The sequence below is a fragment of the Sphingobacteriales bacterium genome (assembly GCA_016700115.1).
In the GTDB taxonomy this organism is placed as follows: Bacteria; Bacteroidota; Bacteroidia; order Chitinophagales; family UBA2359; genus UBA2359.
This window is the reverse complement of sequence record CP064999.1, coordinates 3,287,269-3,344,939: the sequence shown is the minus strand read 5'-3', so window position 1 is coordinate 3,344,939 and position 57,671 is coordinate 3,287,269. Positions and strand designations below refer to the sequence as shown.

Here is a 57,671-nt window from a genome sequence, read left to right as displayed (position 1 = left end):
AAACCTGTCAAAATTTTAATCGCTTTTGGGAAGTATTTAGCTATGAGATTGATATTTTTAAAAAAAGTTTCAAAGAATCGGAGGGCAATCTAAATCCGACGGAAATACCTGATAACATTTTATTTTGGCCAGGTAAGAACAATCCTTGGTTTGTTGATTTTGAACTTCCTGCTAACCAAAATCTGGCACCATTTTATGATTTTGACGATGACGGTCAGTATAATCCTGTAAAAGGAGACCACCCGGCTCTTGACTTTGGCTGCGAAGGCATTTATGCTGATCAAATGATTTGGTATATTATAAATGATAACGGCAATGAGCATAAGTTTACCCCTTCACCTTCATTGGGTTTTGAAGTCAGTATTATGGCATTTGCCTATAAAACATCTGACGAATTAAACAACATGACTTTTTATCACTACAACATAGAAAACAAGTCGAGTCTAAAGATTGACAGCATTTATCTTGGAATTTTCGCACTTTCACATATTGGAACGAGCTATGACGATTACATGGGTTGTATTCCAAAAGAAAATATTGGAGTATTTTATAACGGAGATCAATTTGATGAACTTGGTTATAACGATACTCCACCAATGTTGGGATTTGATTTTATAAAAACTCCCCGTAAAATCATTGGATATGATACTGAAGGAAACGCAATATATCAGGAATTGGGCATGACCTCATTCATGAAACTGGGTACAGGTTTCTCTTTTGATTCAGATCCTTTTCTTGCCAGTCACTATTACAATTATCTTAGAGGAAGATGGACTAATGGCACTTTTTTAACGTATGGAGGCTATGGAGCTTTTGGAGAAGTAATCTATCCATTTATATACCCGAGTGATCCGACTGATACCAACCCTGAAGCATGGTCGGAATGTTCAGAGAATAATACCCCATTTACTCGTTATTTTATTCAGGCTACCGGACCTTTTTCGCTATCTCCGGGTTCTTCGGAAGATTTATTATTGAATATGATTTGGATACGGGATGGTTTGGAACATCCATGTCCGTCCTTTCAACCGCTCATACAAGCTTCCAGAAAAGCACAGGCTTTGTTTGACTTATGCTTTCAACTTCAGACCGGTCCGGATGCTCCTGACCTTTTTATACGTGAGTTGGATCGCGAACTAATCATTTCACTTTGGAATGATACCGTCACTTCAAATAATGCTTTTGAAAAATTTGCAGTAGCCGATCGGATACTGTCTTCTCAGGACATTTCAGACTCATTATACACTTTTCAGGGCTACAAACTATATCAGTTGGTTTCTCAAAACGTTACTCCCGATCAATATGATGACCCTGACTATGCCCGGCTTGTAGCACAAGTTGACAAAAAAGATGGTTTGTCAAAATTGGTGAACTGGGAGAAAAATAGTGAATTTCTAACTTTAATTCCAAAGCTAAAAGTGGATGGAAGCAACAATGGAATAGTCAATTCTTTCCGGATTACGGAAGATCAATTTGCTACCGGAAATAAACGATTGGTCAATCAAAAGAAATACTACTTTTCTGCGGTTGCCTATTCTGCCAATTCATTTCAACCATATAATCCGGCCTTTCCTTTTGCTAAATCTCAGCCAACACCCTACCTCGAAGGGCGAAACAACATTAAGATTTTTACTGCAATTCCACATATACCTGCACCACAACGGGATGGAATTGAGCTAAACAGCCAGTTTGGTGAAGGTCCGCCAGTTACCCGAATTTCTGGTATTGGAAACGGAGGACAGTTATTAGAACTTTCGGAGGAAAGTGTTTTACAAATAATTCAAAACGGCTATTTTGACAACCCGGTTTATCAAGGAGGGTTTGGTCCTCTGAACATTCAGATTTTTGACCCGTTCAATGTGCCGGAAGCAGAATTTTTACTCACAATCGAAGATAATACTTTTCCCAGTTATACTTATCCTAATTCAGGAACCCTGCTTTTAGACAATGAGCACGAAGTGTTTTTGTATGAATCACCTGATTCGGATGAGATTACTGCTTTTACTTATGATTTAACAGATTATGAAGGGCAGACTGACCATGCTTTTGTGGTGATAGTTGCCGGAACACCACAAATTGAAGAATTGATGGCTTTTGACAACACGGCAATACTTCAAAGATCCCAGGCTTCAACAGTCAATATTCCTTTGTTTAGCAATGATTTTGCTCCAGATGGTATAAATTTTTCTTTAGCCTCTGTTGAGCAATCTGTAAATGGCGCAATTATTTCGCAAAATGCCGAAACGGGAATTGTTACTTATCAGCCAAATTCAGAGTTTAACGGGATTGACCGGATAAAATATACCATCTCTTCCGAAGGTTTTGAAAGCAAATCAGCTTATATCCATATCAAGGTTTACCCTGCTGAGGTTGCAGCCATAGATTTGCTAAGTGCAAATGATGATTTGTTTTTTATACAAACCGGAACAAGTACTGTTTTAGATGTTCTTGAAAATGATATTGCTAAAGAGTTGAAAGGATTCACGATTTCACCAAAGTCAAAATGGACTTTAGAAAATCTGACTTCGGGAGAATTGTTTATTTCAAGCCAGGATATCAACAACGGGTATGTTCAGCCAATAGGAGGATATTCAGGACAATCACTTGGATTTTCGATTGCAATACAGCAACAAAAAAAGCCCAATAAGTTTGAAAACGCTGTCCTTTCTGCTTCATTGAAATTTGAAGACTTACGTCAAAACTGGTTTTCTCTCGTTTCCGATGATGAGGGCAATTCTCCTTTCAACTGGATTAGATCGGGTTCTTTGGTGAGTACAGAAAACAGTGTAATCAATGACAACCGTACTGGAACCTCTGATGATTTTTATGATCCGGGAGAATTGTACGAAAATATAATAGATGGTAAAATTGCACCTTACTGTCTGACTAATCCAAAATTTTCAACACCTGCTCTCTACAAACCCCTATCTCCTGCATGTTCAGACTGTACGGGAGAAGAAATGCCTCCTACCTTTAATTTGGAAAACATCCACAGTATTGATTTAGTGTTTACTCCCGATAAAAGCAAGTGGACCCAATCTGTTGTAATTGAGATGAGCAAAGATAAGATACTTGCACAGGGGAATGCCGTTAAAAACGGAATTAGACACCACGCTTCATGGAATCATGAACTAAATAATTACGCCTTGCCTGTCAATACAGGGGTTTTATATCCGGGCATTCGTTACTTTGTTTCGGGCAGTAACGCTTCGGCTGTTCTGTACACAAATATGGATGGTCTAAACGTTGTCAGACAGGCATCCACTTTTTTTGCTGCCACAGATATTGACCAACCAACTGATTTTACAACAGTCAATGGAGCAGAGTTATATGATGCTTATGATATTGGTCGTTCGTGGTTTCCGGGTTATGCAATTAACCTTGAAACCGGAGAACGGCTAAATATTATTTTTGGTGAAAATTCTTTTTTTGCGTGTGAAAATGGGCAAGATATGATTTGGAATCCCAACTCAACATTAATCAGCTCTCAAACCTCGTCAAGCATGTTCAGAATTGGAGGTGAACATTATGTTTACGTAATGAGTAGCAGATATGATGGTGGTGCAGTCAACCAACAAAGGCTCATTGAATCAGAATTGGATAATAATATAACCCACAAACGGGCGGTATTTGATGATGCAATGTGGGTTACTCTTCCATATATCACTCAGGGCTTTGGTCTGAAATCACCGGAAGATGGACTAATCCCATCTATGGCTGAAATTAATATCAGGGTTGCACGACCTTACCAACAAAAGGATAATCAACAGCCTAAATTACAATACAGATTTGATTTTAAAGACTTAGCAGTCCGTAAAAAACAGACCGAAATTGCACAAAAAGCTTTAAGTCTGGTAAATGTTGTGCCCAATCCGTACTATGCCTTTTCTATGTATGAGTCTTCTAACAATGATAACTTAGTCAAAATCACCAATTTGCCCGCAAAAGCAAACATCTCAATCTTTTCACTCGAAGGTTCTTTAATCAGAACTTTTAAAACTGATTTTAAATATCCGGATATGGATACTGCTGCCGGAGGAACGGAGGAATCCAAACAAATCAATACGGTAGAATGGGACTTAAAAAATCAAAACAATCTAAGTATTGCAAGTGGTATTTATTTGATTCATGTTTCTGCCCCTGATTTAGGCGAAGAAACTACGCTTAAATTTTTCTGTATCAATCGAAAACAAGACGTATATCCTGAATAGAAAGAATTTTTTACAAACCTCAACATACCAACTATAAATAAGTTATCGTTAATTCCATCTTTTCAAAATTCATTTCAACACACAACTCAAATTTCCAGTCAACTATGAAGCAATTTCGCCTGCTTGCCACAATTATCTTGCTTTCTTCTTTTGGATTTACCTCTGTTCCCAACAGTTCGGCCACTAAAGAAGTCATTGACAAAATGTTTCTTGCAATAGACAACACCAAAACAATGCAATACACTTTTCATCAAAAAGAACGCATGATCAAGGGATGGAATATAGCTGAAACTTTTACAAAAGCCCATTTAAACCCCTTGAAAGTATATTTAAAAACTACCGCAGATGGAGGACATATTGAAGTATTGTATTCACATGGTGAAAGAGGTGGTAAAGCACTTATCAAACCCAACGGGTTTCCTTATGTCAATGTCAAGTTATTGCCAACAAGCAAACAAATGATGAGTACTCAACACCACACAATTTTGTCAATTGGTTTTGGAAAACTGAAACGAATCGTTCAGGATGCCATGAAAAGATCAATGGCAGAAAACGGCTTCGAACAAGTGTTTAAACTGACCGGATCTACGACCTATGATGGTAAGGATTGTCATGTCCTGCAAATAACCGACCCTACTTTTAACTTTGTCAACTATACAGTCAAGGCTGGTGAAAATCTTTACGATATAGCAAAAGCTAAAAACATAGCGGAATATATGATTATGGAAAGGAACCCTGGTGTAGATGATTATTATGACATCAAAGCCGGTCAGGTTCTTAAAATCCCCACTTCTTACGCAAAAAAAACTACGTTATATGTAGATAAAAAATCCAACCTTCCAATTTTTCAAAAAATGGAAGATGATAAAGGGTTGTTTGAACAATACGAATTTAAAAACGTCAAGGTAAACCCGCTGTTTAGTGTGGCAGAATTTAGTGAAGGATGGAGCGATTATGGTTTTTAACCATTGCTAATGAATTCTGGTTGTCGAAGTTTGAAGGTTTTTGATTGCCTGAATATGTAGGAATATATATCCCAAAACATTAAAAGCAAAAAGCAACCTCAAGACCAGAAGTGTTTAACTTAATCTGAGGTTATTTTATTACAACTACCCTTTTTTGCTCGGTATAACCGGAGGCAGTTTCAAGACGGCAAAAATAAATTCCGGATGAAGCAAAAATTTCTTTGCCAAATTTAATTGATTGAGGTTCAAACCCATTAGCTTGTCCTTCAAACAAACAGGCAATCCGCCTTCCGGTCAGGTCATATAACCATACCTGAACAAGCTCAGTTTCTGGTAACACAAAAGCCAAAGTATTTAAATCGGCAACTGGATTTGGAAATATTTCCATGACAGCGTTTTCCGGGATTTTTCCACGTCCCCTGATGGCTTTAGGAATCCAATAATATCCATAACTCACTTGCTCGTCTCCTGAATTGGGGATTCCATCCGGCCCACAATCATTTACGGTTAAAATGTACCAACCGGAAGGAAGCCCTGAGATATTGGGGCTATTTGTACTTCCGGCAGGAAGCCAGTTTGTTGGGCCTGCCCACGAAAAGTTATAAGCATTCCCGGTGGGGCATGGGTTTCCTCCAACAACAGTCAGCGATATACTGCCATTACTGTTGCCTGTATCTCCATTCGTAGTTACATTAATTATAGATAAAACTCCTGTATTCACATCAGGTGCATTGCTGAAAATTAAAGTTCCTTCGGTACAGGGATTGTTATCGGAAATGGTAACGCTCCAATACGATGCATCGGTATAGATGACCGAAACACCCGTACTGCCCGAAGAGTACTGCACATATCCGGCTGTAATCCAGGCAAAGGTGTAGGGAATACTGCCACCCGAAAAACTGATATTGCTGACATTGAACACAAAAGGCGGAAATCCTCCGGAAGTGGTAGTCATGCTACCGGTCAAAGATGACGTAGAAGATAAAGCACCTACAGTTCCTGAAGTAATACATGTACAGCCACTTGTAGTAGTAGCAGTTACCTGATAAACACCGGGCAGCAGGTTGTTTTGACTGTTAGTAACACCACCCATCGCACCGTTCGGTCCGCTCCAATGATAAGTAAGAAACGCACCACCGCCTGAAACACTTACACTTGCCGCACCTGTCGCCATTCCCAAACAAGATGCAGGCGTGGTTGTCATTGAACATATAATTGGAGGGGGTTGGGTCAGGGTAACTATGTTTTGCCCACTGCAACCTATGGCATCTGTTACCGTAACGCTGTAAGTTCCAGCAGTCAGGTTGTTCAATAAGTTGGAGGTTGAGCCGTTTGACCATAAATAACTAAAAGGTGCTACTCCCCCGAACCCGACTAAGGCTGTAATAATACCATTCGAGCCGCCATTACAGGAAACATTGTGTAATCCATAATTAGAAGTACTTAATATGATGGAAATAGGAGGGGCTACATTAATTGAAAAAGAACAAGTTGCCGTGTTTCCACTACCATCAGTTACTGTATATGTTACCGTATTCAACCCAGGTGCCATATATGCTCCTTGCGTTTTGTTTGCAGTCAGAGCGCTTACAACACAAGCATCGCTGTATTGTGGTAAAGGCCATGTAGGATAATTGCTACAGGATGTCATATTAGGAGGGCAAGTAATTGTGGGGGGCTGATTGTCCACCACAGTAACGGTAAATGAGCAAGTTGAGGAATTGCCCCATGAATCTGCGGCTGTATAAATTACAGTTGTTGTTCCGGTATTAAAAGTACTTCCTGAAGGGATTGACGGAGTAACTGTCAAAGGTGAACAATTGTCATTTGCAAAGGGAGTATTCCAGGTTGCAGTTGCCGTACAAATACCGGAGGGAACTGTAGTAGAAATATTAGAAGGGCAAGCTGGAAGGAATGGAGCGGTAATATCCTGAACCAAAACGGTAAAGGAACAAGTTGAAGAATTGCCAACCTGATCGGTGGCTGTAAAAACAACGGTGGTCGGACCTAACAAATAAGCGCCGCTGGCGTTTGCAGTGCCTGTCAGGCTATTGGTTAAAGTTGAAGCAGAACAATTATCCAATGCTGAGGCAGGAGGAACTATGACAATAGCAAAACAATTGGTGCCTGTTAAAGATTGGGTGATATTCGCCGGGCATTGAATGGTTGGTGCATGAGTATCAATTACGGTAACATTAAATGAACAAGTTGATTGGTTTCCAACAATATCAGTTGCTGAATAAGTAACCACAGTATTACCCAAAGGATAAATACTGCTGGCATCCGGTGCATTGGTAAAATTATTAGTTAGTGTTACACTGCTACAATTATCGGAGGTAACAGGCAATCCTATCAATATGGCGGCATTGCAGGTAGTTGGAGAGGTACTGACTGTCCGGTCTTCAGGACATTCCAAAGCAGGAGGCTGAACATCGGTTACAGTTACCGTAAAAGAACAAGAAGCTGTATTACCCCAGGTATCAGTTGCTGTATATACAACAGTAGTTATACCGGCATTGAAAGTACTACCCGGAGAATGAGTTAAATTGCTCACAGAACTGGAACTACAATTATCTGAAGGAACAGGGGAGGTCCAACTCACCGTCGCAGTGCAATTGTTTATCGAAGTATTTTGACTGATATTGTTCGGGCAGGTAATGTTGGGAGGGGTTATATCGGAGAGAGTGACTGTAAAACTACAACTATTCGTATTTCCCCAAACATCTGAAACTGAATAAGTGATGGTTGAAACACCAACATTAAAGACAGAACCGGATGGTATATTGGGATTAACTGTTGAAACGGAGCAATTGTCTGAAACAACCGGAGGGAGCCAGTTGATTGACTGTGAACAACCGATAGCATTGACGGAAACATTTGCCGGACAATTGACTGCAGGAGGCTGAATATCATTGACCAAAACCGTAAAAGAGCAGGAGGCCGTATTTCCATTATTATCTGTTGCCAGATAATACACTGTTGTTAAACCGGTGTTGTAAAACCCTCCGGCATTGCTTGTTCCGGTAATATTGTTAGTTAAGGAAACCATATTGCAATTGTCTGACGAAGAAGGAATTGGAATAATAAGTGTAGCCCCACAATTATTTAAATCATTACCCACCATTATATTTGCCGGACATAGGACTGCCGGAGCTATAAAATCGCTAACAATCACAGATGCCTGACAATTTGAGGTCTGACCGACTACATTAGTTGTCGTAAGGAAGACCGTGTTTTGCCCAATATTCGAACAATTAAAACTGTTTGGCGTAACAGACAATGCAGAAATTGCCCCGCAAGCATCTGATCCTCCTGTAAATATCTGATTTGGCAATATTGAAGCAGAACCTGATTCATTCAGACTGACAGAAATGTTTTGACACCAATTTGATGGAGGAGGGTTAAAAATAACCTGCACTACTGACTGACAGGTAGCTGTATTGCCCGATGTATCAGTAACCGTTAACGTTGCTGTATTGCTGCCTACCTGAGCACAGCCGAATACTGTAGGAGAAACATTCAGGGAACTTATTTGACAATTATCTATACTGACATTGTTTACCTGTGTTGCAGTGATACTTGCACTTCCGAAGTTATCTAAAAATACACTGATGTTCTGACAACCTGCAATTGGGGGTAAATTGTCAGAAACATTAACCACTGCTGAACATGTTGACGTGTTTCCCGACACATCAGAAACTGTCAGTACAACTGTGTTGCTTCCTAATTGGCCACATGAGAAGCTATTTGGAAAAAGGCTCAAATTGCCTACAGCGCAATTATCTGAACTGTTGTTGTTTATTTGAGCGGCACTAATCACCGCACTTCCTGCCGGATTTAATTCAACATTTAAATTCTGACAATCAGCAACCGGTGCTATTAAGTCTTGTACTATAACGGAAGCCTGACAAGAAGAGGTGTTGCCAATAATATTGCTTACAGTAAGAGTTACCGTATTTTGCCCTAATTGGGTGCAGTTAAAACTATTGGGTAGAACAGACACTGGGCTGATACCTCCACATTCATCGTTATTGCCGATAAAAACATCATTGGGGGATATAGAAGCGTTTCCACTTCCTGAAAGTTGTACCGCAATGTTTTGACACAACTCATCCGGTTGGGCATTAAAAACAACAATCACATTAGCTGTACAGGATTGCGTATTTCCTGACACATCCGTAACTGTAAGTGTTACAGTATTGTTTCCAATATCGGCACAGGTAAAAGTATTTGGATTAACAGCAGAGTCAAAAATGCCGCAATTATCAACACTTCCGTTATTGATTTGACCGGCGGTGATTGTAGCATTCCCCGTCAGATCTAAATCAATGCTTATATTCTGGCACAAAGCCGTAGGCGGTATAATATCCGCGACTGTTACAGTGGCATTGCAGGCAGCAGTATGTCCCGAACTGTCTGTTGCTGTTAAAACTACTGTATTTTGACCCAAATTTGTACAGGTAAACGTTTCAGGGGTAACATTTAGTTGGGAGATCAGGCAATTGTCTGTGCTATTATTATTGATTTGAGATGGAGTAATGCCTGCATTTCCTGAACTGTTTAAATTTACAGTCAGGTTCTGACATTCAGCTATTGGAGGCAGGTTATCAGCGACCAATACTTCAGCTTGACAAGAAAAAGTATTGTTTTGAACATCCGTCATGGTCAGAGAAACCAAATTGACACCAATATCAGAACAGGAAAAAATATTTGGGACAACTGCAAGTGGGCTAATTCCACCGCAATCGTCAGTGTTACCAATAAACACTTCAGTTGGAGAAATGGAAATGGTTCCGGCTTGATTCAAAAACACGGAAATATTCTGGCAAAGCTCGTCCGGTTGTGCAGTAAACACTACCAGAACATTTGTCTGACAAGTTGCAGTGTTCCCCGAAACGTCAGAAACCGTTAATGTAACTATATTATTCCCAATATTGGCGCAGGTAAAATTTTCTGGAAATACAGAAAATCCGGAAACACCGCAATTATCCAGACTACCATTGTTGATTTGTAAAGGGGTTATAGAAGCATTTCCTGAAAGGTCTAAATTGACACTAACGTCCTGACAAAAAGCTGAGGGTGGTAAAATATCTGCAACCGTAACTTGTGAAGAGCATGTTGAGCTGTTTCCCGAGAAATCGGTAACAGTCAAAACCACTGTATTTTGACCTAAGTCAGAACAAGAAAACGAATTTGGAGCAATAGTTAATGAGCTAACCTGACAATTATCAGCACTCAAATCGTTAATCTGAGCTGCGGTAATAGTTGCATTTCCGGATATATCTACAGAAACAGTTAAATCCTGACAATTAGCAGTTGGTGCAAGATTGTCACTTACAGTAATAATGGCCTGACAGGAAGAAGTATTGCCAACTGCATCAACCGCCGTGAGGGTAACTGTATTGGTTCCCAAATTATTGCAGGTAAAATTTTCAGGAGATACAGATACCGGAACAACTGTGAGGCAAACATCTGTGCTGCCATTAAAAACTTGAGCCGTAGAGATGGAAACACTTCCTGTATTGTCGAGTACCACTCCTAAGTTTTGACAAACAGGCTGTGGGGGATTTTGAAACCCTACAGTTACAACCGACTGACATGAAGAACTGTTGCCGGCAATATCAGAAACAGTCAGAACCGAAGTACTAATTCCTAAATCAATACAGGTAAACACATTTGGTGAGGCGGAAGTAAGAGAAATCTGACAATTATCAGAACTTCCGTTGTTGATTTGTGCTGCTGTTATCGAAGCTGTTCCGGTGTCATCCAGAAAAACGGAAATATTCTGACAAGTAGCAACGGGAGCTATTAAATCTGAAACAGTAACAACAGACTGACAAGAAGAGGAAAATCCAGCACCATCAGTTACTGTCAAAACCACAGAATTTTGTCCAAGATGGATACAGGAAAAATTATTTGCAGACAATCCAAATTGAGAAATCCCGCAATTGTCCGAACTATTGTTATTAAGCTGTTCGGGCAAAATGGAGGCCACTCCTTCAGAATTTAAATTGACCGTTATGTTTTGGCAGGAAGCAAAAGGTGGATGAGGGTCAGTAACTGAAATAAAAGCATTACAATCTGCCGTATTCCCCATAGCATCCTGAGCAGTTAAAGTAACGGTATTGATCCCTAAATCAGCACAGGTAAATTGTTCGGGGAAAACTGAAATCAATGAAACCGGATTAAAACAACTCTCGCTAAAATCAAAGACATCTGCAGGAAGAATAACAGCATTACCGGATTCACTCAATTCAACGGAAATGTCCTTGCATTGTACTGTTGAAGGCAGTGGATCTATTACTGTTACAGTAAAACTACAGGTAGTTGGTGTTTGTGATTCAATCAGTGAATAAGTAACAGTCGTAGTACCCACAGGGTAAACTGCGCTGGCGGATTGCAACAAAGTATAATCGTTTGAAAAATTGTAATAAGCACATTCTCCAACAATAATGGGCAGAGGAATTTCAACGAAAGCTTCACAATCGCTGAACAAAGCAGTTCCTGTTTGATTCTCAGGACAAGTTAATGTAGCAGGCGGTGGCAAACCGAGATAGCTGACCTGAATACTAAGATTTCCGGTAGCGCCAGAATATCCGTCTGTTTGAAGATAGTAAGTAATTCCTTCGGCAAGACAAACGGGGCTTATCAAAGCTCCCAGACTTTGAGTTGAACTGCCGTTATCATTTGCCGCTACCTGAAAAGCGGAACCGTTTAATATTTCAGAACAGGAAACAGCATCATACAATGCAGCCTGTACATCGAAACCATAACAATCAAAGGCATAATAACCCGATGCTGAGGGGGTAAAAACAAACCATATTGAGTTTTCAATATTGTTTTCAGGACACCATCCATTTTGGACATTACATCCTAATGGAGGCGGAAACTGCTCACCTGATTGAGCAGTAGCGTTTTGGTTGGTATAGGTTCCGTTTAACCCTAAATTCAGTGCAATTGCATCGCATACATCGTCATTGGGAGGACGTGTAAAAAAGCTCAAAGGATTCGAGTTTAAACTATAATTAGTTCCACATACCTGACGAACATAAACATCGTAAAATGTAAGCGGAGAAAGTCCGGTAATTACTCCGGATGTACCTGATACAACAATTACTGTACCTCCAATACCCGGATTTGCACCGGATCCCGGTGTGAAATCGGAGGGACCGTATTCTATAATAAAAGTATTGCCGCAATTGGCACAGGAAAAATTAATGGTTGCTGTTGTAGCACCATACTCAGTGATTGAAAAGGCATAAGGTATCTGACAACCGGCAGGAGTCCAGGTAAAAGTGCGTCCGGATGTTGGGGGAGTCGCCGAATTCACCATCGTACACCGGGAAGTGTTGGTAATACCGGCAGATGTGTTGTTCCAGTTATGTGGAGAAATGGTTCTGCGATTGTTAAAGTCAAAAGAAGTAAAACCGCCTAACCCGACATCTGCTGTATTTGTAGTACTGTTAAATGTCATCGTGCCATATACAACCTGAATAGTATGGTTCGCCTCATTCAACCTGATTTGGAAATTCAGGTTCATGCCGGATTGCAAGCCAACCCGGTAATTTGTCCATTGAACAACACAGACCCGGTTCGGGGCAGTTCCTGTTGTTTCAATTCTTAAGTCTGATCCGGTTTGCCCCTGCAAATTCGAACCGGCTCCCGCAATTCTACTGCGCAAATAGTTGGGTGAAATAAAAGCAGATGAAGAAAGCGGAGTTGCAATGGAAGTAGAGGCCATATCAACTCCGTTTGCAGTCGTTCCTAAACTGACCCATCCTTTAGTATGAATGCCAATCCGGTCGAACAAAACTCCGTTATATGCAAAATCAAATCCAATCGGAAAACCAGGGCCGGTATCTAAAGTACCACCGACTGTAAGGGAAGGGTCAACAAATCTTTGAGTATTGTTGGCTGTTGTTCCCAAAACGGTTCCACCTATAACGGGTGTATAAACTCCAACATTTTGAGAAAAACTGTATATACTGACCTGTGCATTTGTAGTTTGTACCCCCAGAATTGAGATGAAAATAAAAAAAAACAGGGTTTGTAAATAGGTAGAGAGTGTATTCATAAGCAACAGGTTTTCGCAGTTATCAGAAAAATCTCCCGCAATCACCATTGGTATAGGGTAAATAATTGGAGTTTGGACATGCCAAAAAAAACATTCAGTAAGTAAACTTTTTAGGGGCAAAGTTATACAAACAAAACTAAACAAATTAACCTGATAATTCGGCTTATGTTGATAGTATTTTTGTAATTTTTTTCTGAAACACAAGTTTCATGCAGATTGAAGCAGTTCTCAATAGTTCAGGGGTTTAAAATAACTAATTCTTTTTACTGTTTACATGTAAATAATTTATTCAATTTATGCCGGTGTATTTCTGAGAATTAATCAGGATACGCTATCCGATTTTCTGATTAAAAAACGGTAATTACAAAAATTGAGTGCTTCCTGCTTTTTAAAAGTAGATATAATACCTTTTTTAGGTAATTTTACGCCTCGATTTAGAATATCGTTTTTTAATTACCATATTCATTTTTGTTACGAAGCAATTTGCATGTCAACATTTGTTCAGTTTGTTTTTACTAAGTACTTTTGGAGGCATATCGGACTGATGGTAGCGGCTTCTGCCATATTGGTTGGAATGATATTTTTAATGCTCAACCATTACACCCATCATGGAGAAAGCATAACAGTTCCTGATATCCGAAAACTTACTCTTGAACAGGTAGAGCAACGCCTCGAAAGTTTAAATTTAAGATATACAGTTTTAGACTCTGCCTATTCATTAGAACTGCCACCCACCGGAGTTATTGACCAAACACCCAAACCCGGTGAAAAAGTTAAAGAAAACCGAAGGATATATCTGACTGTCAATGCGGTTAATGCACCATTAGTGCCGATACCCAATATTATTGATGCCTCCCTGAGAAGTGCAGAAGTTCAGTTGGAAACTGCCGGACTGAGAGTAGGGGAACAAATCAGAGTGCCTGATTTGGCCAAAAACGCTGTTTTAGACCTTAAAATGAATAATGTAAGCGTAGCACCCGGAACCAAAGTGCCAAAAGGCACAGCAATTGATTTGGTATTGGGTGATGGTTTGGGCAATATGCGGATTACTGTGCCTAATCTGGTAGGACTGACCTTTTTACAAGCAAAACTGGCACTAAGAGGCTATTCCCTCAATGTAGGTTTAGTTACCAAAGAAGAACATATCGTTGACCTTGAAAATGCACTTGTCGTTCGTCAAAGCCCTGATGGCGGAACAGATGGAGACCGGTTGATTACTGTAGGTGAACCGGTAGATTTGTTTGTTCGCGAAAACCCGGAAAGTCCGGCATTAAAAATGGGAGATACCATAGACCAGGTTACTCCTCAGACATTACCAGATAATACCAACAATTCTAATAGCCACTAAAAAAAGCCGGGCTTTTTAAAATAATTCGACTTGTCAAATATAACTCATTACAACCCATTTAATCTTTTCAACGACAATAAGTAAGCCTTTATCTTGTTTAGTATGTTGGTTTACCATTCAGTTCTTCTTATTTAATCCGATACGATGAAAAACTCAACAAAACAACCCCGTTTTTTACTATATCTGATTCTTTCTTTGACTTTTTACCTTCCTTTATCTGCACAGGAATTTCTCCTTCCATTGAAATACAATCAGCATGAACGCCCCGTCATTAGAGAAGAGGTAAAGGGATTTCGGCGAAACTTCGATAAGGCTTGCTTGGGGGTATTAGATTTTAACCCCTTTGTTTCATCTTCAAATTCTCCATCAGAATGTTTAGAAGATGATGGCAATATTACAGTGTTGATTGAAAACGGGCAACCTCCTTATTCTTTTACCCTTACTTCTCCAATCGGAATAAATCAGGCTTCAGGAGCAACCACTTTACCTGAATTTACCTTTGACCAATTACCTTCCGGCCCCTATTTTATCACTGTTACAGACAATCTCGGAAATCTGGTTGTTTTGCGATATGAACTTGATGATATAAATATAGCTCCTATCAAACGGCAAAACTGGGATGCCACCAAGAAAAATGCGTTCTGTAACTCTCTGGGTAGTTTGCGAAAAATATTTGACACAGATGTCAGCATCAATTATCGCCTTTATGACTACCAAAACAATTTAGTGCACAATTATGTAACACAAAGTGCTTTAGCATCAAATCTCCCCACCGGAATTTATTATATCCGAAGTAACAAAGAAGGGGAGAAATGCTATTCTTATTATATCATAGAGATTTTTGAAGAGCCTACAATCTCATTGCCGTTTACTGAAGACTTTTCAACTTCCTGGGTCTATCCCGATCCTCAAATCTGGATAGATGACCGAGCTCTGATCAATGATACTTATTCCATAAACCCACCCAGTATTGGGGTTGCAACATTAGATGGTTTAAACCAGTACGGAAATCCTTATATTCCGGTTGTTGATGGCAGTGATCTGATTGATGGTATAGGAGATGTGCTGACTTCCCGTCCGATTTGTTTGGCTGATGCGGGATTAGTAGAGGGAGATACCGTGTTTCTTCGCTTTTTTTACCAGGCCGAAGGGTATGGAGATTTTCCTAATCCGGGAGATAGCTTAGTACTTGAAACTTATATTCCAAGAGTTAGGGACAGCAGTTTTGTAGTAACAACCTTAGTTGATGGTTTTCATATCAAATATGACGATGATGCCAACAATACCGGTGCGGATATTGACATCAATATCGAAGTTCCTGCAGTAAACATGATAAATTATGACCCGGATACTCATGTGTTTTTTGTTGACGGAGCCGGCAACTCGATTTACCTTGATTTTACAAATCCTGATGCCACCTTAACTTATGTGAATGATACCATTCTTTCTGTTAATCAAGACTTTACAGTAGAAGTGAAGGATACTACCTGGGTACCTCAATGGGGAATAGATGGTTTATCTGCCAGTGAAACTCCTGAATTTCTTTCGGCAATAGTAAAAATTTCAGACCCCAATACATTTTTTAACGGGTTCAGGTTCAGATTTAGGAACAGAGCAACTGTTTCCGGAAACAACGACCATTGGAATATTGATTATGTACAGGCAAGCACAGAACTGCCTTCTATCTACCCTTTATTGCAAGATGTTGCTTTTGTTGATCCGGCTCCTCCAATGTTAAAAAATTATTCTGCAATGCCATGGTCTCATTTTTACCCTTTTATTGATAAAGAACTTGCACCTTCCATTGATGTGCCAATAAAAGTCAGAAACAACGACCTCGGTTTTGCCAATCGTACCTTAACTCATACCATCAATGACGTTTGCAGCGAAACTGAATTATATCTCTATAATGCAGGTACAGCAGATGTGTTGGGTTCTATAGAAAATATAGTTACAACTTCAGCAGTATTTATTAAAGACGATATTGCAGCAGCTTTAAACAGCAATTCTGCTCTTTTTGAAGGAAAAGACACCATTATTTTTGAAAATATCTGGAGATTAAATGTATCTGTCGGAAGTACGGAATTAAATTACAATAATGATACGATTTACCAGTACCAACAATTTGCCAATTACTTTGCTTATGATGACGGTACGGCAGAACGGGCTTATGGTTTGTATGGAACGGGAGCACAGTTAGCCTGTCAGTATGTTCTTAATCATCCCGATACCCTTCGTGCTTTGCAAATTAACTTTGTAAACATGAATTCCAATGTTTCCAATCACGAGTTTACCATCAGAGTTTGGAGACGTATTAATGTTGACATTGAAACAGGGTTACCACTCGCAGTTCCTGTTTTGGATGAATTGATTTATGAAGGGGAGACCATTAATATGCCTCGTTATCTGAACCAAATAAACGGATTTTGGACTTACCTTTTAGATGAACCATTGCCGGTTCCCTACGATACACTTTATATCGGAATTGAACAAAGGTTTGAAAACCTGTTAAATATTGGATTAGACAGAAACAATGACGCTTCAGGTAAACTTTTTTACAATACCGGCGGACAGTGGTTAGGTTCAATATATGATGGTGCTTTGATGATGCGGCCGGTGGTCGGATCAGCGTTGCCTGATGGAAACCTGAATGTTGGAATTGACAATCCACAACTTCCCCTATCTCCCTTTGATATCAGCCTGTATCCTAATCCGGCTAACGAGTTGCTTTATATACGGCTACCTTCAAGTTTAGAGGTTTTTAATTGGTTGGATGTTCAGGTATTTGACCTGATGGGCAGATTGGTAATGTCCGATAAATTACAAAACAATCAGATTTCGGTCAATCATTTACCCTCCGGTATGTATGTCTTACGGCTTTTAAACTGGGATATGGAAATGGTAGGCACCTCAAAATTCTTCAAACAATAAGGTTATTTGTTTTAATAACGTTTTTCTTAATTAGTATTCAATTTATTTTTGTCAATGCAAGCAAGAGCATTACTGTTTTATATTTTCATTTCAGTCCTTTTTGTTTTTAACGCCTGTAACGATGATAAACCTTGCGACGGGTTGGATTGTGGTGAAAACGGGACCTGTGTGATTGATAAAAACTTTGAACCTTATTGCGCCTGTTTACCGGGTTATTATGGTGAGTTTTGTGAATTTTACGACCCTTGTTTACTGATAGAATGTGTCAACGGAGGCACAAAAGAGATTGATGCAGAAGACCCGACAGTTTGTCATTGTGTTTGCCCACCGGAATATGATGGAGAATTTTGTGAACTTCAAAACTTTTGTTTGAATTTTACTTGCGAAAACGGCGGAACTCCGGTCAATCAACCTGAACTAAGTTCATGTACCTGTGATTGTCCTCCTGAGTTCATTGGCATTTTTTGTGAAACACCAAATCCATGTGCAACTGTTACATGCCCGACCAATGCAACTTGTCAGTTAACACAAACCCTGGAACCTGATTGTGTTTGTAATCCCGGTTGGGAAGGCAATGAATGTGAAACAGAAATACGAGATAAGTATATCGGTGCATATAATGCCATCAGCTACTATCCTGATGGAAGTAGTACAGCACCTTATACCTGCAATATTACTAAACATCCTGATGATGTAACCAAAATGTATTTCAGCCATTTATTGGTCAATAATACTGGCAGCAATCCAATTGAATTAAAGGACGTATATGGAGTAGTTTATCAATCGAATACTTTTGCACTACCGGTTCAAAATGTATTTCCTGACAATGAACAGGTAAAAAGCGTCAGTATTGGACAAAGAAACCCTTCAGATGGGAAAATTACGGTGTATTATACCTATGAAAAAAATAATGAGACGGTTTTACTACAATTAGCACTTACCCCTCAATAGCCTAATTTTATTTTGAACGGTTTCTAATGGATTTTGAGGCCACCTTGCAATATCTTTTTGACCAATTGCCCATGTACCAAAGGGTGGGAGCGGTAGCATTTAAAAAAGACCTGACCAATACGATTAAGTTGTGTGAACTGCTTGGTAACCCACATCATCACCTCAAAGCCATTCATATTGCCGGTACGAATGGAAAGGGATCTGTAGCACATGCTTTGGCTGCTGTTTTTACTCAAGCCGGATTTAAAACCGGTTTGTATATCTCTCCCCATTACAAAGATTTCAGAGAGCGAATTAAGATAAACGGGGAGTATATACCCAAAGAAGATGTGGTCAGATTTGTTGCTGAAAATAAATTGCATTTTGAAAAGATTCAACCTTCATTTTTTGAAATGACGGTGGCAATGGCATTCTGGCATTTTGCTGAGCAACAAACTGATTTTGCAGTCATTGAAACAGGTTTGGGAGGGCGATTGGATTCGACCAACATCATTCAACCGTTTTTATCGGTAATCACCAATATCAGCTATGACCATACCGCAATGTTGGGTAACACATACGCTTTAATCGCTCAGGAAAAAGCAGGTATTATAAAACTCAATACACCCGTTGTTATCGGAGAAACGCATCCGGAAACAGAACCTGTTTTCAGAAAAAAAGCAGCGGAAATGAACGCGCCGGTTTTTTTTGCAGATCAAAATATCTGTGTGCAAAATTTTCAAAGTTTATTGACAAAATCTCAACTTGATGTTTTTCAAAACAACGAGTTAATTTACACATCTCTTCAAACCGATTTAACAGGTAGTTATCAGTCCAAAAATATAGCCACCATTATTCAGACCACTGAATTATTGCCTTCATTGGGTTTTGATATCAGCAGGCAAACTGTAGCAAAAGCCTTACAAAAAGTAAAATCATTGACCCGTTTTAAAGGACGATGGCAAATCTTGTCTGAAGCGAACCCCCTTATTATAGCAGATAGTGCTCATAACGAAGCCGGTATCAGCTATGTCGTCAGCCAATTGTCAGAACTCCCTCATCGGAAACTTCATATTGTTTTTGGTGCAGTCAACGATAAAGATCTGCACAGTATTTTTACATTGCTTCCTGTAAACGCAGCATATTATTTTTGTAAGGCTGATGTTCCGAGGGGGTTACCTGCTGCAGAACTGAAACAGCAAGCCGAAGTATATGGATTGAAAGGCTTAGTTTATAATAGCGTTAATGAAGCTTTTCGGTCTGCCAAATTCTATGCCCATTCTGATGATATCATTTTTGTTGGAGGCAGTATTTTTGTAGTCGCTGAAGTTATTGAATAACTCAAACTTAAAAGTAGGAGTAAACGAATTTTTCTGCTTACCAGGCACCATTTAATTTTTGGAAATCCGACATAGTACCCGTCTTCTTCCTCCCTGACAGGATAAGTTTGAATCGCAAAGCCCTCCCCATTTTTATTATGTCCGGTATTTAGTTCAAAACAAAACCGGTGCAACGGACAAACTATATATCCATTTTCGTCCAACCAACCTCTATCCATAGCCCCGCCGGCGTGAGGGCAACTGGCTTCACCGGCAAAATATTCTCCGTTTAGATTGGCCAAATACAAATTCCTGCCATTTACTGATAAACTTGCAACTGTATTTTGGGCTATCAATGGTTTACCGGGTGAGGGCAAGTTTGCTATTTTAAACCATTTATATTGCATACTGATTAAAAATGTATAGAATTTATCTCTTTTCTTGTACAAGGACAGGTTACAATCAAAAACAAGGATTGATTTAAGGGTCATTCGGATCAGGGGTTAACCCGTATTTCAGTTTTTTCATAATTCCATTCAAATTTGAGGTGTAAACATTTAGCTTCCTTGTCATAATACAACCCCTTACCTGAAGACATATAATCTTCAAGAGAGGCAAACATTACCGGTTTTTTTCCATTGTATTTTAACTTCCATTTTTTTGGAGTTTTGCTGATATTGTGAAAGACCATTTCTATCAATCTTTTTTGTGGCATTTCCCTAAAATGTCCCCCTGTTTTTTCGACAAAAACTTTAATCTGCTTTGCTTTCACCAAACCATTAAAATGAATAAGTTCAAATTGGTTAAGGCTTTGAGCATTAACCGTTTTTCCATTGTCCCAATAAAGAGAATAGTAATTTTCAGGCACTGAAAGATGAGGGTAATAATGAACAATAAGCGTATCTGCCTGATAGGAATCGGTATTTAGCATAACCGGTGCCATTGGGATAAAACTTCCTGCCTTTACCCAAACCGGTATATCCTGAATATTAACATCCTGAGTGATGAATTGCCCGCCTTTAGATAATTTATCGTGATGCAAATCGAACCAGTACCCATTGGGTAAATAAAAACGTCTTTGAGTTTGACCGGCTTCTAAAACCGGAGCAACCAAAATTGATTTGCCCCAATAGTAAGTATCATCAATATTTAACAAACGGTCGTTACCGGGTTCCTCGTAAAACAAGGGCCTGGCCAATGGAGTGCCATTGATGCTGTTTTCCCAGGCAAGTGTATAATTATATGGCAATAAACGGTAGCGCAACTGAACATATCTCCGCACAATTTGCTGAGCTTCTTCAGAATAAAAAACAGGTTCGGGCGGAACCTGATAACCATGTGGACGGACAATTGGGTTAAACATGCCAAACTGAAGCCAACGCACATAAAGTTCCTCATTTTTAGGTCCATCTGTAAATCCGCCAAGGTCTGAGTGCATATATGGAAAACCGCTCAAACCCATACCTAACATAATAGATGGCTGAATGGACAATCCTTTAAAACTGCGTTGAATATCGCCGGACCAGGTAATTCCACCAAAACGTTGCATTCCTGAATATCCGGAACGAATCAGGTTGAATAACCGGGTTTGAGGGTAAAATTTTCGATAGTTTTCATAAAGCATTTTTGCCCAATACAAGGAATACAGATTGTGCACACGCTCTGCATTTCCATTGAAATGTTGCATATCTGCCGGATGTCTTTCGGGTTCACCCAAATCGCACCACCAACCTGCAACACCTTCTTTAATTCGCCAATGATAAAACTCCCAAAACCAATCCCGGGCACGAGGATTAAAAATATCGATCAAGGATGCCGGTCCTGCCCAAAAATCTTTGATGATGTATGGGTTTCCGATAGAATCTGTGGCAAACAATTTCCCCTTTTCTGCTATGGCATAATTTTTATTTTCACGGGTAAAATAAGGCTCGGTAATCAAAATGGTTTTAACTCCTTTTTCAGACAGATCCTTCATCATTTGTTCGGGATTTGCAAACTTCGACCTGTCCCAATCCAACGCACCCATATTTGCCGCCTTCCCAAACCAATATAGGTCTAAAACAATAGCATCTACCGGAAATCCAGCAGACAACATGGTGTCAACAATTTGCCGGGTCTCCTGCTCCGATTCATATCCGAACCGGGATTGAATATATCCCAATGCCCATCTTGGCGGAAGAGGCTGTGTTCCTGTCAGGCGGGTATAAGATTTTAGTAATTCGTCAAATGTGTTGCCGGAAAAAAAATAGTAAATCAATTCACCGTTTTTTGTGCCATATTCCAACACCTCTGATTTAGTATGACCAATATCAAAATAAGCTTTGTCATAATTGTCAAAGTACAACCCCCAAAGTTTGTTACTTAGCAACAAAGGTGCAACGATATTGAGGTGGTCAGCTCCTTTTGTATATCCATACCAGGCATTGTTATACAATTTTAAAAACTTGCCTTTTCTGTCAATATCTATTGCCCTTGATCCACTGCCATAAAAAGAGGCAGTCGGGTCAATTTCAAACCTGACACCTTTGGCATCTGCCTTCCAAAATACATCGCCCTTTTGGCACAATAAATTTTTATCATTTTTTTCAATACTGACCGATACCGGAAACTTATCAACTATGATGGTCAACTCACCGGTGGAAATTAATAACCGGTTAGATTCTTCTTTAATTTTGACTGCAACCGTAACAGGTTTTAAAACAACCGTGTTGGATGGCTGATTTGAAAATTTTCCCTGATCATCAGAAAGCGCAAACCGGATAATATCCGGGCTATAAGGAAATATTTGGAAAGACCGGTTTTCTGTTTGAATGGTAACCTGTGCTTCGCGGATGGAATGTGTTTTGTAATTTCCAATATAGGTCGCTTCAACTCCATCCGGCATGACGATATAAGGCGGCTCATAATTGCTGATGGGAATTACTATGTCGGAATTTTCAGAAGATTTTGCAACCAAAGTAGCATCGGCATTTCTGAAAACCATCATTAGTTTTAAAATCTGTTCACCGTCCGGTACTTTATAAAATTGACGGATGACAAATTTATATTCATAATTCCCTTCTGAATTGAGTTTCATTTCCCATGCCGGATTGGGTATTCCCCATTCTCCCTGAACATGCAACCATTCCATGGGGTGGCTGCTTCGGTCAGTAACTACCCCGGTATGAATATAAACCGCATCTTTGAAATCGGACAAAACAGCGTTTCCTTCTTTTGGCTTAAAAGTCAAGGTAACAGTATCGGTATTAACATCTGGATTTGGCGGACTAATACTGACCTGTGCTAAAGCTATATTTTGATGTATTCCGAAGAATAAGCCGGCTAAAACCCCGATGAACTTTAACTGTTTTTGAAAAAAGCCTCTCATAAATTCCTGCTTTGAATGAGTGTATATTACCTGAATTTCAAAATGAGTTTTGTCTGAAAACGATGCAAAGTAATAAAAACAGCAGGATAAATGAAAAAATGTTCTGTGAACAAGAATAGTTGTATCATGAGTCGTCCTTTACTATCATTAACAGATAATTTTAAATCAAAAATTTTACAGGGCAGTTAAAAGCAAAAAAACGCTGCCTTAAATCAAGACAGCGTTTTTTAGACAATGAAATTTGAAGGAATATCTATCGAGTATTTAGGTCATTGACGATATATACTGCTTCTAAAATATAGGGGTCTTTTTTGATTTTAGAAACAAAATCTTTTTTCTGGCTTTGAGTCGCAGCATCAGAACTTGATTCCTCGCTATCAGTTTGTAATGACTTAACTTTCAGTTCATCATTAACATTGTTAATGGCTTCAAATTTTTTAGCATCTGCTTTGCTCTCTTTTTGTTTGGCTCTGTATTTGTCTAAACACAGCGTTTCAGTAGATTTATCTCGTTGATTTTTCAGATATTGGGCATTCTCTTCAACAAGCTGAAAAACCGGATTTTGAGAAATACGAGCTGAACTGAGTTGCTTAATCCTGTTTAGGTCAAATTTATTTGGACTGCTCCAAGTTTTGTAATTGGCAGAGTTGATCTGGTCAAAAGGCATCGGATAATCTAATTCTTTTTCTCCTACATCAATATAAGCGTATTTGTCGGGCAAAATTATATCAGGTACAACGCCGTTTAGCTGAGTAGTCTGACCGTTAATGCGGTAAAACTTTTGGATGGTAAGTTTCAAAGAACCTAAAGGTCTTAGGTTGTTGTCTGCCACCAGTGCATCGAGATTGGTAAACCGTTGAACTGTTCCTTTTCCATAAGTGGAAGGGCTGCCTACAATTACCGCACGTCCGTAATCTTGCAAAGCAGCAGCCATAATTTCAGAAGCAGAAGCACTAAATTGATTGACCAAAATCACCAATGGGCCGTCGTAGTGCGATTTTACATCCCTGTCCTGATAAACATATGGATTTTCATCCCTTGATTTTACCTGAACAATCGGTCCTTCTTTAATAAACAGACCCGACATGTCAACAACATCGCGGAGCGACCCTCCGCCGTTATCTCTTAAATCAATAATGATTCCATTTACTCCTTCAGATTTGAGTTTGTTCACTTCTTTCAGTACGTCAGAAGCGCAATTTCGACCGTCAGAATGATTGAAATCTGCATAAAACTTCGGCAAATGAATATATCCGGTATTAGTTGCTAACTGTTCATCTGTTATGATGGCAGATTTAGCATAACCTTCCTCAATCATTACTACATCGCGAATAATAGGAATGATGATAACAGAACCATCCACTTTTTTAACTGTTAGTCTTACTTCTGTTCCTTTTTTACCGCGAATAAGCTGAACAGCTTCATCTAACCGCATATCCACAACATCAACAGCTTCATCAGAACCCTGTGCCACTTTCAATATCAAGTCATCAACCTGTAAATCCCCCTGTCTTGCTGATGGACTTCCCGGAACGATACTGACTACTTTGATATATCCGTCTTTTTCCTGCAATGTTGCACCAATGCCCTCCAATCTTCCCGAAAGTGAAATGTCAAAATCTTGTTTGTCTTTGGGTGGAAAGTAATTGCTGTGCGGGTCATAAGCGGAAGTGATGGAATTGAGGTAGATACTCATGCGGTCGTCATTGGTCAATTTTGACATTCTGTTAAACCATGTATCCTGTGTTTTTAAAACCTTTTGCCGTGCTTCTGCTTCTAATTCAGCATAAGTTTTTAGAGTTGCTTTCTCCCCATTTTTTTCCTGATCAGTTTCCTGCTCTTCCAACAAGTCACTCAAACGCAACATGGTTTGATATTTCAAGGATTCTTCCCAACGTTTTTTTAACTCTTCTTTGGTAGAACTAAAACTCATTTTTTTGGAATCCAATTCGATAAATTCTTCCTTAACAAAGTCAAATGGAGTTGAAAGAATTGACTGATAATATCCCTTTGCTTCTTCTACCCGTTCTTTTATCAATCCAACTGAAAGATCGAAAAACGAATAATCCAGATCTTTTATCTGATTGTCAATTCTTTTTTTGTATTGACTCATTTTTTCGATATCCGAGCTTAATAAAAATCGCTTAGAGGGATCTAAATTATCTATATATAATTTGAATACTCTATCCGAAAAATCATCTGTCAGGGCTATTGGCTCAAAATGCTCAGCGGCCAAATCCTGCATAATGACTCTTAACAGGGCTTCGTTTTTTTGTTTGATTTCCGTATCAGGAGATGCTGAAAATCCAAATACCAACAAAACCGCAAGGGCCATTGTAAAACTCAACATGACAAATTTCTTAACCCTCTCCATATCGTTGTTTTTTAAGGTGTTGTGATGGGGGTATAACATGATTTTTTTTGATAAACGCAGTAATTGGTCTATAAAGTTTATTAAAATTTACAAAATGCCGTTTTTTTAACAACAATTAAGATACTATGAAGTATGACCCTCTGGTTTAAATCTTGTTTAATCACAAATTTAACCAAAATAGCCAATATTCTATTGATTGTGGTAAAAAAGTTTTAGATGTTTGACAGTTTCAGGGGTGTGTCCCTAAAAACGTTGGACAATTGAATGAAATAAGAGAGGAAGTATGTAATATAGTGTTGCTAAAACATAAACTATGTTCACTACAAAGTACAACCCTCTTCAAATTCTTTCGATTGGTCAAGAAGTAATTGCATTGGAAAGTTATGGAAGTATCACAAAGATAGCCAGACAATACAAAATTATTCGTAGCACTTGTTATAATTACAAGCAGATAGTGTCATTTTTATTAGAGAAATGGGGTTTGCTGGTCAAAAAGGAATGCCCCCCTGTTAGAATGGGAATAGAGTTGCTCATTCTTCAGGAGTACCTGCTTCATCATTCAAGCGTTAGTGGTATTATAAAATCGCTTCGACTTCGTGGATTAGGCGTGGGCAAAGGAGAAGTATCCTGTGTTATTCGCAAATTTGGTTCGGTTCTTCCCGCCTACGACACCTTGCCTCATGAGCTTACTGTTTATTTGGCAATAGACGAAACCTTTGAGGGGACTATTCCCTATTTAGTGATGATAGATAGCCGGACAGGCTACATATTATGCTTGGTGAAGGCAGATAACCGTAAATCGGAAACTTGGATTGGCTACTTGAAGTCTATTTTGGGGGATAGTGATTTAAAACGACTGAACATTTGTGCAGACTTTGCCACTCAAATTGGGTCGAGTTTAAAAGGGTTAGACCTTGTATTTCATGGCGATTTATTTCATTATTATCATGTCATCAGCAAGGAACTTGTTCGTCTAATGAATAAGTTCAAAAAAGCCTTTTCGACTTTGGAGAAATCCGAAAAAGTCTTGCGTCAGGCACAGAAAGCATTGGACGAACAACTGATCCCCGCCACGAAACACAAAGAAGCGGTACAAACGGCTATTCGAGAAGTAATGAATGCTCGAAACCAAGCCAATTTAGCGATGCAACAGTACGATAATGCTCAATTTTTATTGCAGGAAAGCCAAAACGCCTTTGCCTATTTTGATGAACATGGCAAGTGGGTTACCCACCTGCAAGCACGACAAATACTGAAAACTGTTTGTCAACTATTCAGAGAAATACCCGATAAGCAATTGCAAAAATCCGTAGACTTCTTTAAAAAACAAATACCTGCCGCAACCCAATATATTGCCGATATAGAAACCGAAGTGATGGACTTGCTTACGCCGGAAACAACTTGCGACCGGAACATCGCTTTTCTGTGGCAGGTAGAGGCTTGTATCTGCAAGCATCAGCACAAGACCCGGTGTTGTAAACAATATGCCCACCAAGTTTATCACCAACAGCAAGCCGAACAATGGAAAACGATGCTCATCCAACAAATCGGAGCAGAAAGAGCACAAACCATGTTGCAAAAATTACAATTACTTTTAACAAAAGCCAATCGCTCCTCTTCCATGATAGAAACCACTAACAGTCGCCTTAAACCTTTCTTACAGGCAGGAAGAGGGCAAATCAACCAAGAACGGTTAAATATTATACGACACTTTCTTAACCACAGCCCTTATGAGCGTAGCAGAGTAGATGACCACAAAGGATTTTCTCCATACCAACTCTTTTATCAGCAAAAAAACTATAAAAGCAACTGGTATAACTATCTTCCAAAAGAGTTGATGAAAAAATCAGCTTAGATTTGTTCGATGGTGATTTGTAATTAAAATAAATGACTGCCCGTAAACTATTGGCTGGGGCATAAGTATGTTTTTATAAACTGTCCAACATAAAAGGAGCGTTTTAGGGACACGCCTCAGTAGTGTTAATCATATTGTGTGAAACACTTATTATGCAACCAATACTACTAATGTTTGGTCGAAAAATGCAATTAAAAAATCCATCGGAGTCGATGTATCCTTTTATTTTTGCCGACATGTCAGAGAGGATTTTAGTTCTTTACAAACAGGACACTTTTTTACATCAAACCCTCTGACTGGCAACAATGTGTCATTATCACCGAATTAGTTATTTTGACCGGAATTTTCATTCCTTTCAAACAATAATTGCAATCGTTCTAAAAATGCCGCCGCTTAATTCAGATTGCCTTTCCCCTAATTTGTTAAACACTCAATTCAAATCATGTTTTTGTTGTAAAACATAGTTGGCTTTTATGGGTACTTTAATTGACTTATATGTTTGGTCTACAAGGTGTATTAGTAGTAATTTATACCTTTCTGAATGTTTTGTTGTAGTTTTTCTAAATCAATGCCATTCTTATAAAACCGAATTTTATTGAATAACCGTAACAGAATTTCTTTTGCCTGTGTGTCACTTCCGCTTATTGAAGCATAAGAGAATCTATAAATCAAGTCGTTTTGAACAAAGTCGAGAAAATAGGTCGCTTTTATTGGAGTAACAATATCGTCCGGTAAATTGGTAAATGGACTTTTGTACTTCCAAATGTTGATTGGAATATTATTTTGAATTAGCAATTCACTTATCGGGACAATTGTTAAGTTTAGTTCTTGTTTAAGGTATTCGGCTTCCCAATTCATATAGTTGCTCAAAATACTTTTCTCCTCGCTTCCAAAGTCTTCTTTCAAGGCTCTGTGAAACTCAAACCATACACCATTTTCTTTTAACGAAGGAAAATTTCTAAAGTCAACCTCCCCTTCTAATTCTAAGGTATGACTGTTTATTCCGTTGTTAAAGTAAAACAAAAAACCGTTAGCCGTTTTTACAATTCCTTTTTTGTCGGACTGTGCAGATGTATTGACAATAGAAAATAAGAACAAAACAAATGTTAGATATTTCATGGACTTACATTTTATTTATTTGCATTGTTTAAGTTTTGTATTTCTTTTAGGATAGTAAAAAGCAAATATTTGCAAAATACATGTGCGTTGCACTGGGTCTATATCACTAAACTGGGGGTCAATTTGACCGGAATGTTCAGGATAGCAGGATAGGTTGTCTTATTCACAGGATACCTTGTTGAATGGGTTTTTCTTCTCCCCAGGATTCGCATAACGCTTGTCCACTTCTTGCCGAATAAAGGGGTACTGCATTAACGGCATATCCATTACTTTTCTGGAACGCACGTCAATTTCTATGTCTTTACGCACATATTCAGGAGTATAACCCGAAGTGGTTTCCCAAATTTTAAAAAATTCATAAATGTCATTATAACAAGCACAATACTTCTCTAACTGTAGTACCATTTGATTATTGGCTGAAATTAATTTTATATTGTCAAATTTTTTAGTATCTATCTCTTTCAAGGTAGTTATATAAATACTTATCGATTTTTTTTCATAGTGGGTGTCAAAAGCAGATTTAGCTGCAACAAGGTTATCCACACTTGCTTCAAATTCATTTAAGGTACTTTCTTTGCTAACTAAATCCGGTTCGCTGGATATTTTTTTTAGTTCACTGATTTTAGTTTTAGTAGCACTGATTTTAGTTTTTACATCAGGTGCAAGAGGGTCTTGTTCTTTCAAGAGCTTGTCTATTTCAGCAAGCTCTTTTTGTACATAGTTGGCTATAAATTTATTAATATCGGAATTCTTATTTTTGATAGCTTCGTTCTCACTATTACAAGAATCAAGATCTTTTTTGAATTGATCGAGTTCATTTTTATTTTCCCTGCTTTCAGTTTTTAAACTGTCAATTTCTTTTTTTTGATTTGCAATTTGTTTTTCTTTAGATCCCAATTCGGATGTTTTCTTTGAATCTGATTGTTGCAATTTAACAATTTTTACGGAATCGGCTTTTATGCTTGTCCTTAATTGGCTAATTGCCTCTTCCTTTTTTTTCAAATCTGCTTCTAAACCAGCCACTTTTTTTTTCATGTCATCATAATTTTTTGCTTTCTGCTCTAATTTACTATTTCTTTCTTTATACTCATTTAACTCATTTGTAGCCTGTCTCTCTTTTTCAAAAAGATCACTAAACTGATCAGATAATTTTTCTTTCTTTTTTTTCAAATCATAGTATCCGGTGGTGTCATTCTGCAAACCTTTAATTTGTGCTTTCAAGTTTACAATAGTTAAACTATCCTTGTTCTGCGAAAGCAGCGTAGCTGAAAAGAGAAAGCAAAATAAAAATGCCGGGACAAAAGAAAAATATCGCATAAAATATTGTTGTGAGTTAACTATATGTTGCTATTTGCCATCAGTTACGGGTAAATCTTCGACTTGCTCTTCTACTGGCGGCGGTGGCTCAGTGTCGGTTTTACATTTGGTTATATAAAAAGTAAATGGTTGAAATTGAGTTTCACAATCATTACTTAAAGTCTTCATGATGCTTTCGTAGCGTATTTCTATCTCTTTATGTTTCTCCAATCTTTCTTTAAGTCTGCTGCAAGCAGCAACAACGGGAGTTTCGTTTCCTATGATGGGGTGTTCACATAGGGCATTGAGTTTGCTGAGGTAATGGGTTGTTATACTTTCGCTATACTCTTGAATACCTGTATATCCTTCAATGTCTTGGGTAAGTGTTGTAGTATTGGAAAGCACCATTTTTTCTATAATAGCGCGTTTTTTCTCGTTTTTAGTGTTGGCAATATAGGGGTTGAGTTTGATAGGGCCTTTGTCTGATAAATTATCTAATTCTATTAAATAGTTGCTTAAAATGCTTTCATCATATACATCGTCGTTAATTGCACTATTAACTGCATTTGCTTTATTATAGAAGTCATAAAACGCATTGCTGGCAACATACATGTCTTTTACATTCAACTGATAATCCGGTTTATTGTAATATCTCTTTAGTTCCTGATGAATGGGGCTAAGCTCATTTGGGTTCGTAGAATGAGCAAAAAAAGTTTGGGCGGCATTATTTAAGGTATTAATATAGGCAAGGTCGAGCCTTATCAACAAGTTTGTATTATTTGTTTCATCAAACAGTTTTTCGGTATATTCAAGTCCAATTTCGGTTTTAATGTTGTTGTATTCAGTTAGGTTGAGGGCTGCGTTTTCAAGGGCATCTATTTTTTCTACTACTTCTCTTACATAACGATTGCTTGTATCTACGGGAGGGGTGTAATAGCCCCCCCCCTCTGGTGGTACTATGCGCAACGCAAACTTAATTAACAAAAACACACCTGTTGCAAGCAGTAATACAGATAACAAAATTAGCGGCATTTTTTCTCTCATAGTTCAATCAATTTATTGGGTTTTGGGGTTTAAGCCAATCGCTGCCACAACTGTTAATAATAGCTGCATCAAGATGTTGTTTCTCACCATCTAAAAGGAGATTTCTGTTTGTAGTCAGTAATATATTTTTCGCAAAAAAACAGTCATTTCCGCTACTACGGAAATAATCGTTTTCAACAACCATGTTAAATTCAAGCAACCGTTTGTCTATTTTTATTTGTTTTTGTAGAGGTAGTAGCCCTAAAGTTGGAAGCATTTCGATATCTTTTTGATATTGCCACATTCTTTCTTCTGTTGTCTTGCTTGGATAGATGAGTGTACTTAGCTGCTCTAATTCCTGTGCTCTTATCACTGCTGGTTTTGTAGTACTGTCGGTGGGTTTTTGATTAGATGGAGGTGTAAGGATGGGAATTATTGAATTATGCACCCCAGCCTTAAACCACGAAAGAACGTGCCACTTCTGCACAACAAAAATACTTGTTGACAAAAGGAGTAGAGCTAATAAAATAAGTGGCATTTGTTCTCTCATAGTTCTCCAATTTTTAATTATTTTTGATTTGCAATCCAATCCGTCCCGCAAGGATTAACTAGAGCCTGCTTTAAAAAGTTTTCTTGATCTTGAGACAATACAGCCGACTTATTAGCCATATTCAAATTGGCTTTTGATTGCTGGCAATTTTTATTACTGCGCACTTCCAAATCGTTAATAACAACGTTCAGAAACTCATTTAACCTTTCTTGTATTTCTTCCTGTTTTACTGATGATAGCCCCGAATTTGGTAGTAATTCGAGATCTTTTTGAATATTTTTAATTCTATCCTCTGTTTTGCCAGACCTGCTTTGATAGGTAGTTTTACTTCTTCGCTCTAAATCCTGTGCTTGTGTGTCTGCATCTGCTGGTTTTGTAGTACTGTCGGTGGGTTTTTGATTAGATGGAGGTGTAAGGATGGGAATTATTGAATTATGCACCCCAGTCTCAAACCACGAAAGAACGTGCACTTCTGCACAACAAAAATACTTGTTGACAAAAGGAGTAGAGCTAATAAAATAAGTGGCATTTGTTCTCTCATAGTTCTCCAATTTTTAATTATTTTTGATTTGCAATCCAATCCGTCCCGCAAGGATTAACTTGAGCCTTCTTTTAAAAAGTTTTCTTGATCTTGAGACAATACAGCCGACTTATTAGCCATATTCAAATTGGCTCTTGATTGCTGGCAATTTTTATTATTGCGCACATCTTTATCGTTAATAACAACTTTCAGAAACTCATTTAACCTTTCTTTTATTTTTTCCTGTTTTTCTGATGATAGCCCCGAATTTGGTAGTAATTCGAGATCTTTTTGAATATTTTTAATTCTATCCTCTGTTTTGCCAGACCTGCTTTGATAGGTAGTTTTACTTCTTCGCTCTAAATCCTGTGCTTGTGTGTCTGCATCTGCTGGTTTTGTAGTACTGTCGGTGGGTTTTTGATTAGATGGAGGTGTAAGGATGGGAATTATTGAATTATGCACCCCAGTCTCAAACCACGAAAGAACGTGCCACTTCTGCACAACAAAAATACTTGTTGACAAAAGGAGTAGAGCTAATAAAATAAGTGGCATTTGTTCTCTCATAGTTCTCCAATTTTTAATTATTTTTGATTTGCAATCCAATCCGTCCCGCAAGGATTAACTTGAGCCTTCTTTAAAAAGTTTTCTTGATCTTGAGACAATACAGCCGACTTATTAGCCATATTCAAATTGGCTCTTGATTGCTGGCAATTTTTATTATTGCGCACATCTTTATCGTTAATAACAACTTTCAGAAACTCATTTAACCTTTCTTTTATTTTTTCCTGTTTTTCTGATGATAGCCCCGAATTTGGTAGTAATTCGAGATCTTTTTGAATACTTTTAATTCTATCCTCTGTTTTGCCAGACCTGCTTTTATAGATAGTTTTACTCCTTTGTTCTAATTCCTGTGTTGTAGTATTTGCTGTATGAGCTGGAGTTTTTGATTCCGATTGTTGTGAGGCAGGTACCTGTTGCTTTATACTCTTATTAATCTCTATCTTCCAACCATTTAATTTAGTTTCAGAAACAATTTCTTTCAACTTTTTATTAATCTCAGTAGTGTCTTTCAATATATTGTTCTTAATTTCATTCTCTAATCCACTTTTGTCATTTAATTTTAATCTGACTATTTCAATTTCACTCTTAATCGCAGATAAATTGGGAGGTAATGGTTGTTGAGAAAAACTTGGTTCGTTCAAGAGATCGTCCAAAGTTTTTATCATAAAACTACTTCTATTTTTTAGGAATTGAATGTTAGCTTCAAATACCTTTTCTTTTTTTTTACCTGAGAAATAATGCCATCCTAAATACGAAAATGCTAATAAAAATAAAACAGAACTTAACACTATCAAAATATTAGCAAATTTTTTGCTTTTAGGTTTGGGATCCTCCTTTTCTAAATTGATTGAAATATATTGTTGCGTAGTTGCATAGGATACTTTTTTTTCCACTTTTTTGTAACCTTTAACGGATACCTCAACTGATTGAACTTGGTCGGCTTCAGTTTTATCTATTTCTAATGGTGAGTTAATAAGAAATTTTTTTAAAATACTGCCATCTTTCTTGTGTACTATTACAAAGTCCCCCTCGCTCAATTTAACTAACAGACCTTTACATTGTAACTTCAATTCAATTTTTTGGGGAATGCTTTCTGTTGAGGTACTATTATTACCAGAAACCCCTTTTTCTCCATTTTGGGGTTTTGGTAGTTTGGTGAGCTCTGCTTTTCCGTTGTGTGCTACCTCTATCTCTTTATTTGTATAATCCTCTAAGGTTAAAGTTCCTTTTATTTTATTGCCTTCATTATAATAACCGGCAACGCTTATCTTGCCATCTGTAGTAGAGCGTCCTTTTTGATGTCCTTCAATGGTGAAAAGCACATTTTCTAAACCAGCTTTTGTATCTTTATCAAAAACAGTAAATACAAAATCCTCTTTCTTTTTTAGGAAAATTGTTATGACTTCAGGGTTGTTTTGGTCATTGATAGGATGGGTTTTTTCTATTTCCTCGTATCCGTTGTTGTTAAAGGTAATCTTAACACTTGTAGTTTGAACTTCTACCTCAAACTTTTCTCCACTTGTACGAGCAATACCATCAACTAACAACTTATAAGAGTGGGGTATGGCAGATTCTCCATCAACTAAATTTACAAAAACCGTTCTTTTTAATGGCCGAGGTTCTACTCCCTTTAACTCAATCACTTCAGATCCTATACCAGGTTTATCATTTCCTTCTTTAAGGAAAAAAATGGTTTTAAAATTGCTGAACTCTTCCAAAAAAGGATTGTCGAAAAATAGGTTTAATTTATTGTTTTCGTCATAGTAAATACAGGCATTATGTGTTTTGTTGGAGGAGCCGGTACTATCACCAATTGATTTTTTCAATTCATAGTGCTCAAGAACCTTTTCAAATAGTTGTGGGTTTTCAGATACGTCTAAAATTTTCCAATTTTCTTGATCAATATATTTCTCCTTGTATAGCTCATAAAATTCATTTAACAGTTCAACAGTTTTACCGGGCAACCAATAACTGATAGGCATAATAATGGAAATAGCAATATATCCTGCCCTGTTTGCCCAATCTGTAATTGAATTGTACCTGGTGTAAACCTTATAATTTTTTGCAAGTTCTATTGAATAGAAAACCTGTTTGGAGATTTTCAATTCATCAAGCATAATGATACCGCTCCGAACATCTTTTTCTTTTTGGGGTTTGATACTATCCTTAAAAGAGGGATCAATACCATTGCTACCGAAAAAGAACTCTAATCCTTTTTTAGTTCCCCATACAAACAATTGAATTTTGTTAGAAATCATATAGCTGATTTACTGTTTTTTTATGTGAACCAACTTTTTTTTGAAGGCTTAGTGCCAAAAGCAGACTGGATAATTATATTATATATTTCCTTAGAACTGGCAGGATGAAAATCAAAAGTTTGACTAAGCATAAACCTGCCTAAGCTAAAAGGGAAAATTCCACGGGTAAACTTATACTCTTTCCAATAATCATCAATGGTTCTCATGAGTGATTTATACTCTTGATTTAAGAATTTTTCAGCATTTGCAATATCTTCTACCCCTCCTGGTAGCAAATCGCATTTGGTAATGATGGTAAAAAGCCCATCCGTTTTACTAAGAATATCATTTACATTAAGCAATTGTACTATGATATCCAATTTTTGCGCCTGACTCGCAATTTCAGACTTATTAGAAGCGTTAATGTTAGCTTGGTAATCGAGTACCAAAAAAAATATTTTCCGGTTATCATTAGTCAAATAATTAACACCAATATCTTTAATGTCAAAACTAACAGAAGTGTTGTTGAATAATTCCCCACTCATTTCGATGATATTGACTTCTCTATCTATTTCACTATTACTTCGCAACTTTGCCGGAATATAATTAACTCCTTCCTGGGTAGTAGCTAATGGGGCATAGCCAATATCAACAGAATTAATCAATAAATCAGCATATTTCTTGCCAATAGGGTTTTCAACTTCTATTCTAATTAGCCCTTCCTTATAACAATAGTTTAAAAGACCGGCCAACATACAGGTTTTGCCGGAACCGGCAATTCCTAAAAAGTAAATATCCGTCCTGTTTAGGGGCACTGACTTCAAACCTTTCCAACCGGTTTGTAATTCTCCAAATTTTTCGCTCCATTGATTTGGCGGCTTTAAAAAGAGTTGTAACTTTTCTGCTGTTATAATGTGATTGTTTATCAAGTCATTTTCTGATAATTCACCTCTTTCAAGCATTCCTCTAATACCGATAGGAGTATATGAATCGGGGTTTTCAAGTAAGTTCCTGATATTTACCTTTTTCTTCTCCTGTATCTCCTCTTTTAACTTTGCCTTCAAATTATTGGCATCTGCTACATGCCTTCCATCCGGATACTCGCATAAATATTCCTCGTAGCTTTTAAACGTATTTTCCCTTTTGGCTTTTTGCCATATAGTATCCTCCCGTTCACGCTCAGTTATTTCTTCAATGCGCGTTTTAGCATCATTTAAGTATCGCCCTTCTGGATATTTTTTCTCATACTCCTTATAAAGTGCAATCGAATTTTGGTATTTTGCCTGTTTCCAAACCGAATCTTCTTCCAATTTAGCAGTGACAAAATCCTGCTTAACTTTTTCAAAATTGCCAGTTTCTTGCAATTCTTTAAATGTGACTATCTCATCATATATATAGCGGTAAAGATCTTCGGCCTTAATTTTTTTAATGTTGACAAGAATTTCGTTTTTTTTAGACATATTTATTGTTTTTTTTTAATCTATATTTTTCCAATATTGTCGCCCTTACCTATATAGATTCTCCCACTTCGTTGTTCCAATAAATATGGAGTTAAGATAAAAAAGTGTATGAGTAAGGCAAAGAGTATGGGCAGTACCCATCCTGGTTTGTATTTTTCTATTAACTCAAAGGGCGATGAAATAATACTTCCGCTTTGTGGTTGAAGGGGTGGGTAATTAAAGCTTTGCGCATTCCACTTTACGTTTGTATCGGGGCCTTTAAATGCTTTTTGTAACCGCTCAAGACGCTGTAAGGCTTCCTTATCTAAGTCGTCAAATGTTTTGCGAAGTTGTGTTCTGTTCCATGCAGTAAACACCTGTTTGTATTCCAGTAGCTTATTTGAATCTAAATTTTGGATTTGGGTCAATAATGCTAAAGCCGCAACTTCTCTAATGTTTAGAGCATTTTCAACATTACTATTTAAATTTCTAAAATCATTTACATTAACCCCATATTTTGCAAGCTCTGATTTTATTGGATAGTTATTGTTTTGGTTGTAGTTTGTGATGTGATTTTGCGCTTCTAATAGTAAATCTTGTTTAGTTTTTGCTACTTGAAGTTGGTACTGATTAACCATATCGCTCAGTACATCTACTTTGGCAATGCCATCGCTTACTATCTTATCCTTAAGAAAAAAATCTACATTCATAAAATGAAACATGGCAATAAAGCCTATGAGGGCTATTCCAAAATAGATAAACAATCCAATTCCTTCAGTCATTGTGAAGCCTTTGTCGATCTCCTTTTTTTTAGCACCGGCAATATAATAGACAATACCTCCCAATGCAAGCGTAAGTAGTAGTGCTATAGCAAAAGCAACGATGTCATTTCCTTTAAAAATATAGAGAATCCCAAAGTAAGACATGGCTATAAAAAGCAGCAATCCAAGTACAAACAAGAAATAACCTATGTATTCGGCAATTTTTTTCATCAAGACGTAAATTTAATTTAAACAGTTATGCAAATCTATATAAAAATATCAACGGCATCTTACTGCACCTTTACTAATTTAAAAAGAATTCGGTTTGCTTTAATTAATTTGTTTTCTGCAACGCACTGTGCATAACCTTCGCTGTCGGCTGCACAAGTAAAAGTATATTGGGTATAGAAGGTATTTGTGCCATCACAAAAAGCATCCTCAAGTTGGTTTACATCAAACTCATTGTTAATTACCTGCAAAGATAAGGGAGCTTTACATAAAGTGCCATCCGGTTCAAGAAGTGTAAGCAGCCCATTGCTTTGTGGTAGGAAGTCAAAAAATAAGGTAATCTTTTCACCTGCATCGTTGTGTAAATAAGAAGTGCTTCGCCACCTTCCCAAGCAAAAATCCAGATTGTCAATAACTTCCGGCATTCGCATAGTATCAATAGGCACTATATTTGGGCAGATCGTCCTCAATCTTTCAATCTCTGCCATCAGTTCGTCTATTTTGTTTTGTACATCAGCACAATTATCGTTAGGCGGGTTGATGTTAGGGTTGTCAATATTTGACAATGCTGTGCCTAATTGAAGCAAAGGTCCTATGTCAGAACTTAGCACTCGTCCGGTATTTACTAACAAGTTTTTTATATCTGATGGACTCATATCGGGTTTTATACTTCTTATCAAAGCTACTGCACCTGCTACAAGAGGTGCTGCCATGCTTGATCCGTCTAAGTATTCAAATTGTCCGTTTGGAATACTGCTGTAAATCTGTTGACCGGGTGCCGAAATGGAGGTAAAATCGCCATAATTGCTGAATGAAGCTTTTCGAAGAGAAAAGTTTACCGCAGACACTTTAATGGTATTAGCACTTCTTTGCATTGGGTCTAAGCCTGCTAATACATTATCGTTTCCTGCTGCTATTACCACCACCACATTGTTTTCCTGTGTCAGGTCAAACAGCTCATTCCAAAATGCTTCCTCGTCTTTCAATATGTTGGCAATCATATCGCGCTGAACACTCACAGGAAAGGTGGCTACCACAGGGCTAAATTTCATGCCCAAGGATAAGTTTATGACATCAACCTTTTGGTTAATGCCGTACAAAATAGCATCTACAATTGCAGTGCTGCTCATAATTCCCTTATTTGAACTCACTTGAATAGGAACAAATTTACAATCCGGTGCCACACCGGACACACCTGAATTATTATTCTTGTTACCTATTGCTAATCCTGCAACATGCGACCCATGAATAGATGCTTTGTAAGTAAAGACATCATTTGATCTATTGAGAGAATTTCGCTCGTATAAATGTCGCCCCGCAAGCTCAGGATGATTAAGGTCAAAACCATCATCTGCTATGGCTATTAAAACCGAATCTGAGCCATAAGTAGTGCTCCATGCTACGTTGGCCTGTATCACTTCAAGAAACCATGATTTTGAGGCATCTTGAAAACCTGGGTCAGATGGAGTAACGTCTCTTGTGAAAATACTCTCATGCCAAACCAACATATCAAATTCCGGAATTTTTTTCGGTATTTCTTTTATTAGTTGCTCTCTTTCAGAAGTAGGAATTTTAATTTGGATCAAGGAGATTAATGTGTCGTAGTAAATAATGGAGTATTGCTCATCGGGATAAGCTGTTTTAAATTTTACTGCAAAGGCCTCAATATCTTTGTTCGCCCCCTTCAGCGCAATATTTAACCGGTCGCCCGCTATAATTCGAAGACTATCTCCATCAATTGTCAACTCTGACGAATCAACCGGTACAACTAATCCGGGATTTTCGGGAAGATAAGTTATGGGGTTTTTGCATGTTTCAAATCTCGTTAACAAAAAAAGTATTAGCAGTAGTAGCAGTAACAGCAGCAGCCACCACCACCAATTGCACTTAAAAATGTCCCATCGTTTATTAGTGTTATCGGGAGGCAAATTGCTATTTTCATCTTTTTCTTTTTTTGTATCTCCATTTGTTTTGGCCTTATTAGAGCCATTTTCAGGAGGAATTGGTTCTGTTCCTTCAGCAGGACCTTCTGAACTAATACCTTTTTCATCATCAACCGGTTCTTCAATTATTCCCTCCTCGGTAGTGTCTCCTTCTGTGTTTTCTTCTTCAGATTCTTCATTTTTAGTCTCTACATCGCTAGGAAATTTTTCCCTACTGGGATCATCGTTTATATTATCAGGTTCTTCTGTATCTTGAGAAGTGTCTGCCTCCTCTTCTTCTGAGGACGGTTCCGTTTCGCGAGTGGCTTTGGTTTTGCTTCCTAATTCAAATGGAAATATTGGTGTAGGAGGGATGGATTTAAGCCCCCAATTTGTCAAAACAACTCTATCTCCATCGAAAAATATATGTTCATCACTAATTGAGGATAAACATTTTTTCAGCATTTCTGTCCATTCCTTATCTTCCTCATTACCAGAGTCCGAAAGAATAACTATAAATTGTTTTACCGACTCAACTTGTTCTTCAATTTTTTTTCTGTTGTCATTTTCTGCTTTTTCGCAAATTTCCTTGTAAGTGCTAAAGATAGTACCTTTGTCTTCGGTTCCCCATTTAAGTCCTTTAATGACTCCCCCTTTTTTATCCAGTATGGGTTGGGCAAAAAAATGTTCAAAACCTGCCCCTAATTTAGCTATTAAATACCCCCTCAATGGAGCATGCTTCTTGTATAAAGGCTGTTTATTCCAAAGTAATGCCTCATTGGTTTTTAATGTACTTGTTGCAAGTTGTTTGAATTTCATCATTTATAACATTTTACATAGGTGCGATATCGTTATCAAAAACAACATTTTGTATTTTTTGAAGCAATTGCCCTAATCTTTCATTTCCAAGTAAATCATAATTAGGGATATCGCAATTGGCAATGAAAGAGATATGCATTAGGTCTTGCCATTTTTTAATGTTATAGATGTTTGGGTATTTTTGAAGGGTTTCCCTGTTTAAATTAACTTTGCAAATTTCTTCATCATACCGACTCATTAAATCAAATAAATCCGACAAATCTTCATTGCCTGCTGTTTCTAAAGGTTCTGTTGAACTAAACTCTAAATTAAGTTTATCTTTTTCATTGGTCTCTTTAATCTTCTCAACCAATTCGTCACTATAAAATCCCCAACCCATTTGGGTTATAAAGTTATTTATAATAGCGGCACTCATATCTGCTATCATTTCTTCAGCTTTATCACTGGAATCATAGTTATCTACAAACTCTCTGAGGTTGTTTGCAATTCGTTCCGAAATTCTCAAATTTTTATAAGTTTCTTCTATGTTGTTCAGTAAACTCCCAAGAGAGTCTTCTGAAAAGCCGATACCTAAAACCTCGTGAAAATTATCTTTTTTAAGATATTTCTTAAACCACAAATCGCGAAGCGCGTCAGCAAGCAGGGTGGCATTATTTTTAATACTATCAATCACTTCATCTCCATAAAAAAGTACCTGCAAGTCTATGCCTTGATTTTTCATTTTTAACTCAGCTTCTTCAAGAGAACCCAAATGATATACCTTAGTAAGAGTGTTTAGGTTATCTTCATAAGATTTGTCAATGGTGCTGCCCAACCTGCTTCTAATTAAGGTATAGGCTTGCAGGTTGTTATTTTCAATAAATATTAGGTCATTGATCTTGTCTTTTAAAAAATTATAGATTTCTGCTTCGTCAATTAGAAATGCTTTAATAAATCTTCCAAAAGCATAAGGGTTTCTGGTAAAGCAAATATCCATGTCAAGTTTAATCTTTCCCGCTTGTTCTCCTGCTTTTCGAATGTTTTCACTTGCCTTTTCACTATGATAGTGTTTATTCATTTCTTTATGAAATTCCTTCTTCAATTTCCGAAGTCGTCTTACAAACTTATTAATTCTTGCTATGTTTCCGGATACTCTATTGAGGTTTTTTATGATTAACTCACTACCATCTTTGTTCAACTCCGCAGACTCCTTCCACATTTCTTCAGGATTGTCAAAATAGTTCTTAACAAATTCGTGCTTTAAAAATGATTGTTTCAGCTTTGGAAAATAATCAGGCATTTGGGGAGGAGGTATTAAGGCAACCTCTTTGCCATGTGTTACATATCCCGAATAAATCTGATTAGAGTATTCAAAGTCTCTAAGCAGGTAATTATTCTTAAAAAACGGACTCTCAAGAGACCAATTTTTATGCCAGTCAAAATTTTTGGTAACAATTTCGTCTTCAAAAATGGTGACAAATCTTTTAGTCCATTTAGAACTTAGCGAGTTCTCATTATCGTTAATTGAATTAAATGTTAAATCTCTGTTAAAAAAGGTATATATTACAAACAATGGGGGTAATTCAGTGTCTTTCAGAAACGCCGTTCTTTCTTCGGGCAATTGCCCAATGTATTCACTAATCCAACTATTTAGCAATACAGAAATTTCTGAAGTAGCTATTTGTTCATCATTATTGCAAAATAACAGATTCATGACTAAGTTGAGTCGTGAATATCTATTGAATATATAAGACACTTTACCCCGTAAAACCATTTGCCCGATATGCTCTTTTCCAATTTTGGCTTCTATATTAGTCAGACGGCCTCTGGCACCCGGAAAATCCAATAAATCTGAATGGCTCAAAAAAGATTTAGTCTTTTCAAGTTCTTGATCAAGAGGTAGGACTAACTCTTCAATAAGCGAGCACAAATGGTTTTTCCTTATGGAAAAAGTCTTATTACTATTTGGCTCAAAAAACTGCACATCGGGCAACCAGTCGCTTTTAGAAACATCTGCAAACACAGGTTCTTCACCCAATTCTTTAAGTCTATCTACATGCAGAATGGTACCATGCGTTCTTAAAATAGACCTGAACTCAGCATAAATAATTTTGGCAAACTTTATTTTGTGCAATTCATTAATCAGGGCATTGAATATATTGCTGATGTACTCATTTTTACACCATAAAATATGGAAGACCATGTTCCATTTATCCACTCCTAATTTGTTGATACCGGCAGCCGTAATTTGCCAAAATCCTGAATGAATAATATCTCTGCATTTATCCGGGAAATTTGTTGATAAGTATTCCTTAATTTCCATGACATCATCTTCTGACAAATAATCTTGTTTTTCAGTAGAAGACTTAATATAGGACAGAGTAGTTTCTAAATAGCTTGCTATATCATCGGATGTAGGCAGGTTACTATGGCTAGTTAAGTCGCGATAATAGGTGTCGCATAAAATTAGGATGATATCTTTCGGACTAAGGAGTTTCATTTTAATTGAATATTCTTTGTTCGGCAATTCACTATTAGTTGTAAACCGCGTTACCATACTTGTAGCTTCTACTTTATCCCCTTTAGGATTTATATCCTTCAAAAAATCATATTTTTTGCCGGTGCTTTGATCAGTAATCCAAAGCGGTTGCCCTTCAATGCTAAGTAAGTTTTTTATCAAATAAGACTTACCCACCTGGCTTAATCCATATAAGGCTGCAGAAGGGTTTTCCACTAATGCATAATGTAATCTATTGACTTCTCTTCGTATAGATTTTAATTTTTCGCTACTATGCTTTGCTAGTTCCGGCTTCAAAAATGCCTCAGCCCATTTCACCGCCTCATTGATTTCAGCCAAAAAGTTATCAGCTATTTTTACTACACTTTCAACTTGTTCTTTGGTGTAATTTTTCATTTCCAATTAGTTTTTTGAAATACGATTTAGGTTATCTGGCTTCAACTTTGAGTAAAAATTCTCCACTATCCAGCCAATACCCTTCGTCTTCCACAATCGTCTTGATTTTTAATTTAATAAAAGACTTTTGTATCAAGTTACCTTCTTTATCCTCAATAGATTCTATCTTCAGTATCTCTTTGTTGTCATGATATTCTCTGGACAGAGATACACGATAGGGCATCCTGTTTTTTAGGTTTATAATATACTTTTCTACTTCCTCCTTTTTTCGATTGTCCTCAAAGTTAGGGTTTTTTGATACTACAAATTTCTTTATTTCCTCCCAATTTAATTCAAGTAAGTAGATTGGTCGGGAAGGATAAAATTCTGCCAACAGTCGTTTAAATCCAAAGGTTGTGGGGAGGCTATGAATTAAGATAATCTTTCTGTTTACATCAGGGCTGAGAAAAATATCATCGACCCTGTTTAGTTGTCTGTTAAAAACGCCAAAATACTCTGCTGTAGAAGTAAGAGTAGTTTTCATTAAGTCCAAATTAATTCTGAAATTATTCAGCAAATCCAATCTGCCTCCTAATAAAGAAATTGCTGCTCCAACTGCAACCAAAGATTTTGAATCCTTATTTTCGAAATAGCCGTTTTGATCTTGAAACGGATACCATCTGCCAACCCAATAATTCGATAAAGAGATGATCTTGTCAGGTGATACGGGGTAAAATTTCAGAAATAAATCTTGTATGATGGTAAATTTTGTCGGCCGTCCCGCCAATAAGATAAAATCGCATCTCATAGCATGAAGCAAAATGCTAAGTTGTTTTATAAGTGGCTCAAATTTTCTTTCTACAATATCATGAACACGTTGTGAAGAGAGCTTCCAACGTATATCTTCAAACTTAAAGCCGAAATGGCTTTCAAAGGCAATCAATAAGTCTTTATTGGGTTTATTTACAGGAAAAAACATTTCATAAGTGTAGATGGTATCCTCTAAATTTTGTTGAGCATGTTCAAGATATTTTTCAGCAACCGGTATCGCTATTTGAGTATTAAACACATGTCGAATTTGCTTGCTTGTACTATCCATGACGTTCCATGTGTCAAGTCCGAAAAAGCTGTTCAATTTCCGCTCAATATTTTCAACTCCTTTTTCTAATGCATAGTTCTGAATAACTCCGGTACATCCTCTGAACTTTTCGTTTTCTATTCTTCCTTCTATGATAATCTGTTGTATAACTTCTTTCAATAAGTCATCACCTGCTAAGTTGAAACTTTCCCAGTACAACGGATATGGTGTAATTACAGCGGTTCCACCATCGCCATACATGTAGCTGCATATCATTAGGTCAGTCGTACCTCCGCCAATATCTATAGAACCTATAGTAATGGATTTTTTCTCATAATTAGGCAAATCTCTTCGATATTTCCCATATAAATTGAAGAAACGGTTGCAATCATTGAGATAACGCTTCGCAATCTCTGCATAGATAAATACTAATTGACTACAAGTAGCCTCATCATACATCCAATCCCTTTTTGTGTCGGCATTTTGGTCCCCTTTTTTGAGGTCTTTTATAGAGGGGATTATTTCAATTTTTTGTTTGTCATCTTCTTCCTTATATTCCAAATTAAAAGTTTTGCTGTAGTATCGGCTAAGTGCAATCGCGGCAAAATGAGCAGACTCTCTCAAGCGTATTTGTTCTTCCAAAACCATTCCTGTCGGACACGTAATCACTACACGCCTCAATCTACGTGCAACTGTTACATTCCCGTGTGCAAACTTAAATTCATGGGAATTAATTTGGGAAAGTGCGTGGATAAAAATTTCTATAAAAACAAAAGTCATTAGCGAACGCCTTGAAAAGTTATTGCTATTTCCGAAGCCTGTTGCTTTTGAAAAGCTGCCATCTTTTGCAAATTGCTGTGAGATGCCCTCAATCCAAAGAGAACTATCTAAATCAGTGTCAATATCACCTGTTTTAATCAGTTCCCATTGTGAATTTACACATTCAGTGTCCCATAAATATCTTTTAGGGCTTGAATGATTTGTTACTAATTCAGCAGCGTCCACACTAATCGCATTCGTTGAATGATAAATCAATCTGTGCGCTTCTTCTCCAATTCTGATAAAACTTGGCCATTGAAACCGCGAACTGCCATAACCCATCTCTCCAATATCTCCAAAATTGCATTTGTGAAAGACCAGCCTCATTGAAAAAGGGGAATCATAGCTCAGTTCAGCATTAGATAAGTCCTGTATAATAAGTCTTTTGACATTATTGAACTCAAAAGTTCTATCATCTCTTGGATGTTCAAACAAAACACCACAGGTATTTGAATTCCCAATATCCAAAATTAAATCTACATCTATTGAATTACTCAAATCATTTGGGTAAAGTTCGACACCGGGAATTTTTCCTGACTCTGATAGGTACTTGATAAAGTATATATACCAACCTATGTACTTGGTTGAAGGAAAATCCGTCGGAACTTTATCCTCGTTTCCATAAATCAATTTAGCAATATAATTGCGTACCCATTCACAGTTATACTTGTCATTAGTATAGTTTAGTAACAAGTCTAAGTCTTTACATAAACCATATTTTTTGTGCGTCTCTTCTAACAAAGGTCCTTCCTTGTCATTATCTGTTGACGTATCAAATACAAGTATCGCCTCGTATGATTTGTTTTTATTGATAGAATTCTTTGGAATTAATTTCAATCGACACCAATTTATTGGCCCAAATTGAAAATTGTCTGCATCATCTTGTTCAAAATAAGGTATGGGCAGCCATTTATTTTCAAAATGAGTAAGAGCTGTATTAACTTCATTAATGGAATAACAATCTGTTTCTTCATCTAAAGTAGGTAACGTGGAAATATCAATGAGATCAATCAATACCTCGCCGTCAATTATATAACCATCTTCTGCTAACTTTTTTTTGCTGACCCAACATTCAAAATCAGCAAGGTGTATAGCAAATTCCAGCCCAACTATAATATTTTCCGGATCAAAAAACTCATAAAACCCAATGTTTGGTATCAGCCGTTCATTAAGGTTAATAGAAAAATTAAACTTGTAAAATTGTATGCCCGAATTAGCAATTAGTTGTAATTTATCCATAAGTAGCTATTTGTTTGTTCAACCTAACATGAGTACTTTTAGGTAACTATATAAATGAGTTAATAACAATGATAGATTAAGTTAATTTTCAACACTAGTGAGGACTATATCCACAAATTTAAATTGCTACCAACAACCCCAACACAAAGTAAATTAATATTGGTAGGTTATATCAATTTATTCACTATTATTTTATGGCGGCTCAAATTTAAATATTTGTTTTTTAAATCAAAAATAATTCCCCCCCAAAATTTAAAAAAATTATTGGACGTTTGATTCATTTCAACCTCTCCACATCAAAACACACCACTCCAAAACAAAGGCCTGTTTTTGGAACGAATCAAGTCTGTTTTTGCTTTTCACAACGCACTTCCGTAGGGCATTCCTTCTAAAACATAGCTGAAAAACAGTTTTGCGAGTTGGCTGCTTTGCAGATCATATACTTTATAGAGGGTAAATACTATCGGACTAATATAGCCCGATTAACCGATGTTTGGTTCATCGGGTGAAAGATGATTCCGGTTAGCTCAAGGCGTGATTTTTTAAAATCGGCGTGTGCGGCTTTGTGTCTGTAATGGTTGTTCCTGTTAAATCAATATATGGTTTTGTAGTAGTTTTTAGCCTGACATCTAAATGGGGCTTATGCGTAAATTAATTGCACATACACAGCCAAATTTAGCTACCTACACACAACTCACAATTCACAAATATACAACAAACCAACAAAAAACATTTTACACAACAAATACCCCCTCCCCTTCCCAAGGCAAGGCATTTTTGGCAACAAACTCCACCATTATCAAATTGTTACCGAACCATAAACTGAAAAGGATCAAACCATTCGCTAAATCCTTTCGTGCTAAAGGTGCGGGTTTGAAACCAATAAAGTCTGCCGGGGGTTAGTCCGGTTAAATAGAACGTGGCTTTTGTTTGAGTGGAAACTCAGTCCACATGGTGTTGGGTATCAAAGAATCGGGGGCGAAACGGATTTGATTTTGAAAGGAGTTTGCCATTTTATTTGATTTAATAATAGCCTCTCGGTGTGTCCCTAAAAACGTTGGACAATTGAATGAAATAAGAGAGGAAGTATGTAATATAGTGTTGCTAAAACATAAACTATGTTCACTACAAAGTACAACCCTCTTCAAATTCTTTCGATTGGTCAAGAAGTAATTGCATTGGAAAGTTATGGGAAGTATCAAAAAGATAGCCAGACAATACAAAATTATTCGTAGCACTTGTTATAATTACAAGCAGATAGTGTCATTTTTATTAGAGAAATGGGGTTTGCTGGTCAAAAAGGAATGCCCCCTGTTAGAATGGGAATAGAGTTGCTCATTCTTCAGGAGTACCTGCTTCATCATTCAAGCGTTAGTGGTATTATAAAATCGCTTCGACTTCGTGGATTAGGCGTGGGCAAAGGAGAAGTATCCGGTGTTATTCGCAAATTTGGTTCGGTTCTTCCCGCCTACGACACCTTGCCTCATGAGCTTACTGTTTATTTGGCAATAGACGAAACCTTTGAGGGGACTATTCCCTATTTAGTGATGATAGATAGCCGGACAGGCTACATATTATGCTTGGTGAAGGCAGATAACCGTAAATCGGAAACTTGGACTGGCTACTTGAAGTCTATTTTGGGGGATAGTGATTTGAAACGACTGAACATTTGTGCAGACTTTGCCACTCAAATTGGGTCGAGTTTAAAAGGGTTAGACCTTGTATTTTATGGCGATTTATTTCATTATTATCATGTCATCAGCAAGGAGCTTGTTCGTCTAAAGAATAAGTTCAAAAAAGCCTTTTCGACTTGGGAGGAATCCGAAAAAGTCTTGCGTCAGGCACAGAAAGCATTGGACGAACAACTGATCCCCGCCACGAAAAACAAAGAAGCGGTACAAACGGCTATTCGAGAAGTAAAGAATGCTCGAAACCAAGCCAATTTAGCGATGCAACAGTACGATAACGCTCAATTTTTATTGCAGGAAAGCCAAAACGCCTTTGCCTTTTTTGATGAACATGGCAAGTGGGTTACCCACCTGCAAGCACGACAAATACTGAAAACTGTTTGTCAACTATTCAGAGAAATACCCGATAAGCAATTGCAAAAATCCGTTGACTTCTTTGAAAAACAAATACCTGCCGCAACCCAATATATTGCCGATATAGAAACCGAAGTGATGGACTTGCTTACGCCGGAAACAACTTGCGACCGGAACATCGCTTTTCTGTGGCAGGTAGAGGCTTGTATCTGCAAGCATCAGCACAAGACACGGTGTTGTAAACAAAATGCCCATCAAGTTTATCACCAACAGCAAGCCGAACAATGGAAAACGATGCTCATCCAACAAATCGGAGCAGAAAGAGCACAAACTATGTTGCAAAAATTACAATTACTTTTAACGTGAGGTTGGAATTAAATTTAGATAAATAATACAACAAGGCTGCCACAAATATAAGATAAGACGGTCGTGTTTTTTCTTCTATATTATAGATATTTAAGCGACATTGACCAAATCTGTTGGCATAAACCCGTCTGCGAATTGAGTATTAAAAATTGAATCGGGCGATTTTCGTACCAATTTAATAACTGTTTTGACCGTAAAACGCGTATTACAGAGTATTTTGAGGTCTAAAATGCTAAAGTTAGGGTTATTGTATTTAACCTGATATTGTGCCTGCAAAATTTTAGCCGTCAAGGTAGCGGTAAAGCATAGATTAACAAAATTGGTCAGATTTTTCGAGGTGTAGTTTTTGAAATCGGATAGTCCGAAAAATTGTTTGGCATCCCGAAAGTCAAACTCAATCTGAAAACGCAAACTATAATAATCTATCATAGTTTGCCAGTCGAGGTTAGGGTCGGTGGTGCAAAATTTAGAGAAGGCTACTTTTTGGGTTTTCAAATTGGTTATTTTTACTATCCCCACATTTAACAGGTTTTTGCTTAAGGATTTGTTGTAACAGGGCAGTTGCCATATCTGAGTAAGGAGACCATTTTCGGTTTTGGTGTCTTTCAGTTCTTGGTTATCAAGGTTGTTCAAATCTACTTTTTCTCCGTATTTTTTGGGTCTTCCCCGATGTTTTGGGGCTACTGGGTCTGAGTAGGCATAGACGAGGGCGGCATTTACAGGCAAACGGGTAATCAGGTGAAGTCCGGTCTTTGTTACCGCAGAGAAATAATCTGCCGAGGCATAAGCACAGTCTGCTACCATATAGGTCAGGTTGATGCCCGGTAAGCACGAAAGCAACTTGTTTAACAAGGCGGTGAATGCCCGAAAGGATGCCGTAGGATTGGGCTGCTTGGGTCGGTTTTTGCTGCCTTGCTTCCTGCCACGAACCAAACATCTGCCTTCGGCACTGCGCTTGCCAGCTAATGCCTTCTTTTTCTGTTCCGCTATCCGCTTCCTGTCCCCCTCTGTCTGTACGACTTGCTCTACCACCATCGGATATGATTTCCGTTTCCCCACAGCTATCAGAGAAGCACAAAAAAACAAATCCCGAATATGGGGCATTTCTGAATGCTGCTCCAAAACTTCGACAAACCATAGGTCTTGTCCCGACTTTTCCCTTCTACCACTTCGTCTATGGCTATAATATAATTCTCCTCCGGTTGATACACCCACTTCAAAAACAACTTCATACGAATGCGCTCCCACAGGTAGTCCTCTGACATAAAACGAAACCAAGTGCGAACAGAGTAGTTACTATAGCGGCATAAACTCCGTACACTTACTCCATATCGAATACACATAAAACAGTACAGAAAATCCCTTAATTGTAATATCTTTGCTACTGACAGGATGTCTTTATATAACTCTAAAGGCAGAATGTTGGGAGGCATATACTTTGATTTTGGGTTTGCAATTCGCAAAATTACAAAGATATCGCCTCCCTTCTTTTTTTTAATGTGTGGCAGCCATGTTGATAATAGTTGGGAATAGAAAAAAGAGGTTGTGGTTGATATAATTTTGAGTTTGGAAAAAAAATCACCAACCAACAACCCCTCTATTCTTTATGCTTCTTGTTATAACAAACAAACTGGTATCGTTGTACATAGAGATTGACGATTTATTGCTTGACTATACTAACTGCAATCAATCACACTGTATTTTGGGTCATAAACCTCGGGGACGAAAGCTTGGTTTAAGTCCATCGGAAATAGCCACAATTCTTGTATTTTACCAATTATCCGGTTACAAAACTTTTCAATACTACTATGAACAACTCATTTTGGGCGAATTTAACCATTATTTTCCAAAAGCACCTGGCTATAAGCACTTTTTATCATTGATACACAAATGCTTGCCGGTATTAGTGCTTTGGATGTTACGTTCATGTGAAAAAGCCCTCAAAACAGGCTGTTACTTCATAGACGCAACCAAATTACCGGTATGCCATATACATCGTCAAAGCCAAAATCGGGTGTTTAAAGACATCGCTGCCAAAGGTAAGACCTCCACAGGTTGGTTCTTTGGCTTGAAGTTGCATTTAGTCATCAACCAATTCGGAGAAATTGTTAAGTTTGCGCTTACTGCTGGAAATGTGGCAGACAATAACCACAACTTGCTGCGCTATCTGTTGGGCAACTTGCAGGGCAAATGTGCAGCAGACAAAGGCTATTACACCAAACTCTTTGACGAATTTGTTAAACAAGGTTTACAGCTTATCCTAAAACCAAAGAAGAACCGTAAAAATCAATATCCCGCTTTGCCTAAAGATGTCTCTCTCAGTAAAAAAAGAGCATTGATTGAATCGGTAAATGATATTCTGAAAACAGTTTGCAATTTAGAACACACAAGACATCGCAAACCGGAAAACGCAGCTACACATTTTATGGCTGCTCTAATTGCCTATCAACACTTAGATAAAAAACCATCTGTTTTTATCCCCAACGAAAATAATTACACAAACACCATCCAATTTGTTGCTTAATATCACTTAATCCCTTGTAAAATAAGACTCCAATTTCCAACCTCACGTTACTTTTAACAAAAGCCAATCGCTCCTCTTCCATGATAGAAACCACTAACAGTCGCCTTAAACCTTTCTTACAGGCAGGAAGAGGGCAAATCAACCAAGAACGGTTAAATATTATACGACACTTTCTTAACCACAGCCCTTATGAGCGTAGCAGAGTAGATGACCACAAAAGATTTTCTCCATACCAACTCTTTTATCAGCAAAAAAACTATAAAAGCAACTGGTATAACTGTCTTCCAAAAGAGTTGATGAATAAATCAGCTTAGATTTGTTCGATGGTGATTTGTAATTAAAATAAATGACTGCCCGTAAACTATTGGCTGGGACTATCAGTACGTTTTTATAAACTGTCCAACATAAAAGGAGCGTTTTAGGGACACGCCGTTTCAGGAAATTCGTTTGTCGTTATTCTTCTTAGTCAAACATACTAAACCGCCAATTTGTTGGTTAGATTATCAGGCACTTGATTATGTTTATTGTCTATGGTGTTTAAGCTTCAATATATTGGCAGGGTTTCAGCAATTTTGTGTTTGATGTATTGTGGACAATCTTTGTTTTTAGGGCGGTATTATTGATAGCTCAAATTCAGAATCCCGATATTTCTTATATCCAAGCCGGTTGGCAACAACAACAATTTAAAGGATTGACTCAATATATGCAGTTTCATAACACAACTGCTACAAATCTTCCTTACCACCAACATTATGTTTACGATCCTTTTGGAAGTTCTGCTGAAACTTTTTCCACAATTCATATCGAAGCGAGATATTACATCAATCGCCGTAGTTTTTTAATGGTAAACCTTCCGTTCGCCTTCAATGAACGAATAACCTCCGATACGTTGAACATGAATGAAAATGGTTTGGGGGATTTAATTTTGTCCGGAGGGTATCAATTGTATAATTCCAAATTGTTTAAACCTGATGCAAAATTGAAACATATTGTTATACTTCAGGGAGGTGTCAGAGTTCCGACAGGAGTTTCCGACCGTTTTAACGAAATCAATGAAGCAGAACCGCATAGTTTACCGGGTTACGGAAGTATTGGATTTTTGTTTTCAGGTTTATACTGGTTGGAAGTTGAAGGGTTTCAGTTGGGCTTGTCGGGCTATTATACGCTTAACCGGGAAAATAAATATACGTATCGTTTTGGAAACCTGATTCAATCAAACCTGCAGGTGCGTTATCACTTGCCGTTTGTTTCTGTATTTGATGCAATTCCCCAAACAGGACTAATCTGGTTATCGCAAAATCAGGATTATATGAACGACCGGCCATCTCCTGAATATAATGAAGTTTCACGCACCATTTTTTATGTGGGGGCTACTGTTCAAAAAGGAAAACTACAAGCCGAATTTAACTATCATTTACCGTTATCAGCTAAAGTGGAAGGTCCGCAAATTGATTTTAAATCACAATGGCAATTACGGTTTCAGTATAATATTCCACAGCGGGAAGCCAAAAAAATATTGCCCAATCGCAGTGGCTTGTAACCAAAGTTACTTTTCTACCCGTGAAAAAATTGTATCTTGTGTAAAATTCTGACTTCACTACAAACTAACCAAGTTTTAACCAAATCTAAATCATGCAAAAGTTTTATTGGCTGATATCTGTTCTGATTTTATCTGTTTTAACAAGTATGTCTGCTTGTGACGAAACAAGTGAACCGGATCATAATTTGACGTTTAAAGTAAATCCGTTAGTTAACGGTCAGTCTTTTAAGTTAAATACGGATTATATTTCTCCGGAAAATCAACGATTTAAATATGAAAAATTCGCCTTTTACCTGAGCAAGGTCAAATTGATTAAATCGGATGGAACGGAGCATCAGATTTCTGAGGTCTTATGGTATAATTTGGGAAACCCAGAAACCGTAAAAATTATGTTGCCTGAAGGTGACTATACTGCCCTACAATTCAGTATCGGATTAGATGAAATCATGAATGCATCCGATCCGGCTACTTTTGCAGAGGAACACCCTTTGAGTTATTCCCAAAACAATTATTGGACATGGGCAAGTAAGTATATTTTTGCCAAATTAGAAGGCAGATGTGATAATAACCCCGACGGTGAGTCTTATGAAAGTGCTTTTTCTTATCATTTGGGATTGGACACGCTCTACCGGGAAAAAGCCGTTTCCCGAAATATCAATATCAGCAATTCTGAAATTGTCAATCTCGATTTAAAAGTCAATGTCGAAAAGATTTTTGAAAATATTGACATTGTTACAGACAAACAAACCCATTCCACTTCTAACTTTGAACTTGCGGAGCAGATTATGAACAATTTTATGGACGCTATCGAGTAAAACTTTTTATGCTTTCGACCGAACTTAAACCTATTTTTTTAAAAATCAGACGCTATTGTGCCCAGTCGGAACGATGTCAAAAAGAAGTTAGCGACAAATTAAAACAATGGGGTTTAAGTGATGAAGAGATAGAAGTTTATATAGAATTGTTAGTTGCCGAAAATTTTATAGATCATCTTCGATACAGCAACTTTTTTGCTTCCGATAAATTCAGATTTCAAAAATGGGGAAGATTAAAAATTATTCATGCGTTAAAAGCTAAAGGAATTTCTTCCCCAGATTATGAATCAGCCATCAGAACTCAAATTGACGAGGGGGAATATTTACAAACGCTTGAATTACTGACCGTTAAAAAGTTGGAATTGCTGTCTGATATCAGCCAAATATTACCTAAAAAGCAAAAACTGCTACAATATCTGCTGCAAAAAGGATACGAACCTGAATTAATTCACAAAACAATCAGGTCTTTTTTGCCTTAAAATTGTGAGTTCATAAACCTGAATGGTGATTTTTAACTAGAATCTTTCTAATTATCGGTTTTGTAATATCTCCTCCAATTTTACAGCCCTTGTAGTCTAAACTGATGACACTACCCTCAATTTTAGGTTATCCATCTCCGGTTTTTGCTTATACTTTTGGATTGATTTTAAAAAAAAGGTAAATTTTACTCAAAATAAATTTCAATTGTATTCGAAAAAATGTCAATTAAAAAGTTGGAAATTGTATTTTGATTCAGTTTGAATCACCTTTGCTTAAGTTTGAATCACCTTTGCTTAAGTTTCAATCACCTTTGATTCAGTTTCATTCACCTTTGCTTAAGTTTGAATCACCTTTGCTTAAGTTTCATTCACCTTTGCTTAAGTTTCATTCACCTTTGCTTAAGTTTCATTCACCTTTGATTCAGTTTCATTCACCTTTGCTTAAGTTTCATTCACCTTTGATTCAGTTTCATTCACCTTTGATTCAGTTTGAATCACCTTTGATTCAGTTTCATTCACCTTTGAATTGGTTTGGTGCTCCTTTAATATCAATTACAGGTTATGGACAAAAAAAGAAGCCTGTTTTAAAAGTAACTCCGGCATATTTCAAGACCTGTAAACCTTTTTATCTTATTAACCGGGCAAGAAATTAAAAGTGAAAAACTAAAAGTGCTATAAACCTGATTACTTCACTTTAATTAACATGACGTTGGAATTAAATCAGGCAAGATCAAATGAGCAACCGGTATGGTTAATATACCGGTTGCTCTTTCTTTCATCTTTATCTCATACTGTATATTGCCGGTTAATCATGGCAATTTGAACGTTTACCGCACCACCATCAACTTAATCTGCTGCGTTTCGCCATTTGCAGTCCGCAAAACAGCGTAGTAAATACCTGATGGAAGCGGATTCATATCAAAGCTGAGCTGGTTCGAAGTTCCACCCTCGGCCTTTCCGTCAAACAAAACACTCACTTCCCGACCATCCGCAGCAAATACTTTGAGCTGAACCTGTTCATCTGTATAAGTGCTAAATTCAATGGTAGTCATGCCGCCTGTCGGGTTTGGATATGCCGTCAGGGTTTCAACGCCGGAAACCTCTGTTTCCGTTTTACCCGGACACGTCAACACCAATACCACCGTGCTCGTTGTTCCTTTGCATCCGTTAGAATCAGTTACCGTAAGGTTGTAAGTACCGCCCATACTTGTCGTTGCGCTGTTTCTTACCGGGTTTTGTAAAGTAGAACTATACAAAGCCGGACCTTGCCATTGATAGGCAACTCCTCCGCTTCCAAACAAAGTAATTTGCGTTCCCGCACATACCGGGCTGTTACTGCTCGCACTTGCTATCGGCAACGGATTGACGGTTATGGTTCTGCTCGCTGTATTTGAACATCCGTTCGAAGCCGTAACCGTTACAGTATAAACGCCCGACATGGCAACCGTTGAGACAACCCTGATGAATGAAGCCGTTGATGCAGTAAATCCTCCCGGACCTGACCATGAGTACGTACTTCCTCCTGATGCTGTTAGACCAATATTCGCACCTGCACAATAAGTGAGCGTGCCTGAAACATTGACCGTAGGTGTTGCCAATACCGATACGTACTTGGTCGCGGTACTCGTACATCCTGCCACACTCGTAACAGTAACCGTATAACTACCCACTGCTGAACTGTTCATGCCTGAACGTTCCATGGTAGCTCCGCTATAGCTAAATCCACCCGGACCGCTCCATGCGTAAGTAGCACCTCCGGTTGCAGTAAGGAATAAAGTACTTCCATTGCAAACGCTGCCTGGACCGGTAATCGAAACAACCGGTTTTGGATTGACCGTTACCGCAATACTCATCGTTGATTTACATCCGCCCGTGCCCGTTACCGTAACCGTATAGGTCCCGCTCATGGCTACGGTCGCATTTGTCCGGTTAATTGTAGCTGTAGTAGCGCTAAATCCGGGACCGCTCCATGCATAGGAGGTTCCTCCCGACGCTGTCAAAGTCAGGGTTGTACCTTGACAAATCACATTGCTTCCCGTAATATTTGCGGTAGGTAATGGATTCACCGTTACGTTTCGGGTAGCAGTTGCAGTACATCCTCCGGCGTTCGTAACCGTTACGGTATATGCTCCGGACATAGCCGGTGTCGCTGACGGACGGGATAAAACAGCCCCTGCTGAACTGTATCCACCCGGACCACTCCATAAGTAAGAAACTCCGCCCGTAGCCGTTAGTGAAATCGTCGTTCCTTCACAATAGGTAAGCGTGCCTGATACTCCGGCCGTAAATGTACTGCCTACGGTAATCGTATGACTTGCAGTAGCCGTACATCCCCCCGCTCCGGTAACAGTAACCGTATAAGTTCCCGCCATAGCAGTAGTTGCCCCGCTTCGGGTCATTGTTGCTGTAAAGGCTGTAAACCCGCCCGGTCCGCTCCATGCGTAGGAAGTCCCGCCTGATGCCGTCAGGGTAATGGTTGAACCGGTACAGAAACCTGTATTCCCTGTAATAGATGCCGTTCCACCGTTGGTGGTAACCGTTACTGACGTAGAAGCAGTACATCCGTTTGCAGATGTTACCGTAACTATATAGTTACCTCCCATCCCAAACGTAACTCCTGTTCTCGTAATAGTTGCAGAGTTTGCAGTATATCCTCCCGGACCGCTCCATGCGTAATTTACGCCTCCGGAAGCCGTCAGGCTTAAGGTTCCTCCCAAACAGGTCGCTGTACTGCCTGTAATAGTCGCAGTTGGAGTTGTTCCGACTGTTACATAAACATCGCCGGTGGATGTGCATCCATTGGTATTGGTAACAGTTACCGTATAAACACCCTCCATACCGGCATTCGCATTGGGACGTAACAAAGTAGCTCCCGAGGAAGTATATCCTCCCGGACCGCTCCAGATGTATGTCGCTCCGCCCGTTGCAGTTAAAGTGATGGGTTGACCGGAACAGGCATCAATAGTGCCGATGATACCAACTACCGGATTCGGATGAACGGTTATATTTGAAGTCAGCATTACACTGCATCCATACAAACTGGTTACCGTTACCACATACAATCCCGACATGGCGGTTGTAACATTCGGAATTACAATATTTGCATTCGTAGAGCTAAATCCGTTAGGCCCGTTCCACAAATAGGTAGCACCGCCAAACGCTGTAATATCTATCGTATTCCCAACGCAAATAGTAGTCATAGTACCCATTAAACTGCCGGAAGGATATACATCAACAATCACATTAGTGCTTGCAGTGGCAGTAAATCCTAAGGCACCCGTAACGGTAACTGTATAAATACCCGACATAGCAGCAGTTGCTCCCGAAATCACCGGATTTTGAGCCAAAGAGGTAAACCCAAGCGGCCCGCTCCACGAATATGACACTCCTCCGCTGGAGAATAACATCAATGTTGCGCCCTCACAAATCGGTGTATTGTCGTCGGCAGTAGCCAATGGACCTACCGAAATCGTGGCATCACAGGTGGATTCATTTCCATTCCCGTCGTTAATCAACAAAGTAGCAAGGTATGCTCCTTCAGCCGTAAAGGTATCGGGAGTAAGTGATACTTCATTGACCGTTCCACAGTTGTCCGTGCTGCCATTATTGACTTGCCCAGTCGTAACAGTAACAGTACTGCCCGGACCAAGCTGCGTATATACATCCTGACAGACTGCGTTGGGGTTAATATCATCCGCAACCGTTACGATTGCCTGACAAGTTGCTTCGTTATTGCTGCTATCGGTAACTGTCAGTGTTACAATATTATTACCCAACTCTGCACAGTTAAATTCGTCCTGACTGATAGTCATTACAAACTCACAGTTATCGTTGCTGCCATTGTTTATATCTGCGGCTGTCAGATAAGCATTCCCATCTCCATCGAGGTAAATGGTAACATCCTGACAAATTGCAGCGGGGTTAACATTGTCTTCCACAGTAACCGTGGTAATACAATCATCGCTGTTTCCATCCGGATCAGTAACCGTAAGCATCACCGTATTATCTCCCAGATGCAAACAACTAAACTCAGTACGGCTTGCACTAA

The 57,671-nt window shown here is 38.1% G+C and carries 32 protein-coding genes (2 of these 32 only partly in view); 13 read left to right on the top strand and 19 right to left on the bottom strand.

Annotation, left to right across the window (positions count from 1 at the left end):
* Together IPM47_12065 and IPM47_12060 are read left to right on the top strand one after the other, a co-directional pair.
* Window positions 1-4,211, top strand: partial view of a hypothetical protein gene (locus IPM47_12065; protein ID QQS27619.1) — the 3' portion only. Its footprint begins 418 nt before the window's first position; only the last 4,211 of its 4,629 coding nucleotides appear in the window; its start codon lies beyond the left edge, outside the window; the stop codon is at window positions 4,209-4,211.
* A gap of 104 nt (window positions 4,212-4,315) precedes the next feature.
* The gene (locus IPM47_12060; GenBank protein ID QQS27618.1) at window positions 4,316-5,176 is read left to right on the top strand and encodes a DUF1571 domain-containing protein; all 861 of its coding nucleotides are present in this window, start codon (window positions 4,316-4,318) and stop codon (window positions 5,174-5,176) included.
* Window positions 5,177-5,306: 130 nt separating this feature from the next.
* Here the strand turns inward: IPM47_12060 and IPM47_12055 are convergent, their stop codons facing one another.
* Window positions 5,307-13,250 carry an HYR domain-containing protein gene (locus IPM47_12055; protein ID QQS27617.1) on the bottom strand — a complete coding sequence of 2,648 codons (7,944 nt, stop codon included), beginning with the start codon at window positions 13,248-13,250 and terminating at the stop codon, window positions 5,307-5,309.
* A gap of 487 nt (window positions 13,251-13,737) precedes the next feature.
* Between IPM47_12055 and IPM47_12050 the strand changes: the two genes are divergently transcribed.
* The 4 genes from IPM47_12050 (at window position 13,738) to IPM47_12035 (ending at window position 19,799) form a co-directional block, all read left to right on the top strand.
* Window positions 13,738-14,598 (top strand): PASTA domain-containing protein, encoded by an 861-nt coding sequence (locus IPM47_12050; GenBank protein ID QQS27616.1) that lies wholly within the window; start codon window positions 13,738-13,740, stop codon window positions 14,596-14,598.
* A gap of 144 nt (window positions 14,599-14,742) precedes the next feature.
* Window positions 14,743-17,529: a T9SS type A sorting domain-containing protein gene (locus IPM47_12045; GenBank protein QQS27615.1), complete on the top strand. Its 2,787-nt coding sequence runs from the start codon at window positions 14,743-14,745 to the stop codon at window positions 17,527-17,529.
* Between the two features lie 54 nt (window positions 17,530-17,583).
* The gene (locus IPM47_12040) at window positions 17,584-18,480 is read left to right on the top strand and encodes a hypothetical protein (GenBank protein QQS27614.1); all 897 of its coding nucleotides are present in this window, start codon (window positions 17,584-17,586) and stop codon (window positions 18,478-18,480) included.
* 26 nt (window positions 18,481-18,506) lie between these two features.
* Entirely contained in the window at window positions 18,507-19,799 is a 1,293-nt protein-coding gene (locus IPM47_12035; GenBank protein ID QQS27613.1) for a bifunctional folylpolyglutamate synthase/dihydrofolate synthase, read from the top strand.
* Here IPM47_12035 and IPM47_12030 read toward each other — a convergent pair.
* From IPM47_12030 to IPM47_12020, 3 genes are all read right to left on the bottom strand, one after another.
* Window positions 19,730-20,185, bottom strand: a complete 456-nt coding sequence (locus tag IPM47_12030; GenBank protein QQS27612.1) for a Rieske 2Fe-2S domain-containing protein — start codon at window positions 20,183-20,185, stop codon at window positions 19,730-19,732. The two genes, IPM47_12035 and IPM47_12030, sit on opposite strands and share 70 nt — an antisense overlap.
* 89 nt (window positions 20,186-20,274) lie before the next feature.
* Window positions 20,275-23,145 carry a DUF4968 domain-containing protein gene (locus IPM47_12025; GenBank protein QQS27611.1) on the bottom strand — a complete coding sequence of 957 codons (2,871 nt, stop codon included), beginning with the start codon at window positions 23,143-23,145 and terminating at the stop codon, window positions 20,275-20,277.
* 253 nt (window positions 23,146-23,398) lie between these two features.
* Window positions 23,399-25,480 (bottom strand): carboxy terminal-processing peptidase, encoded by a 2,082-nt coding sequence (locus IPM47_12020; GenBank protein QQS31458.1) that lies wholly within the window; start codon window positions 25,478-25,480, stop codon window positions 23,399-23,401.
* Window positions 25,481-25,832: 352 nt separating this feature from the next.
* On the opposite strand from IPM47_12020, the gene IPM47_12015 reads away from it, so the two are divergent.
* Window positions 25,833-27,374, top strand: coding sequence for a hypothetical protein (locus IPM47_12015; protein QQS27610.1), 1,542 nt, complete (start codon window positions 25,833-25,835; stop codon window positions 27,372-27,374).
* Window positions 27,375-27,890: 516 nt separating this feature from the next.
* Here the strand turns inward: IPM47_12015 and IPM47_12010 are convergent.
* The 12 genes from IPM47_12010 to IPM47_11955 form a co-directional block, all read right to left on the bottom strand.
* On the bottom strand, window positions 27,891-28,493 hold the full coding sequence (locus tag IPM47_12010) for a hypothetical protein (protein ID QQS27609.1): 603 nt from the start codon (window positions 28,491-28,493) through the stop codon (window positions 27,891-27,893).
* Window positions 28,494-28,652: 159 nt separating this feature from the next.
* Window positions 28,653-29,714 carry a hypothetical protein gene (locus IPM47_12005; protein ID QQS27608.1) on the bottom strand — a complete coding sequence of 354 codons (1,062 nt, stop codon included), beginning with the start codon at window positions 29,712-29,714 and terminating at the stop codon, window positions 28,653-28,655.
* A 126-nt stretch (window positions 29,715-29,840) separates the two neighbouring features.
* Window positions 29,841-30,833, bottom strand: a complete 993-nt coding sequence (locus IPM47_12000) for a hypothetical protein (GenBank protein QQS27607.1) — start codon at window positions 30,831-30,833, stop codon at window positions 29,841-29,843.
* Window positions 30,834-30,840: 7 nt separating this feature from the next.
* Window positions 30,841-31,362, bottom strand: a complete 522-nt coding sequence (locus IPM47_11995) for a hypothetical protein (GenBank protein ID QQS27606.1) — start codon at window positions 31,360-31,362, stop codon at window positions 30,841-30,843.
* Window positions 31,363-31,379: 17 nt separating this feature from the next.
* On the bottom strand, window positions 31,380-31,913 hold the full coding sequence (locus IPM47_11990) for a hypothetical protein (GenBank protein QQS27605.1): 534 nt from the start codon (window positions 31,911-31,913) through the stop codon (window positions 31,380-31,382).
* 44 nt (window positions 31,914-31,957) lie between these two features.
* Window positions 31,958-32,446: a hypothetical protein gene (locus tag IPM47_11985; protein ID QQS27604.1), complete on the bottom strand. Its 489-nt coding sequence runs from the start codon at window positions 32,444-32,446 to the stop codon at window positions 31,958-31,960.
* Between the two features lie 17 nt (window positions 32,447-32,463).
* Entirely contained in the window at window positions 32,464-34,701 is a 2,238-nt protein-coding gene (locus IPM47_11980; GenBank protein QQS27603.1) for a hypothetical protein, read from the bottom strand.
* A 20-nt stretch (window positions 34,702-34,721) separates the two neighbouring features.
* On the bottom strand, window positions 34,722-36,140 hold the full coding sequence (locus IPM47_11975) for a hypothetical protein (GenBank protein QQS27602.1): 1,419 nt from the start codon (window positions 36,138-36,140) through the stop codon (window positions 34,722-34,724).
* A 20-nt stretch (window positions 36,141-36,160) separates the two neighbouring features.
* A complete protein-coding gene (locus IPM47_11970) occupies window positions 36,161-37,111 on the bottom strand; it encodes a hypothetical protein (GenBank protein QQS27601.1) in 951 nt (316 codons plus the stop codon).
* Between the two features lie 59 nt (window positions 37,112-37,170).
* A complete protein-coding gene (locus IPM47_11965; GenBank protein ID QQS27600.1) occupies window positions 37,171-39,852 on the bottom strand; it encodes a S8 family serine peptidase in 2,682 nt (893 codons plus the stop codon).
* Between the two features lie 10 nt (window positions 39,853-39,862).
* Window positions 39,863-42,742 (bottom strand): hypothetical protein, encoded by a 2,880-nt coding sequence (locus IPM47_11960; GenBank protein QQS27599.1) that lies wholly within the window; start codon window positions 42,740-42,742, stop codon window positions 39,863-39,865.
* 31 nt (window positions 42,743-42,773) lie between these two features.
* Window positions 42,774-45,857: a virulence factor SrfB gene (locus IPM47_11955; GenBank protein ID QQS27598.1), complete on the bottom strand. Its 3,084-nt coding sequence runs from the start codon at window positions 45,855-45,857 to the stop codon at window positions 42,774-42,776.
* A gap of 1,304 nt (window positions 45,858-47,161) precedes the next feature.
* Here IPM47_11955 and IPM47_11950 point away from each other — a divergent pair.
* Window positions 47,162-48,265: a hypothetical protein gene (locus IPM47_11950; GenBank protein ID QQS27597.1), complete on the top strand. Its 1,104-nt coding sequence runs from the start codon at window positions 47,162-47,164 to the stop codon at window positions 48,263-48,265.
* Window positions 48,266-48,355: 90 nt separating this feature from the next.
* Here IPM47_11950 and IPM47_11945 read toward each other — a convergent pair whose 3' ends face one another.
* Both IPM47_11945 and IPM47_11940 read right to left on the bottom strand, forming a co-directional pair.
* Window positions 48,356-49,369: a transposase gene (locus IPM47_11945; protein ID QQS27596.1), complete on the bottom strand. Its 1,014-nt coding sequence runs from the start codon at window positions 49,367-49,369 to the stop codon at window positions 48,356-48,358.
* Complete coding sequence (locus IPM47_11940) at window positions 49,330-49,698, bottom strand: hypothetical protein (protein QQS27595.1); 369 nt, start codon at window positions 49,696-49,698, stop codon at window positions 49,330-49,332. The genes IPM47_11945 and IPM47_11940 overlap by 40 nt, the downstream gene beginning before the upstream one ends.
* 173 nt (window positions 49,699-49,871) lie before the next feature.
* Between IPM47_11940 and IPM47_11935 the strand changes: the two genes are divergently transcribed.
* The 5 genes from IPM47_11935 to IPM47_11915 all read left to right on the top strand — a co-directional run bounded on the left by IPM47_11935 (window position 49,872) and on the right by IPM47_11915 (window position 53,623).
* The gene (locus IPM47_11935) at window positions 49,872-50,789 is read left to right on the top strand and encodes an IS982 family transposase (protein ID QQS27594.1); all 918 of its coding nucleotides are present in this window, start codon (window positions 49,872-49,874) and stop codon (window positions 50,787-50,789) included.
* 80 nt (window positions 50,790-50,869) lie between these two features.
* On the top strand, window positions 50,870-51,103 hold the full coding sequence (locus IPM47_11930) for a hypothetical protein (protein QQS27593.1): 234 nt from the start codon (window positions 50,870-50,872) through the stop codon (window positions 51,101-51,103).
* A 272-nt stretch (window positions 51,104-51,375) separates the two neighbouring features.
* Window positions 51,376-52,329, top strand: a complete 954-nt coding sequence (locus tag IPM47_11925) for a transporter (protein QQS27592.1) — start codon at window positions 51,376-51,378, stop codon at window positions 52,327-52,329.
* A gap of 92 nt (window positions 52,330-52,421) precedes the next feature.
* Window positions 52,422-53,144 (top strand): hypothetical protein, encoded by a 723-nt coding sequence (locus IPM47_11920; GenBank protein QQS27591.1) that lies wholly within the window; start codon window positions 52,422-52,424, stop codon window positions 53,142-53,144.
* 8 nt (window positions 53,145-53,152) lie between these two features.
* Window positions 53,153-53,623: a RecX family transcriptional regulator gene (locus tag IPM47_11915; GenBank protein ID QQS27590.1), complete on the top strand. Its 471-nt coding sequence runs from the start codon at window positions 53,153-53,155 to the stop codon at window positions 53,621-53,623.
* A gap of 827 nt (window positions 53,624-54,450) precedes the next feature.
* Here the strand turns inward: IPM47_11915 and IPM47_11910 are convergent.
* Window positions 54,451-57,671 carry the 3' portion of an HYR domain-containing protein gene (locus IPM47_11910; protein ID QQS27589.1) on the bottom strand. 4,657 nt of this gene lie beyond the right edge of the window, so 3,221 of the gene's 7,878 nt are visible here — the last part of the coding sequence; its start codon lies off the right edge, out of view — the gene reads right to left on this strand; its stop codon occupies window positions 54,451-54,453.

What these genes read in the sequence shown, in the direction of transcription:
- IPM47_12060 (QQS27618.1), top strand. Translation starts at nt 4,316, where the DNA reads ATGAAGCAATTTCGCCTGCTTGCCACAATTATCTTGCTTTCTTCTTTT.
- IPM47_12055 (QQS27617.1), bottom strand. Translation starts at nt 13,250, where the DNA reads ATGAATACACTCTCTACCTATTTACAAACCCTGTTTTTTTTTATTTTC.
- IPM47_12050 (QQS27616.1), top strand. Translation starts at nt 13,738, where the DNA reads ATGTCAACATTTGTTCAGTTTGTTTTTACTAAGTACTTTTGGAGGCAT.
- IPM47_12045 (QQS27615.1), top strand. Translation starts at nt 14,743, where the DNA reads ATGAAAAACTCAACAAAACAACCCCGTTTTTTACTATATCTGATTCTT.
- IPM47_12040 (QQS27614.1), top strand. Translation starts at nt 17,584, where the DNA reads ATGCAAGCAAGAGCATTACTGTTTTATATTTTCATTTCAGTCCTTTTT.
- IPM47_12035 (QQS27613.1), top strand. Translation starts at nt 18,507, where the DNA reads ATGGATTTTGAGGCCACCTTGCAATATCTTTTTGACCAATTGCCCATG.
- IPM47_12030 (QQS27612.1), bottom strand. Translation starts at nt 20,185, where the DNA reads ATGCAATATAAATGGTTTAAAATAGCAAACTTGCCCTCACCCGGTAAA.
- IPM47_12025 (QQS27611.1), bottom strand. Translation starts at nt 23,145, where the DNA reads ATGAGAGGCTTTTTTCAAAAACAGTTAAAGTTCATCGGGGTTTTAGCC.
- IPM47_12020 (QQS31458.1), bottom strand. Translation starts at nt 25,480, where the DNA reads ATGGCCCTTGCGGTTTTGTTGGTATTTGGATTTTCAGCATCTCCTGAT.
- IPM47_12015 (QQS27610.1), top strand. Translation starts at nt 25,833, where the DNA reads ATGTTCACTACAAAGTACAACCCTCTTCAAATTCTTTCGATTGGTCAA.
- IPM47_12010 (QQS27609.1), bottom strand. Translation starts at nt 28,493, where the DNA reads ATGAAATATCTAACATTTGTTTTGTTCTTATTTTCTATTGTCAATACA.
- IPM47_12000 (QQS27607.1), bottom strand. Translation starts at nt 30,833, where the DNA reads ATGAGAGAAAAAATGCCGCTAATTTTGTTATCTGTATTACTGCTTGCA.
- IPM47_11995 (QQS27606.1), bottom strand. Translation starts at nt 31,362, where the DNA reads ATGAGAGAACAAATGCCACTTATTTTATTAGCTCTACTCCTTTTGTCA.
- IPM47_11985 (QQS27604.1), bottom strand. Translation starts at nt 32,446, where the DNA reads ATGAGAGAACAAATGCCACTTATTTTATTAGCTCTACTCCTTTTGTCA.
- IPM47_11980 (QQS27603.1), bottom strand. Translation starts at nt 34,701, where the DNA reads ATGATTTCTAACAAAATTCAATTGTTTGTATGGGGAACTAAAAAAGGA.
- IPM47_11975 (QQS27602.1), bottom strand. Translation starts at nt 36,140, where the DNA reads ATGTCTAAAAAAAACGAAATTCTTGTCAACATTAAAAAAATTAAGGCC.
- IPM47_11970 (QQS27601.1), bottom strand. Translation starts at nt 37,111, where the DNA reads ATGAAAAAAATTGCCGAATACATAGGTTATTTCTTGTTTGTACTTGGA.
- IPM47_11965 (QQS27600.1), bottom strand. Translation starts at nt 39,852, where the DNA reads ATGATGAAATTCAAACAACTTGCAACAAGTACATTAAAAACCAATGAG.
- IPM47_11960 (QQS27599.1), bottom strand. Translation starts at nt 42,742, where the DNA reads ATGAAAAATTACACCAAAGAACAAGTTGAAAGTGTAGTAAAAATAGCT.
- IPM47_11955 (QQS27598.1), bottom strand. Translation starts at nt 45,857, where the DNA reads ATGGATAAATTACAACTAATTGCTAATTCGGGCATACAATTTTACAAG.
- IPM47_11950 (QQS27597.1), top strand. Translation starts at nt 47,162, where the DNA reads ATGCCCCCTGTTAGAATGGGAATAGAGTTGCTCATTCTTCAGGAGTAC.
- IPM47_11945 (QQS27596.1), bottom strand. Translation starts at nt 49,369, where the DNA reads ATGCCCCATATTCGGGATTTGTTTTTTTGTGCTTCTCTGATAGCTGTG.
- IPM47_11940 (QQS27595.1), bottom strand. Translation starts at nt 49,698, where the DNA reads ATGCCTCCCAACATTCTGCCTTTAGAGTTATATAAAGACATCCTGTCA.
- IPM47_11935 (QQS27594.1), top strand. Translation starts at nt 49,872, where the DNA reads ATGCTTCTTGTTATAACAAACAAACTGGTATCGTTGTACATAGAGATT.
- IPM47_11930 (QQS27593.1), top strand. Translation starts at nt 50,870, where the DNA reads ATGATAGAAACCACTAACAGTCGCCTTAAACCTTTCTTACAGGCAGGA.
- IPM47_11920 (QQS27591.1), top strand. Translation starts at nt 52,422, where the DNA reads ATGCAAAAGTTTTATTGGCTGATATCTGTTCTGATTTTATCTGTTTTA.
- IPM47_11915 (QQS27590.1), top strand. Translation starts at nt 53,153, where the DNA reads ATGCTTTCGACCGAACTTAAACCTATTTTTTTAAAAATCAGACGCTAT.